A 57,671-nucleotide genomic window follows, 5' to 3' on the forward strand; every position below is an offset into this window, starting at 1 on the left:
TCATGTTGCTGACTTCGGGCGTCTGCACGTAGTCGGCGCCATTGGCTACAGCCTGGCGGATCAGCCTGGTGGCCTGCGCGAGGCTGGGCTCGGGCATCAGGCCGGTGCGCATCTGCACCATAGCCGCCGTGAAGGTCCTGTTGTCGCTCATGACTCCGCCTTGACGCTTTCGAGCATGCCGTCGAGCTTGCCTTCGCGATCGAGCGCGTAGAGCTCGTCGCAGCCCCCGACATGGGCTCCGCCGATCCAGATCTGAGGGAAGGTCGAGCCCTCGCCGGCGCGATCGTACATCTCCTGGCGCCAGGACGGGTTCTTGGCGATATCGAACTCCGTGAACGTCGCCTTCTTGCGGGTCAGCAGCGACTTGGCGGCGGAACAATACCCGCAGCCCGGCCTCGTGTAGATCTCGACAGCAGCGGTCATCTTGTCTGGCGCTCTCATGTCATGAATTCATTGAATTATATGGGACTTCACCGGCTCTCGACAACCCGGGCAAACACCAGCACGTCCACTTGCGCCGCTTTGGCCCGGAGCAGGGCCCGCGCACACGCATCCAGCGTCGCGCCCGACGTCAGGACGTCGTCGATGAGGACAATGCGCCGACCCTGGACGTCCGCCTGGCGGTCGGGGGATACCTGGAATGCGCCCTGCACATTGGTGGCGCGCTGGGCCCGCGACAGGCCGATCTGCTGCTCGGTCGCGCGTACCCGGCGCAGCACCTCAGCCTTCACTTTCACTCCGCTCTGCCGCTCGATGATCCGCGCCAGCGCCCCGGACTGGTTGTAACGGCGGCGCCAGGCCCTTCGCCAATGCAGGGGAACGGGCACCAGCATGTCAGCCTCGGCGAGCAGTTCGCCGCCCGCGCGCGCCATCCAGCGGCCCATGGCGGGCGCCAAATCCGTGCGATCCTGGTATTTCAGCGCATGCACCAGGGTGCGCGCGACGTCGTCATAACGCACCGCGGCGCGCGCCCGCTGGTAGGCCGGCGGGCTCGCGATCGCCTCCATCGACAGCATGTCGGGCCCGGGATCGTACACAAAAGGAATGCCGAGCCGCGGGCAGTAGGGCCGTTCGATGAACGACAGCCGCGCCCAGCACGCCGCGCACACGCCCTCGCCGTCGACCGGCTCGCGGCAGGACACGCACAGCGTCGGCAGCGCGATGTCGAGTGCAAGCCTTGGCAGATGCGCCATCACACCTCGGCAGGCCTGAAGCGCGCCGCGCAAATGGCTGGAAATGGAGCGTGGTGGTGATGCCTCGGCGTCCATTGGGCAAGGCTAGCGCCGTCCTGCGCCACGCTCAAGTCAATGGGCTGTTCTCGTCCGCGCCCGGCCTACGGCTCTTTCGGCAGCACGGGCCGGAAGAACGATCGCTCATAACGGCGAAAGCAGCGCGTTTGCCTTGCGAACTCGATCGCTTTCTGGACGTCCGGATCTTCGGCGCTGTCCTTCCGATATTGTTCGTACGCCGCGAAGCTCGGGAAGCTGAACATCGCGAGGGCGACGTCGCTGGCGCCTTCCGATGGCAGGAAGTACCCGTGGTGGATGCCGCCGAATCTTGGCACTAGTTCCAGCCACATCCTGCCATAGGCTTCGAATTCGGCGAGCTTGTCCGGGGGGATCTCGTATCGCAGATAACAGGTGATCATCGTTTGACGCTCCGGCGCCGCGGGCCTGGTGCGGATTGCTAGTTTGGAACACGGGGGCCGGTGTCGGCTCCATGAGGCAAGGCTAGCGCCGCGCGCAGTGGATTGCCAGAACCAGCATGATCGGCGTAACCAGCGGCATGGCTCAAGACCCACAAACCCCGCCCGCTTTGTTCGATCGTGCTTTGCTGCGCGCGCGACAGCGCCGCGCGCAGGCGCAAGGTGCCGCGAGCTTCCTGCTGGATCGGGTCGCCGAGGACATCTCCGACCGGCTTGCCGCGGTAATGCGGGAGTTTCACACGGCGGCCGATCTCTGGACGCCCGGCGAGGGTCTCGCGGTGCTGCGCGCGCGACTGCCCTCGATCGAGCGCATTGAGCTCGATGCGTCGGGTGCGGAGAAGCTACCCTTTGCACCGGAGAGCCTCGATCTCGTGGTCTCGGCGCTGGCGCTGCAATTCGCCAACGATCTGCCGGGTGTGCTCGCGCAGATCCGTCGCGCGCTGAGGCCGGACGGGCTGCTGCTGGCGGCGATGATCGGCGGCGACAGCCTGACCGAGCTGCGCCAGGCCTTTGCCGCCGCCGAGGCCGAATGCGAGGGCGGCGTATCGCCGCGAGTCGCACCGTTCGCCGATCTGCGCGACGTTGGCGCGCTGTTGCAGCGGGCGGGGTTTGCGCTGCCGGTCACCGATGTCGACCGCGTCGTGGTGCGCTACGCCAACGCGTTCGCGCTGATGCAGGATATCAGGCGCATGGGCGCCGCCAATGTGCTGATCGAGCGGCGACGCACGCCCAGCCGGCGATCGACGCTGCTGCGGATGGCTGAAATCTACGCGGAACGCTTTGCCGACGCCGACGGCCGCATCCGTGCGACATTCGACATCATCTGGCTTTCCGGCTGGGCGCCGCATGCGAGCCAGCAGCAGCCGCTCAAGCCTGGATCAGCGAAGGCGAGCCTGGCGGAAGCGGTGAAGAAGGCCGGAGGGACGTAAGCTCTTTCCGCCGTCATGGCCGGCATGCCGTCCGAGGGACGGCGTCGCTTCCGCTCGCCTATGTCCCGGCCATCCACGCCTCTCGGTTCAGCACGAAGATCGTGGATGCCCGGGACAAGCCCGGGCATGACGCCGAGAGTGTGGTGCCCGCTTCGAATTCACATCAACAAATCAATCAAATGCGGGATCAGCGGAATGTCCGCGGGCGGCATGGGATAGTCGCGCAGCTTGTTGGCGCGAACCCAGGCCAGGGCCTGGCCTTCGCGCGGCGTGACCTGTCCCTCCCAGCGCCGGCAAATGAAGAGCGGCATCAGGAGGTGGAAGGTCTCGTAGCCGTAGCTCGCGAACGTCAGCGGCGCCAGACAGGGTTCGGCGACGGTGATGCCGAGCTCCTCGTGGAGTTCGCGGATCAGGCTCTGTTCCGGCCGCTCGCTGGGCTCGCACTTGCCGCCGGGAAATTCCCAAAGGCCGGCCAGCGTCTTGCCCTCGGGGCGCTGCGCGATCAGGACGCGCTTGTCGGCGTCGACCAGCGCGCAAGCCACCACGAGCGTCAGTTTGAGATCAGCCATGCCGCTTTCATTAGCCGCAATCGCCGTGCGGTTCTACCGGCTCGGCCGGCGATATTTCAGCTGCATGGATACTGTACGGCGGAGGAAACGCGTGGAAACAGGTAATAGTTCTCGCCGATCGGGATAGTCCCGGTGATCGCATAGCCAAGGTTGGGCGTGTATTGATACGTCACCTCGCCGAGTATCAACGATGTGTTGGAAGGTGAGGGCGTGCCGAGGGCCGCTGGCAAAATCACCTGCTGAGCTACTGGCCGCGCGGTGCCGTTGAGTGCTTTGCTCCAGGTCACCGTCGCTTTGCCGCTGGCGTCCGTGGATACTTCCGACACGACTACCGTCGTATTCGCTGAGGCATAGGGAGCGATCGTCACCGCCGATGCTCCAAGCATGGTGCTTAGCGATGCATCGGTGACGCACGCGTTTCGTGACACCAGGTCCGCGACCGTGTGGGCGGTTTCGCTGACCTTGACGCTGATGGCGAGCCCGTTCCCGAGTTCGACGCCGCCCACATAGAGCAGCAGCATGAACGGCACCACAATCGCGAATTCCACCGCGGCCACCGCGCGCGTGTCGGCCCACAAGTTTCGCACGTAATGAAGCATCCGGCTCATGAGTTGACAAAGGCCTCGTTCATGAAAGCCGTGGATGACATGATCAGGCGTTTGCCATTCGACTGGTTCGCCAGATTGAAGCCGAGCGGACCTAGGAAAACCGGCCATTGATACATCACCCGCACGACAACGATGTCGCCCTGATTGCCGGGGTTGAATTTCCAGACGTTCGTCACGTTGCCGCTGCCGTCAAACGTCAGGGCTGGCGCGCCAGTGTTCGCCGAAGACCATGATCCGGCTACTTGGACGTCGATCATCATCTTGCTGCAGTCGAACAAGATCACAACGTTGGAGCAGACTGCAGTGGCAAACTGGGCTTGGGTCATGCTCGCGGCCTGCGCCTGCCCCGTCAGGATCGCCCGGCTCGATTGGTTCACCACTTGCTCCAGGAGCTGCTGGGCAAAGAAAACAAGGAAGGTCTGGATGATTCCGAGCAACAAAGCGATGAATGCCGGACCGATCAGCGCGAACTCGACCGCGGTTGCGCCGTTCCGGTCGGCAAGGAACGCGCGCCAGCGGCGGCGTTTGGTTGTGGGCACGGCGTGCGCGGCGGTCATGACTGCTTTCTCTACTGGGTCAGGCGCGGATCGGACGCGACCTTCAGGAACAGGCTCTGGAGCGCGGACGTAATGTCGTCGTCGGTCGCCACCTTTTTGTACAAATCGGGCGACGAGGCGCAGGCTTGCAGATTTGTCTCGATCTGGCTGGTCGAGCCGGTGGACGTGCTGTTGAAGGGGTAGATCCATGAATCGTACCAGCCGTTGGATGTATGTAGCGCCGAGTCGTCGTATTCGGTGTAGATCACCGCGATACGGATCTTCCTGTTCTTGATGGTGGTGCAGATCGCGGGGTCGAGCGGTTGCTGGCAGCGCTTACCAGTGAGTTTCTTATTGCAGGAGTTCGTGTACGGGTCGGTCGTGATGTTCACGTCCTCAAGGCCGTCGGTAACGAGGAAGACGACTTCCTGTGGCGTATCGTTGGCGACATTGGTGCCGTTCCCCGGAGTCGGCATGATCTTGTTGAGAGCGCTTAATCCGCCCGCAATGCTGGTGTCGGCGTCGCTATTATTGTTCGACGATGTCAGCCAGTTGTTCTTGTAGACCGGCAGGACCTGAATGTTGTCGGCCTTGCTCTGGATGGTCGCTACCGTGTAGCTGGTCGTTGTGGCAGGCGTCGTGGGAGTTCGCACCACCCCAGGTTTTCCGGAAGGTGCGAAGACCGCCGAACTGCTGCCGCTTGTCGGAGAATTGTTTAGAGCAGTATCGAAGGTATAGATCGCAACCCCATACGTATTTCTGTTGATGCTCGATATCTGATAGGCCGTATTCATCAGCGATTTGACCGCTTGCGTTACCCGATCGATCCGTAACGTGAGGCCAAGATTGCGAGCAAGTTGGTAGTTATCAATCCCGCCTGGATTGCCCAGATTGTCCGCGGCAGGATTAGTCTGGTGGCATGCGAATCCGCATCCTTTCGTCCCGGTCGATGAATCGACCTGCTTTTGCGTGTTCGCGATCAGCGTTTTGATGTCGCTCGAGGTCGCGCCGATCGCCATGGAAGGCGAGGCGTCCAGCAAGAGATAGAAATCGATGTTGGGCGCGCCCTGGTTGCGTGTCGCTGCCTGGCCTGCGAACGGCCAACTCACCTGCTTGAGCACGCTCGGGAAGGCGTTGTTTGCGGCCGCAGTGTAGCAAACCTGGACGTTGCGAACGACTTGGTTGTTTGAGTTGACAGGGTCAGCAAAGACAGAGTCCAGGCCGGGGCAGGGAGCGTAGGTACAGTAGCCCGTTGTGGAGTCGGGTTTGCTGCAATTGACGGTGACCGTGAGAGTTGGCGGTGCGGCCAGGTTGTTGTTGCTGACCAGGCCATTCGCGGTGATGTTGAAAACGTTCTTCGCTGTGGTTTGGGCGACCTGCGGGCTCTTCTGCATCATCGTCGAGGTGACGGCGGCGACGGCGGCAGCATCGACGGCAGAGTCGAGATCAACCTTCATGTGCTGCGTATGCGTATAGTCCAGCGCCATCCCGAGCAGAAAGATTGTCGGAACCATCACAATTGCAAACATCACGGCGACGTTGGCCTTGCGATTTCTGGCAAAACGATACAACCAAGCCCGAAGCATGATCTTCATCCTAATCGCCGTGGGTCCCGGCAGAGGCAATTTCTCTGGCCGATCGGGGATCGAGGACCGGGAGCGCAACCGGGCGGCCTCTGACGACCTCTCGGCAGAGCGGAACTTTGAAGATGGGCTGTTAAGTAAAGCTTACGCCGATGTCGCGAACATGGGTGGCCGAAAATCCGACGCTGCCGGATCGAGCGGCATCATTAACGAAAGCTAAAGGCAGCCAGGAAATTGAAGCGAGCTCCTCGCCCGGCTGCATGCTGGACCTCGTTCTCCGGTGGAGAACCAAGAGAGGGACATCAGATTCACGACCTGTAATCCCCGTTGATCGCGACATACTCCTTGGTGAGGTCGCAGGTCAGTACGCGGTCGCGGCCCTTGCCGAGGCCGAGCGAGACCTTGATCGCGATCTCCGGCGCCTTCATCGCTTCCGACACCTGCGCCTCGTCATAGGACGGATCTCGCGCGCCGCTCCTGGCGACGCGGATGCCGTTGAAGGAGATCGAGAGCTTGTCGCGGTCAGCCGGCTCGCCGGCCTTGCCGACCGCCATCACCACGCGGCCCCAATTGGCGTCCTCGCCGGCGATTGCGGTCTTCACCAGCGGCGAGTTCGCGATCGACATCGCGATCTTGCGCGCCGAGGCCTTGGTCTTGGCGCCCTCGACGGTGATCTCGACCAGCTTGCGCGCGCCTTCGCCGTCGCGGGCCACTTGCTCGGAAAGATTGGCGAGCACCTGGTTGAAGGCCTTGACGAAGGCTTTCAGGCGCGGGTCGGTGGCGCGACTGATCTTCGGCGCGCCGTGTTCCGCAGCAGCACCGGTGGCAAAGGCCAGCAGCGTGTCCGAGGTCGAGGTGTCGCCGTCGATCGTGACCGCGTTGAAGGTGTCCTCGACGCCGCTTTTGAGCAGCGCCTGCAGCGCGGCAGGCGCGATCGGTGCGTCGGTGAAGATGAAGGACAGCATCGTCGCCATATCGGGCGCGATCATGCCGGCACCCTTGGCCATGCCGTTGATGGTGACCTTGGCTTTGCCGAGCTTCACGGTCGCGGTCGCGACCTTCGGGAAGGTGTCGGTGGTCATGATCGCCTTGGCGGCGGCGAGATAATCGCCGGCCTCGGCGGTTTCCGCGAGCCTCCCGAGCACGCCGTCGAACTTGGTCGCATCCAGCGGCTCGCCGATCACGCCGGTCGAGGCCAGGAAGATCTCACCCTCGGTGCATCCGACGGCCTTGGCCGCGATCTTCGCGGTCAGTGCCGTGGAGCTGCGGCCGGTCTTGCCGGTGAAGGCATTGGCGTTGCCGGAATTGACCACCAACGCGCGGGCCTTGCCGCCTTTCAGCTTGGCGCGGCACCATTCCACCGGCGCGGAGGGACATTTCGACTTGGTGAAGACGCCTGCGACCGCGGTGCCCTTGTCCATCACCGCCAGCAGCACGTCGGTGCGGTTCTTGTAGCGAATGCCGGCTTCGGCCGTCGCGAGACGGACCCCCGCGATCACGGGCATGTCGGGAACGTGTTTCGGGGCGAGGGGGGAAACGGAGGAGGACATCGGGGCGCCTTGGTGGGATCTGGACATGCAGATGCCCGGCGCGGGGGCCGGGCATCACAAAGGCTTAGATACTCTTCACGTCACCGAAGTGACAGCGAATTCTTACTTCTTCGCCGGGGGCGCCATCTTGCTGTCGGACGGCTTGGCGTCAGCCGGCTTGGCCGCATCGGCCGGCTTGGCGTCCTTTGCCGCATCCGCCGGCTGGTCCAGCCGCTCGACCTTGGCTTCCGCGCGCAGCTTGGCGACGTAATCGGCCTGGGCCTTGCGGGTGACATACTGCTCGATCTGCGCCTTGACCTGCTCGAAGTCCGGCGCCTTGCGGCTGCGCTTTTCCTCGACCTTGATGACGTGCCAGCCGAACTGCGACTTCACGGGGTCGGAGATCTTGCCCGGCTCGAGCGCGAAGGCGACCGCCGAGAATTCCGGCACCATCTGCTCCTTGGTGAAGAAGCCGAGGTCGCCGCCGTCGGCCGAGCCCGGATCCTTGGACTTCTTCTTGGCGAGTTCGGCGAAATCGGCGCCCTTGTCGAGTTCGGCCTTCACCGCCTTGGCCTCGTCCTCGGTCTCGACCAGGATGTGGCGGGCGTGCACTTCCTGCTCGCCGGTGATCTGCTTGGAGGCCTCCTCATAGACCTTCTTCATGGCATCCGGGGTGGTGGCGGCCTTGCCCTCGCCGGCGAGCAGGCTGTCCATCAGCAGGCGGTTGCGGGCGAACGCGAGCCGCTTCTTGAACTCCTCGCCCTCGGCGAGCTTCTTGTCCTCGGCGGCCTTGCCGACGATCTTCATGTCGATCAGGAAGGACAGGACGTTCTCGTCCTTGGTCGCCGGGTCCATCTGGGCGAGGCTCGGCCCGAGTTCCTCTTCGGCCATGGCGACGTCGCTCTTCTTGATTTCCGCGCCATTGACCTTCGCCAGCACCGGATCGTCGGCAGCCCGGCCGGGACCCGCGATCAGCGCCAGCGCAAGGCAGCCCACGAGGGCGGTGGCGAGGCCGAAGCGCAGGCCGGTTCTGGTTACCGGGAACGAGGTGGTCATGGAAAATCCTTTTGTTGAAGCAGGGGGCTGCTCGAGCGGGGCGGACACTCGCCCAATTCAGGGGGCCTTGGCAACGCGAAAAGTCTGTCAAAATGATGAATTAGCCGCAATGCACCCGCCGTTGACAAGGCCCTGACCGGGCCATATCTCTGCCCGGTCGCGTCCATGCGATGGCGTTTATTTTGCTGCGTTTTTGGCCGTTGAACCCAGACTTGCCCAACTCCCACCCATATGGCGGATGGACCCCCCGCAGACGGGGCTCTGGCGCCCAGCAGGCGTCACGGTGAGTTGATAGGCAGGCGGGTGACAACCTCTTGGCTGCAACGCGAACGCGGTTGAATCGCGAACACAGGAACTAAGCATGATCGGCGCGCTCGCCCGCAAGTTTTTCGGCTCCGCCAACGACCGGCGGGTGAAGGGATATCAGTCCCGCGTCAACGCGATCAACGCGCTGGAGCCCGAGGTCTCGAAACTCTCCGACGAGGCCCTCAAGGCCCGCACCGTCGAGTTCAGGAAGCAGCTCGCCGAGGGCAAGACCCTTGACGACCTGCTGGTCCCCGCTTTCGCCACGGTCCGTGAAGCCGCCAAGCGGACGCTCGGCCAGCGCCATTTCGATGTCCAGCTGATCGGCGGCATGGTGCTGCACGAGGGCGACATCGCCGAGATGAAGACCGGCGAAGGCAAGACCCTGGTCGCAACGCTCGCGGTCTACCTCAACGCGCTCGCCGGCAAGGGCGTCCACGTCGTCACGGTCAACGACTACCTCGCCCGCCGCGACTCCGCCTGGATGGGCCAGATCTACGGCTTCCTCGGCCTGACCACCGGCGTGATCGTGCACGGCCTCGACGATTCCGAGCGCAAGACGGCCTATGCCTGCGACATCACCTACGGCACCAACAACGAATACGGCTTCGACTATCTGCGCGACAACATGAAGTACCGGCTCGAGGACATGGTCCAGCGGCCGCACTTCTACGCGATCGTCGACGAAGTCGACTCCATCCTGATCGACGAAGCGCGCACGCCGCTGATCATCTCCGGCCCGCTCGACGACCGCTCCGACTTCTACAACACCATCGACGGCTTCCTGCCCAAGCTCGACAAGTCCGACTACGACGTCGACGAGAAGCAGCGCACGGTGACGCTGACCGAAGCCGGCATGGAGAAGATCGAGACGCTGCTGCGCGATGCCGGCCAGCTCAAGGGTGAATCGCTCTACGACGTCGAGAACGTTTCCGTCGTGCACCACATCAATCAGGCGCTGCGCGCCCACACGCTGTTCACGCGCGACAAGGACTACATCGTCCGCGACGACGAGGTCGTCATCATCGACGAGTTCACCGGTCGCATGATGCAGGGCCGCCGCTATTCGGAAGGCCTGCATCAGGCCCTGGAAGCCAAGGAGCACGTGCAGGTCCAGCCGGAAAACCAGACGCTGGCCTCGATCACCTTCCAGAACTATTTCCGGATGTACGAAAAGCTCGCGGGCATGACCGGCACGGCGCTGACCGAAGCCGACGAATTGTTCGACATCTACAAGCTCGAGGTCGTGGAGATCCCGACCAATTTGCCGGTCGCCCGTCTCGACGAAGACGACGAGGTCTATCGCACCCAGAACGAGAAATACGCCGCGATTCTGGCCGAGATCGAGCGCGCCAATGCGCGGCTGCAGCCGGTGCTGGTCGGCACCGCCTCGATCGAAAAATCGGAAGTGATCGCCGAATATCTCAAGAAGCACGGCTATCGGCAGATCGATTTCGGTAACGAAAATTCGATGCAGAAGCTGTACGCGGCGGCCCGCGCCGGCAAACCGGCAAAGCTGTTCGCGGTGCTCAACGCGCGCTTCCACGAGCAGGAAGCCTACATCGTCGCGGAAGCCGGCGTCCCCGGCGCGATCACGATCGCGACCAACATGGCCGGCCGCGGCACCGACATCAAGCTCGGCGGCTCGCTGGAAATGCGCATCCAGCAGGAGGCCGCTTCGATCGAGGACGAAGCCGAGAAGGCCTTGAAGATCGAGCAGATCAAGGCCGACATCGAGCACTTCCGCGACATCGTGCTGAAGGCCGAGGAAGAGGTCGAGATCGAGCCCGCGAAGGGTTCGAAGCCCGCCAAGACCGTGAAGAAGCCCGGCGGCCTCTACATCATGGGCTCCGAGCGCCACGAATCCCGCCGCATCGACAACCAGCTCCGCGGCCGCTCCGGCCGTCAGGGCGATCCCGGCCGCTCGAAATTCTTCCTGTCGCTGGAAGACGATCTGATGCGCATCTTCGGCTCGGATCGCCTCGACAGCATGTTGCAGCGTCTCGGCCTGCAGGAGGGCGAGGCCATCATCCATCCCTGGATCAACAAGGCGCTCGAAAAGGCGCAGCAGAAGGTCGAGGCGCGCAACTTCGATATCCGCAAGAATTTGCTCAAGTTCGACAACGTCCAGAACGACCAGCGCAAGGTGATCTTCGACCAGCGCGTCGACCTGATGAAGGACGACAGCGTCGCCGAGACCGTCGCCGACATGCGCCACGCCTTCATCGACGACCTCGTCGCCAAGCACGTGCCCGAGCATGCCTATGCCGAGCAGTGGGACGTCGCGGGCCTGAAGGAAGAGCTCAAGCGCGTGCTCGATCTCGACCTGCCGGTCGAGGACTGGGCCAAGGAAGAGGGCATCGCCGACGAGGAGCTGCTCACGCGCATCGAGACCCGCGCCGACGAGCACATGGCCGCAAAGGTCGCGCAATGGGGTCCCGACGTGATGCGTTACGTCGAGAAGACCATCCTGCTGCAGACGCTCGACCATCTCTGGCGCGAGCATCTGATCATGCTCGACCATCTGCGCCAGGTCATCGGCCTGCGCGGCTACGGCCAGCGCGATCCGCTGCAGGAGTACAAGACCGAGGCGTTCAACCTCTTCCAGGAGATGAGCGCGCATCTGCGCGAGGCCGTCACGGCGCAGCTGATGCGGGTCGAGATCGTGCCGCCGGAGCAGGAAGCCCCGGTGCTGCCGCCGATGGAAGCGCACAAGTTCGACCCGAACACCGGCGAGGACGAAATGGCGCTCGCGAGCGTCACGCTCGGAGCGCAGGCCACCGACGCGGCGTTGCGCGATCCCAAGAACCCGGCAAGCTGGGGCAAGATCGGCCGCAACGAGGATTGCCCCTGCGGCTCAGGCAAGAAGTACAAGCACTGTCATGGCCGCTGGGCTTGATGCAACTGATCGTTGCTTCTTCAATGGGTTAGCGGATCGCCTCAGCTAGGCTGCCCGCCTTCAGTTGAAATGCTGTCGACCATCGTGGTGCTTGCCGAACTTCAGGGGCACCATGAATGGACGGCGCTCGCTATCTTGAGGATGGCAAGCTCACGGTTTTTCGCCGCAACGGCACCTACTACGCTCGCTTTCGGCTTTCACCGGGGAAATATGTAACTCGGTCGTTGAAGACGACCGTCGAGGAGAATGCCGTGCAGCTCGGCCGACGCCTGTTGTTCCAATTAGAACACAGGGCCCAGCAAGGCCTTCCGCCAAAATCTAAATCGTTCTCGGCCGTCATCGACGACTACATTCGCTTCCGTGAGCGGGATCATGCTCATGGCAAGACTTCGGCTGGAATGTTGCGGCAGATCGTTCGGGTCTCGAAGTTCTGGCGGGAGTACGCTGGACACTTGGCTGTCGAGGACATCGACGACAAGGTGATGCGGGAGTTCTTACCATGGCGCCGGGATTACTACGCCTCGTTCGACGTGCTGCCTAAGAACGCAAAACGACATCCAACTGACAAGACGCTCCAGTGGGACATGATGCTCGGTAAGGCCATCGTGAAATGGGCCGCTGAGCAGGGGCTGCGAGGTAGCAAGCCAAATATCACCGCAACGTATACGCCCAAGAAAAAGCGGGTGCGACCTGCGTTCGAGCAATGGGAGTTTCGTCAGCTTTGGCGGACGATGTGTAGGCGCATCAAGACAGCTCGTGACGTGCGAACAAGGAAAAGCCGAGAGCTGCTGCAGATATACGTATTGGTTGTGTCTTGTACCGGCTTTCGGCCTGGAGAAGCGAACAGGCTGAAAGTGCGAGATGTTCATCCATTCAAGGACGAAAAAGGACGCAGCAATTATCGGTTTGTGGTGCGAGGAAAAACAGGCGAGCGGGATGCGATCGTCAGATCGGTGGCTGTCAAGCGATTAGACAAATTCTTGACAGGCCGCAGGGAGGCTCACTCCAGCGGCTTCCTGTTTGCCATGCCGGACGGATCGAAGATCACCACCCTGATCGACCAACTAAATGCAGCACTGAAAGAAGGCGGAATCGAGCGGAGCACGTTCGGCGAGAAGTATTCCATTTACAGCCTCCGACACTTCTATGCAGTCAATGCCCTGCGGAATGGCGTCGGCGTATTCGAGGTCGCCCGCAACATGGGTACGTCCGTCGAAATCATTCAGGAGTACTACGGGAAGCAGGCTACGGCGGCAGTGTTCGCTACGAGGCTGGGTGATTAGTTGGCGGGTTGGCCGACCAACATCTTGAACGTCGCATTCGACTGTTCTTGGAAAAGCAGTGCGCCTTCTTTAGAAAAATCAGCGGTTATGGCGAGAAGATCTTGAGGCGATCTCGCTCCAATAAATAAAGCAACGAAGTGCGACATGAATCTTGTGTTTCTTTCAGCCATTTGTAAAAGCTCAGCTTGTTGAGCCCACGGGAATACCAAGCCAATTGCGGCGGTGTTCGGAAGCTCGGTAGGAAAATCTCCGCCCGAGACTTGAGCCCTCGAGTCAGCCGAGACAATGTCATCTGGACTCTCGGCCGCGAGTTTTTCCGGAATGTTTGCGACCGCAACCAGAGGATCTACAGCTTCGACAGTATCAAGCTTCAGAGGTTCGATCTTCAGCTCCACCACAGCCGGGTCTTTCTTCGAAGACTTCGAAAGTGCGGTTGAGCTCTTCAAAGTCCGGTCCTTGGCTCGTTTACTCATTGGGAAGCTCGTTTGATTGCAGGCTGGCCTGCGTTCGTAAAATGATCCGCATGAAAGTCTCCCTGCACTATTCCGTATCCTTGAAGATGTAATGCGGCAATTAGCAGGCAGGCCTCATAGGGCCTACCTCGGTCCGCTTGAACGACATTAGTTCGAGACATCTTGCGCAGCCGATTTGGTAGACGAGAGCATTTCACTGCCAAGTTCTTTCATGTGGTCTTGGGCAAGGGAAAATTGTGACGTGAGAAACTCAGTCTGGAGCCGCATGAATTCCTGGATATCAGATGCGTGAATCAACCTTCGGGTATGCTCGAAGGCAGCTTTCAAGTTCTGCTCTGTTATCGAAAGGGTTTTCTTTGAGACTTCTTTGGCAGGAGCCGGAACCATCTCGACGGATTTTGCTGCTGCATCGAGGAAAGTAGCGACCGCCTTCTCGGCCTGATCGACGGTTTTTTCGGCCATTTCTCTGACTTGCGAGGGTACCTTGATAGTTGTTTCGGACACGACATCCCTTTCATGTTGGAAGACCGTCCGTTAACACGTTCAGCCGAACAGTCTAGGGCCTGCGTCGGATCCATACTTGGAACTGAGGGGTATTGCGCCTCAGCGTCCGAAGTTTCGCACTCGCCGCTTTGCGTTCCATTTGAAATGCTCAGGCTGGAAGCACTGAAGGGCAGCAATCCCGACACTCGAGAGCGGTCGGTTTCATCGCTGTTCTCCGAGGCTTATTCCGATAAAGCTCCGAACGTCTCGTCTCGTTCCTTCAGAGAGGTACCGATCGCCCGCTTCCTAACTCGGAGCTGGGGAACCATCCCTGGGATCTTCTATTGTCACTCGTGGCAGTGAGCTGAGGAGCATTCAATGAACGGGATCATTTATATCGTCGGCTTGATCGTCGTGATCGGGATCGTTCTGTCGTTCTTCGGACTGCGCTAGTTGCTACTATGCGGCCGACGAGGTTCACCGATGGCGTTATGGTCCGTCCACGCATTAGACGGCTGCCATTTTGGCGAGACTTCGCCGCCGAATTCAACAGCTAAAGCCGTACCCTTCCCTTCTCGTGCTATTGGTGCCGCTCACACTTGTTGAGCCGTTGAAAATGGCGGCCCTGCTCGTGGCGGGGAAGGGCCATTGGCTATCTGGCACGGCGATGATAATCGTTGCCTATGGAGCGAGTCTTCTGGTGGTTGAGCGGCTCTTTAGGATTGTTAAACCCAAGCTTTTGATGCTGCATTGGTTCGCAACAGGTTGGGCCACGGTACAAAGAATCCGAGGTGCCGCAATCTCGGCGCTCTGCTCCGCAAGAGGCCGCCTGTGAAATCGCAAAATGGGCTGCGGTAATCCTGTGGACTCGACCATGCCTGGGAGATCGAGGCTAGGAAACCTTCCACGTGGCCGCACGTATTCAATTGGAACCTCTTTGCTTATTGCGTGTCCATCGGCAAGCATGCCCAGGATAGGAGCTTTGCCTTGAAGAGCATTAATTTGTCGCTAGGGACAGCAATCTTGATGGCAATCTCAATTGACAACGCATCTGCGAAAGACAAGCAAAGTGAAGCGTTCCTCAAGAAGGCTATCGAAGGCAATTTCGCTGAAGTGAGCATGGGAGATCTGGCGCAGCAGAACGGTCCGCGGGGGTGAGAAGTATTCCATTTCCAGCCTTAGGCACTTGTACGCCGACAATGCGCTGCGGAGTGGCGAGTCTTCGAGGTAGCCCGTAACATCCGTTTCATCCAGGAGTACTATGGGAATAGGCTACGCCGGATGTGTTTGCACAAGGCTGGGCGATTGCCGAGATGCCCGTTGATTACAGCCGCTGCTTCAATACCCCAGTAGTGCGAGACCCACCCAACTAACAACGATTATCGAGCTGCCTACTGCCATGACTGACAAAATCGTTTTGGCAACCTTAGTGAGCCGCATTTGACAGCTACGATCCTACGCCCCCTCATCGATCCTCCATCCAAGTCTCAGTTGCGTAAAGGGTGAAACAAACACTGAACAGACAACGCCAAGAGTTGTGGCCAAGCTGCCACACCAGAGCTTTCCAGAGAGCGTTGCCCCATCAGAAATCTAGGCTAAGCTTAGTTCAATTAAGATTCGACCTTCTACTAAGTATTTGGTTCGGTCTTCATGAAAACTCGTAAGCTGAAAAAGCTTAGCGCCGTATCAGTTGTTTTTATTGGCTGCGCCGCAGCGGCGGCCATGTGGTTCAATTGGCATGAATGGTTTCAACACCGTCCTCAAGATTATGAACAATGCTCTGCGCAGGCCGAGAAGACGGCCTCATCTGGAGATGAGCGCACGACACTTTTGAGAGAGTGCGATAAGAAGTACGTAGCACGGCGTAAGGAGGGCGGCGGTTACACTTATTATGACCTTTTGCAGAATCGGCAATTTGAGATTGCTGGTCCGAATCCTACTAGGGAAGAACAGAAGCACTTTGACGAGCAGTACTCATTGTACTTGAAGGCTCAAAAGCAAGAGGCAGATGCGGCGAGACTCGCAGAACAAGAAACCCGAAATTCGCAGCCGGATTTCAAGGACGATCGTGTCGTCGGCTCGACTTCTTCGCCTGGGCCGCCCCTTGTGATCACCCCAAGTAGGGTTCCGATCCCGAAACCACGCAGCTCTGTCCTTCCGCCAGTTGCGTCGTGCGAGGAGTCATCTCCGTCCTGCAGTTGGGAAAAGTTTACCTCCGGTATCAAAAAATTTTTCCAGTCTAATGCCGGGGATAGTCGGCCTTGAAACAACAATCGCTTTTCGATCTGTAGGCCTCGGACGATTCGCCCTTTCATTCTGGACGCAACCCACGCCCACTCGTGCCGGTGGGATCGCTAAGGAAAGACCCTCTGGCGTGTCTTACCCTGATGATCAGCCTACAGCTGTGGTCACAGTAGCGGGCGTTGAGCGGAGTACGTGCGGCGAAAAGTAATCCATTTACAGTTTGCGGCACTTCTATGCAGTCAGTGCGCTGCCTAACGGGTCGGCGTTTTTTTGCGGTCGCCCGAAACATGGGCACGTCTGTCGACGTCATTCCAAGAGTACTACGGCAAGCAAGCCACAGCAGGCGTGTTTGCGACGAGGTTGGGCGATTATTCTTCCAGATCAACTAAGCGATCAACAGATCGCCGCTATGTGCCAACAGTTGGGGCTTGTTGACCCCCAGCAGCAAGACAGTATCCCCGTGTCCATCAGAGATCATTGCGCCTAGCGGAGTATTGGTCGTGTGATCCAAAATGCTCCTGATCGAGTCGAAGGTGGAATGGTCGAACTGCAGGTGATCGTTCTTCACATCGAAGTCTACGATAGTGTTAACACCGAAGTCGGGCCGAAAAACAAAGTGATCGGGTCCCTTGCCTCCCGCCAGGATGTCGCCCTTTCCGCCAATCAGCACATCGGCGCCGTTGCCGCCGTATACCACGTCGTGGCCTGCCGATCCGTCGAGCACGTCCTTTCCGTTCCCGCCCCACAAGATGGTATTCAAGCCCGCTTTGTAGGTGAAGGAAGGATCAAAAACAGCAAGGGTGAGCGTCGAGGTGTCACTCCCGCCATGCCCGTCAACGGTCGTGTAGGTGAAGGTATCTTCAGCGAAAATCTGTGAAGGCAACGCCTTCGCTGTAGCGGCGTAAGAATAGCTGCCATCAGCATTCAACGATAAATTTCCGTACTCTCCCTTAACCGAATGGCCAACGTTTGCTCCGGAGCCGTTGACCGCCCCAACTGAGAGATGATCGTGATCGGTATCGCTATCATTGGCAAGCACGCCCTTGCTGGCAGAGACTGAAAGAGTCTTGCATTTAGTCACACCGTTGCTGTCGTTCAGTGCGACCGGATCGTGATTGTGACTCGTAGCGCCTATCACACTTAGTTTGAAGGTCTCCGAGGCAGAGTTGCCAACTGCATCGACGGAGCTGGCTGCGATCGTGTGAATACCCAGGCCAAAGATGTCACCTGAATGGACGACGGTGTTGCCTTCTTTGAAGACAACGGGATCGGTCCCGTCCACCAGATCGGTTGCAGTAGCTGCGAAGAATGCGGTTGCACCCGCATTGGTCGTTGCCTGCACGGTCTGATCGGCGACCGGTGTCAGCGTCGGTGCCATCGTGTCCTTCACATTTATTGTGAAGCTCTCCGAAACAAGATTACCTGCCGCATCGATTGTGGTCGCAGTGATAATGTGATTGCCGAGACTGAAGATGTCGCCGGATTGAATGACGTTATTGCCGTCCTTGAAGACGACAACGTCAGGGCCATCCACAGCATCGGTGGCGGTAGCTGTGAAGAAGGCTGCAGCACCAGCGGCGTTGGCGGCTTCCAATGTGTGATCGGGAACCGGTGTCAACGTTGGAGCCGTAGTGTCGACCACGTTGAACTTGAAGTTCTCAAAGGTCTGGTTACCAGCGGCGTCGATAGCGCTTGCGGTGATCGTGTGGCTTCCGAGACCGAATACGTCACCCGAATGGACGACCTTATTGTCTTCTTTGAAGACCACAGGAATAGTACCGTCCACATTATCGCTGGCTGTGGCGATGAAGAATGCTGCCGCTCCGGCCGCACTGGTCCCTTCGTTTGTCTGATCAGCAACCGGTGTGAGCGTAGGTGCTGTCGTGTCGGAAACGCCTAGATGGCTCAATGCCGTCGACACTGCATCGTCGAGCCTGTCTCCAGAGAATGCGGTCACCAAAGCTTGCAGCTGATCCGCATCGTTGCCGGCCTGCTGGATCGCATTTGATGCCGTGCCTTGAATGACCCGTTCGATGGCTGCGATTGCGTTGAGCAGTGCTTCGCCTGTCGCCCCACTTTGAGCTTGATGATCCAGCAAAATGTTGCTCGCTGTGATGATAGGGGCGACGCTGTCGGCCACACCTTGCCCGAGAGTTAGCCCCCTAGATTGCGCAGTGACCACAATGAGGGCGCTGACCTGAGCTTCGTTGGTGAGACTAATACCCGATCCCCCAATGGCCGCCGCAGTAGCAGCAAAGGCTTCCTTCACGCCGCTAGAGAAGTCTCCTCCTGCCGCCACAAGCGTCGAAGCAATCAAACTCACCGTGTCGTAGACTTTTGCGTGGGCTATCTCGGCTAATCCACCGTCGGCCGAACCGGCCCTAGCCGCTGCAATCGGATCATAGGAGTTGAGGTCAATGTTCGATGAAAGGCCAAACGATGAAAGGACCTTCTGTTCGGCTGCAGCATCTGAACTCAGTAGAACCATAAGGGTGGTGAGCGGGGTGATTACTGACGACCCCACCGGGGCTGATAATTGACCCTTGAAGGCTAGGCCCGTCGATCTGTCGATGCCGCCAAAGGCGACGAATGGACCGGTGCGGTTGGAAAGGGCAAAGCTGCCACTCGAGTCCGTTGTTGTCGAAGACTCTGTGGAATCAAGTTGGCCGTTGCCATTGTCGTCCGAGAAGACGGTGCCGCCGGAGAGATAACCGTCGATTGCATGTCGAGTTTGGTAGAGAGCGATCACGTCGGACAAGTAGATGTGATGATAGTGAAAGATATCCCGGTTGAGCGCTAGCTCCGTAAGATAAGAAATGGGACTTAGGACTTCCGTATTTAGGTACTGGTCGACTCCACTATGAGTTTTAGGTTTCGCTTCGACCACAGCTGAAGGCGGAATTGGTGTTGCCTCCAGGATTGTTTCGATCAAAACCTCAACTGCTGATTTTGTAGCAGGGGATATTAAGTCAAGGGCTGCTTCATATTCTGGAGATCCCGGCTCCGCATTGAGTTGCGAAATCTTCGGGACCAAGTCGCCGACCAGGTCCCCATGCTCTACGAAGCTCGTTATCCGTGAGTCGAGCTGCTTGGTTTCTTCAATGCCTGGCGAACCAAACGTCCAAGCATGAAACCTGGGGTCGCCGGCAAATTCGTGCATAAAATATTCAGCCATTGCGCCTCCGAGGCTATGACCGGAGACGAGAATCTGGTCGTAATCACCGAGGTACGGGCGAATAGCGTCTACGAGCGGCTGGAATTTCGAGTAGTGCTCTTGAAAATTTGTATAGTCGAGGAAATCTGACCATTGGTCCGTCCCGGTAAAGGAGATAGCTAAGGTTTTGTTGCCATTCACGATGCCACTTAAGACGAGTGCGCTGGCTTCAACGGGATCTCCGTCTGTATCGGTTTCGGTGTCGCTTACCGCCTGATACAGACCTCGTACCAAAGAATAGTGCAGGCCGTTCTGCTGGCCCGCAGGTGTCATCCCGAGTTCGATAGCGGAAATGGCGTGCCAGCCTCGAAGCTCCGCATCTGCGGCGCCCGTTGTCACAGAACTATCTTCCCAGGGGAATCCGAAAGCCGTATGCAGAGGGGCTTTAGGAAGATAAGCGTCCTCGGTAGCGAGCTCGGCCATTTCAACCGCCAGCTTACCATCACCAGAATATATTTGCTCGCTATGGTACGTTTGGACCTTGGGGCCAAACACGGAATCATCAATGGGCTGCTCGAAGGCCGCTTTCTGTATGCCTGTGAGCGCAAGTGTCGCTGAAGGCAAGAAAATACTATTGCCGGTGATCGTTGTCACCGTTTGCGCTGGATCACTCGCATTGTCAAAGTGAACAACTACATTGTAGTCCGTCGGCGAACCGGGCAGCAGGATCTTGCTCGAGATGTTCCCGCCTGCAACGATGGTTTGATGCGTATCATTGCTGAGTCCAACGAACCCCCTGAAATCGAAGGTATCAGCCCCGGGACCAACCGTAATGAGGTCGTTGCCTGCAGAGCCAGCAATGAGATCATCACCGTCACCCAAAACTATGTTGTCAGCACCGCCACCGCCTGTGATCTGATAATGCTGCCCTGCGGTGTCTTGTGCCAAAAAGGCTTGAAGTGGGTCCCAGACTACGTTTGCGGTCAATTGATAATGCGTTGCATCCGGGAGCGTTACTACGTCGTTTCCGCCGAGACCATGGTAGATTGACAGCGGATTGGCGTCGATCGCCTGCTTTTGCGCAGTAGTGAGATGATTAAAGTCAACGACATCTGCGCCCGCTGTGAAGAGAGCGGCAGATGATGGCGCTTCGCCATGGATCGTGATAGTGGCCGTCGCCGTGTTGGAGCTAGCGCCATGGCTGTCAGTCACGGTGTACGTGAATGTATCGATAGCGGTTTCGCCAAGGGCGAGAGAATCAAATCCCCCGTTCGGGTCATACGTGAACGTGCCGTCATTGTTATTGGTAACTGCGCCGATAGTGCCGGTCGTGTCGATTGAGAAGGCGAAGTTGTCGCTTTGATCAGCATCAGTGAATGCCGCTGTCAATTCCACTATCGAATCGTTCACATCCTCATTCGATGAGATGTTTGATGCGACAGGGGCATGATTGATAACGTTCGTGCCAAGCTCGCCAAACACCAACGAATCGAGCTCAAACTTATTGCCGACAGCAGACGTGTTGATATCGACGATTTCGATATTGTGCGGAGACGTGCTGACGGTGACGGAATGATACGTGACAGAAAACGGTTGCCATGTTCCAGTTGTCTGAAATCTCCCCAATTCGAAGCCGTCGATGCTCACGCTTAGCAAAGCATGGTTGTCTCCAGTACTGTCAACGTCTACAGCCAAAAAGCTGAACTGATAATCCATCGGAGTATTGCTTCGAAGTTCATTTGGGCTGAATCCATCGACGTCAACGACAGACTCGCTCCATACGATGCGATCTGGAGTCACCGCTCCGTCAACCAGCATGACGTTGCTAATGCCACCATCGGGATCGGTTGCCGGCACGATGAGATACTGCCCGGCTTGCGGTGGGAAATACCTCGGTTGAAAAGGCTGTGATGGGTCGGGTGTCCCTCCTTCTGAGAAAATTGGAATAGTCTGAGGAAGGGAATATTGAGTTGAAAATCCCAAAAATCCCGGGAGGACAGTCGCTTCAAAATCACCATTCACTAACAAATTCGACTTGACGGCCATATCAACCTCCCCAGCCGAAAGCACTTATGATGAAAGCAATGCGCCCCCAGATTTCCGCCCAGGTGCACATGTTTGAGTACTAACTTCTTCGCCTGGTCGCTCTCAGTTCAATCGCTACGGGCAAAGACGATACGGTGAAATGCGCACGGTCTGTGCCGCTCTGAGAACAAGCTGCCCAAGCGAATGTGGAATATTGATTTCAGCCGCAGGAAGGCAAGATAAGCGCCGCCACTGCGGTGCCTGCCGATGGCATTGACGCTGCCAGTTGCAGGAAACGGAGACTTCGGTGCATCGCCGTCTTTAGGGCAGCTATTAGGCCCTGAATATGCCTGACCTATCCTGAGCATATTCTGGTTCCTGAGGCAAAGGATTAGATGAGCAGCACACTTAAGACTGGGGCAGGTTTCATTACCTGCTTCTTCACCCCCGAAGAAGAAACGGGTACGACCTGCGTTTGAGCAATGGGAGTTTCGTCAGCTGTGGCGGACGATGTGTAAGCGCATCGACACAGCTCGTGATGTGCGGACTCGCAAAAGCCGGGAACTGCTGCAAACCTACATACTAGTCGTGGCAAACTCTGGCTTCAGGCCTGGAGAAGTTAACAACGTGGGTGTTAGAGATGTGCACCCCTTCAAAGACGAAAAAGGTCGTAACAACTTTCGCTTCGTTGTGAGAGGAAAAACTGGCGAGCGGGATGCGATCGTTAGGTCGGCCGCAAACAAGCGACTAGACAAATATTTGACAAAGCGGCGAGTTGAAGATCCCAACGGTTTGCTGTTCGTCATGCCAGACGGATCGGAGATCATAACTCTCATCGATCAGCTGAATGCGGCGCTGCGGGAGGCTGCCATTGAACGCAGCAGCTTCGGCGAGAAGTACACCGTCTATAGCTTCCGCCACTTTTATGCGGTGCAAGCATTGAGAAACGGCGTTGGCGTCTTCGAGGTCGCCCGAAATATGGGTACTTCGGTGGAAATCATTCAAGAGTATTACGGGAGGCAGGCTACTGCCTCCGTGTTTGCGACGAGGCTGGGCGATTAGGCAATCAGTAGATCACTGCTATGCGCCAACAATTGCGTCTTGTTGACTCCTAGCAGCAACACAGAATCTCCATGTCCGTCAGAAATCAAAGCACCCAGCGGCGTATTAGTGGTGTGATCTAAGATGCTCTTCACCAAATTGAAAATGGAGTCGTCAAATTGCAGGTGGTCGTTCTTCACATCGAAGTCGAGGATGGTGTTGGCACCAAACTCAGGCCGGAAAACAAATTGGTCAGGCCCCTTACCTCCAGCAAGAACATCGCCCTTCCCGCCGATCAGTACATCGGCGCCATTCCCGCCGTATGCCACGTCGTGGCCTCCCGATCCGTCGAGCACGTCCTTTCCGTTCCCGCCCCACAAGATGGTATTCGAGCCCGCCTTGTAGGTGAAGGACGGATCAAAGACGGAAAACGTCAGGGTAGAGGTGTCGCTGCCACCATGACCGTCGATGGTGGTGTAGGTGAATGTATCCTGAGCGAAAATCTGTGACGGCAGAGCTGTTGCTGTTGTTGCATAAGCGTAGCCGCCATTAGCATTCAACGTCAGAGTTCCGTAGTCTCCTTTAATAGAATGGCCAACGTTTGCTGTGGAGCCATTGACGGACCCGACCGAGAGATGATCGTGATCAGGGTCGCTATCATTAGCTAGAACACCCTTGCTCGCAGATACTGAAACAGTCTTCCCCTTGGCCACACCGTTGCTGTCGTCCACTGCGATCGGATTGTGAGTGTGACTGGTGGCAGCCGTCATACTTAGCTTGAAGGTCTCCGAGGCAGAGTTGCCAGCAGCATCAACTGTGCTGGCAGTGATGCTGTGTGTGCCGACACCAAAGATATCACCGGAATGAACGACCGTGTTACCCTCCTTGTACACAATCGGGTCGGTCCCATCCACCAAATCTGTTGCGGTGGCTGAAAAAAATGCCGCTGCACCTGAATTAGTGGTCGCCTGTACGGTCTGATCGGCAATCGAGGTCAGCGTCGGTGCGGTCGTGTCCTTCACATTGATTGTGAAGGCCTCCGAAGAAAGATTACCTGCCGCATCGATCGTGGTCGCCGTGAGGGTGTGGTTGCCGAGACCGAATATGGCGCCGGAATGAACGACTGTGTTGCCGTCCTTGAAGACGACGAGATCGGTGCCATCTACTGCATCAGTGGCGGTAGCTGTGAAGAAGAAAGCAGCCCCAGCGGCGCTAGTGGCCTCTTTGGTCTGATTGGCAACCGGAGTCAGCGTTGGAGCGATAGTGTCGACCACGTTGAACTTGAAGTTCTCCAAGGTCTGATTACCGGCAGCGTCGATAGCGCTCGCCGTGATCGTATGGGTACCGAAGCTAAAGACGTCACCGGAATGAACGTCAGTGTTCCCTTCCTTGAATACGATGGGGTCCGTGCCATCCACTGCATCCGTTGCGGTAGCTGCGAAGAAGGCCACAGCACCAGAAACTGATGTTGCCTCGAGCACCTGATCGGTAATGGGTGCTAGCGTCGGACCCGTCGTATCGACCACATCGATCTTGAAGGTGTCCGAGGCGATGTTGCCGGCAGCATCAACTGTGCTGGCCGTAACAGTGTGTCTTCCAAGTCCGAACACGTCCCCGGAGTGAACGACCGTGTTGCCTTCTTTGAAAACGACCGGAACGGTGCCATCGATATTATCGGTGGCGGTGGCTGCGAAGAAGCCCCCTGCACCGGCCGCACTAGTCGCTTCCAGCGTCTTATCCGCCACTGGCGTCAGCGAAGGTGCCATCGTGTCGGCAACGCCAAGATGCTCCAAAGTCGTCGTCACTGCATCGTCGAGCTTCTGACCTGAGAAGGCATCCACCAAAGCCTGTAGTTGACCCGGGTCATTACCGGCTTGCTGGATCGCATTCGAGGCTGTGCCTTGGACCACCCGTTCGAGGGCTGCTATTGCATTAAGCAAGGCATCGCCGGTTGCCCCGCCCTGAGCCTTATGATCCAGGAGCGTGTTGGTGGCCACGGTGATGCTTGCCACGCTGTCAGCAATGCCTTGATCGAGGGAAAGACCGTCGGCTTGCGCAGCGGCCAGGACAAGGGCTTTGAGCTGCGCTTCGTTGGTGAGATTGACGCCTAACCCATCAATGGCTGCTGCAATAGCCGCTAAGGCCTCCTTTACGCCGCCTGAAAAGTCGCCTCCCGCTGCTACGAGCGTCGAAGCAATCAAGCTGACCGTGTCGTAGACTTTGGCGTGAGCAATCTCGACCGCCGCACCATCGGCAGATCCGGCCTTAGCTGCAGCAATAGGATCGAAGGTGTTTAGGTCAATGCTTGATGAAAGGCCGAACGATGAGAGGACCTTTTGTTCGGCGAAGGCATCAGAGCTCAGCAAACTCATAAGGGTGGTCAGAGGCGTGATTACTGATGAGCCCGACGGAGCTGATAGTTGGCCTTTGAATGCCAAGCCGGTTGAGGTGTTTATGCCACCGAAGGCAACGAGCGGCTCAGTACCGCCTGCCAGCGAAAAGCCGCCTGTCGCATCCGTGGTGGTCGAAACCTCTCCCGGGTCAAGTTGTCCGTTGCCGTTGGCATCGGCAAACACGGTTGCGCCGGAGATGTAATGATTGATTAGCTTTGAGGGTAGCGAAACGCCCAGCGCCTCCCACCCGAGTATTTCTATTATGTCAGCCGGAGTAATTTGCAGAGAAGCATCTGGTCCACTACCAACATAGATTCCGACAGCTGTGAATGAGCTTCCGTCGGAAACCCAGACGGGCCCGCCACTAGCACCTCCCCCGAGGTTGCCCGGATCCTCCAGAAGGCCAGTGGCGCCAACGATGATATTTTGGATGGAATTATGCTGAGAGCCAGCGCCACCTGCGTATCCAGTAATATTTGCGCTTCCCCCAGTAAAGCCAGATTTCAGTTGAAATATTCCGTACGGAGAAAGATTGACAGAAGTGTTGATTACACCGAAGTCATGAATCTCGTTCTGATCATTAAAAATAGGTGAGCTAACATACTGCGGGTCTACGAAGGTACTGACGGCGCCGACAGAAATTTGAGCGCCGTTGATCGTTACAATTGGGCCCGAGACTGGTCCCAACAGAGATTCCAATTTAGCACTTGTAAGTACGTGTGCGGCAGTAAGAATGGTGTGAGGGCCAATTATGAATCCCGTTCCAAAAGCGGCTACTCCGCCTGTTGTGATGTAAGATAACTCAACAACTGCGCTATAAGGATTAGACGGCTGTAGTAGCGGAGGCGGTGGTGCTGGTGACGTCGAATAAGCGGAAACTGGATTTGGACTGTACTCGATCTTTGTCCCCCCGTTGTTATCTGAAGATAGCGCCACCCCACCTACGATTGGCTGCGATAGAATGAAATTGTAAACAGCTCCATTGTCCACGAACTGAAGTGTCTTGGTGCTCGACTCCCAAATAGTGTAGCCATGTCCATCAAAGGGCACAGCGGCAATATCAAGGCTGTCGCCTGGTGCAAACCCCGAGATCACCCCCGTCGTCATCGACGTGCCGTCGATTTTCAGGGTTGCATGGGCACCAGCAAACGTAATTGTCCCGCTGTCAGAGCCGGTCAACTCCAACGTCGAGTTAGCGCCTATTGTGGCCGACCCGCCGCTTAGATTTCCATTCGCTCGAATCGTGCCGCCACCAGAGATCGAGAGAATAGCAGAGAGGATAAAGGCTCCCGCACCGGCGAATAGTGTACTTATTCCTGCACCATTAATTTCGACGGAGTCCGTGCCTGCCCCGAGCGTAATGTTGTAATTGCCGCCGCCACCTTTGACGGAATAGGTATCGCCGATTTTAGAACCTGAGCTGAAATCTTGGCCGGCGTTGGAAAGCGTAACTGAGTCGCTTCCTCCAAGACCCTTTGTTGGATCAGCTCCGTCAGCGATAGCTTGAATCGAAGACGCAGAATTTAAGTCAACGTTCTTATCGCTGCCTTTCGTGAACAAGGCATCGATAGTTGCCGAGGCGGACCCGTTTGCAATTGTCGCTCCGCTTGCATTGCTTAGTAAAACTTGAAACGTTTCATTGTGCGAGTTCAGGTTATTCACTGACACAGGCACGGCAACTGTCTTCGACGTTTCACCTGGAAGAAATGTTACAGTCCCAGAACTTGGGGTGTATTCCGCTAAGGCCTTTGCGCTCCCGTCCGATGTTGCGTAGTTTACGGTTACGACAGATGACGAGGCTGAACTCAAAGTCACGGTGTACAATGCCGCATTATTAAATACGGTGTTGGGCGGACCAGCGATCGAAACCTTCACGTCATCGGGTACGGTGATCTGTTCCCAAACGAAGTCGGTCCACTGGATGGTATAGGTACTGTGCGGACCATTTGGATAGTCGGGTGCAGCCTCAGCACTGTCGGATAAGACTGGTCCAACGAGTTGGAGCGGAGCAGGTTGAGTGCCTGCGATGAAATAGGATCCGATGGCGGCCGTGTAATCCCATTCGACGATGTTCGTTATGATCAACTGGTAGTTCAGGCCGTTCGGCTGCTCAACGAGTTGCCAGTCGCCTTGTGCTACGCTCGCCCAACGTGTGCTCGTATCATTTGTAAAGGGTGAGTACGGAAACACCCAAGGAGTAGCTATGGTGGTCCCTAGAATTGTAAGTGGCGGTCCATGATCCGGTGTTGGAGTTCCGCCGGGCCCGTACTCATGCCGCTCCATATTGAAGTCGACCTGAACCCAATATGTTGTCAATGCTGCCCCCTCTCGCCAATTCGGGTCGGCAAACAATACAAAGCCTGCCCGCGATCAGAGCGCAGGTTTCCTCAATCGACTATTGACGTGAATAGTGCGAGGTGCTCCTGGCTGGGGCATGCCCTCATAGGCTCCCCGGAAGCTTAATGCGTGCTTGCGGGCATCTGAAAAATTAAATGTTAGGCAATTCCAGTTTTCAACTATGGAGCTAGATCAACGGAAGAGTCAACCGTGTTCCGCAATTCGGTTGCCGTTGATTGTTGCTGCCAGCATTCGAACTATCGGAATTCCGCCAGCTTTGGCGAACGTCTTTGCAGACGCATCAAAACAGCCCGGCTCCAAAATCGTCACTCTGATCGATCAGCTAAATGCGGCCCTGCGGGAAGCTGGAATCCAGCGGAACAGTTTTGGAGAGAAGTACACCATCTGCGGCCTTCGGCACTTCTATGCAGTCAATGCGCTCCGAAATGGCGTCGGCGTATTCGAGGTGGCTCGCAACATGGGCACCTCAGTAGAAATCATCCCAGGAGTACTACGGCAAGCAGGCGCCCGCTGCCGTGTTCGCAACGAGACTCGGCGATTAGCCGCTCACCTGCGGCAACCGGGTCACAAGAGTTGCATACAACATCCCTCGGTTAACTACACAATGTTGAAATCGTGCACGTGCAACTGAGCAGCCTTGATGCCCACCAGCGTAACCATGTCGCCATGCCCGTCTGAGATCATGGCCCCAAGAGCAGTATCAGCTGTGTGCGCCAGGGTATCTCGTACGCTAGAGAAAGTGATGTGATCGAACAGCAACGTGTCTTCGTGCAAATCGAAGTTCTTGATCGTGTTGACCCCAAAATTCGGGCGGAATAGGAATGTGTCGTCGCCCTTCTCGCCAATGAGCGTGTCACCGGGGCCACCAATTAGGACATTGCCGCTCTTGCTTGCGATGAGGGTATCTCCGCTCGCCGAGCCATCTAGGATGTAGCTGCCTTTGCCCGCGGTCAGCGTTGTATCGACGCCGGAGAGGTAGGTCGTACCCTTGTCGAACACCACAAAGCTGAGGCTGGAACTCGAAAGGCCACCGTGGCCATCTGAAACCGAGTACTCAAACACATCCTGCGCTACGCCATGATCATCTGCTTGACTATGACGATGATTGCCGTGGTGATGTGCATGGCCATGATGATGGTCGACGTGATGATGGCCATGGTTCGCCACGTACGTATAGCTACCATCAGCGTTGAGGATGAGCGATCCGTATTCACCTTTGATCGCATGACCCACAGCAGATGCTTTCCCGTCTACCGCTACGACGGCCAAATGGTCGTTTAGATCGGGATCGCTATCGTTCGCCAGTACGCCGTTGGTGGTAGATACCGAAAGGGTCTTGCCCCTCGCCACACCGTTGCTGTCCGCGGTCGCAGTCGGGTCGTCATTCAATCCATTGATCGCGATCGTCTCGGTTGCGGTGTCGACTGCTCCCTGGTCATCGAGCGCTTTGAATTGGAAGGAGAGGTTCGTGCTCTCGCCGAGCGCCAAGTACTTGAATGCATCCTTCGGATCAAAGCTGAAGGTCCCATCCGAATTGAAGGTCAATCCTGCGGGGGCTGCCCCATCCAGACCATATGTTATGCTATCACCCGTCAGATCAACTGCTGACACCATTCCATTTAGAACAGTGTTTTGGTCAGTCGAGGCTGAACCGTCGAATGCGATTGGACCGAGATCCTGATCAGGATTCTGTACTTCGATTTGTGCTTGCGAGATCAGTTCGCTGAGGTTGGTGCCGGTAAAGAGGTTTGCGATCGCCTGCAGTTGCGTCAGGTTTCCAGCGGCGTCCGTGATCGCGCTCGATGCTGCTCCTTGCATCACCAGCTCGATCCCAGCCACATCGTTTAGCAACTGGGGACCAGGTTGCTCGGTCTGCACCACATGGTCTAATGCGGCGTTCCCTGCGGCAATGATAGAGGCGACGGCGTCGGCCACACCGCTGGCCAGTGAAATGCTTTCGGTTTGAGCGACTTGAGTGATCAACGCACTCAGAGCAGTCTTGTCGCTCAGGCTTATACCCGGTCCGTTCAATGCGGAAGCCAGTGCTGAGAACGCAGTCTGAAGGGTATGAGTGAATGCCGCCCCTGCACCTGCCAACGCCGATGCAATCATCTCAACTGTGTCGTAGACTTTGGCACCGGCAACATAGACCGCTGCACCGTCAGCATCGCCTGATTTTGTGGCGGCAATTGGATCTAGTTTGGAAAGACTCAAAGACGGCAATAGTCCAAACGCCCCTAGGACCTTCTGGTCAGGGAGTTCAACGTTCTTCGATTGTAGGTCCCTCACCAAAGTAGTGAGGGGACTGACAACGGAATAGCCCAACGGCGCGGACAGATGCCCCTTGAATGCAAGCCCCGTGGCGCTGTCAAATCCCCCGTACGCAACCGTTGATGCAGGGCTGCTCGCCAGAAAATATCTTCCGTCGGTGTCGACGGTCGCTGAGAGTTCTCCTTGATCAAGCGACCCGTTCTCGTTCGAATCGGCAAACACAGTTGCACCAACCAGATATCCGTCGATTGGCGTGATTTCGAACGCCGGGTTCAGTATCGTCTCAAATGCATCCTGAAAACCCTGACCGACGTTTGTTCCGTAGTCTAATAGAAGGCCTTTCAGCTCATCCTTGCTCTCGCTGGACATTTCATCGTAAGCAATCTTCGCGGCCCAGCCGGCGCCTGCGGCAAGAAGGAATGGTGAAGCGGCGACTGCCACTGTTGTCGCGCTCGCTATTCCTAGACCCAAGGTCAAAGTGAGTGCCCCGTCTCCAGCTAGAACGGCCGCTACTGCGGCCTCGGTGCCGAGCGACTGAACTAGCATTCCCACTCCCAGGCCTGCCTCATAGGCGCTGAGACTTGCAATAGCGACGGCAGCTGGCTTTAGGAAAAACGTGGAGAAGGTGTCGACGACGGTATTTACGATATCAGTATAGACGAGCCGAACGCCGTCCGAAAATGAAACCGCAGGGACTGACACCAAATTCTGAAAATTTAGTGCAATCTTCGCGCCATCGAGCGCATCTCCGATGATCTTCAAGTTGGACTTGATGTTTACTACAGCGGGATTGTCAGGGTCGAATGCGAGCGCGAAATCTACGGTTGCCTTAAAAGTATTAACGGCTGCCTTGAAAGCCGCGATCCCGTCTGCGATTCCAATTTGGCCATCAGCCGACGTCACATGGTCCTTTACCACCAGCGCAACGCTGTTGGTATCTACTGACAGCTCATGCGGGCCACTTCCAGAATCGCCGCTTGCCGTCACCTGTAGAACACCGGATTCCATTTGCTCAGGGATGTCGTCAACAAGCGCTCGAACTACTGGTATGCCCGCTACTGTTTGACCGGCTGGCATTACATAGTCAGCCGTCAGAACGACATCGCTTTCGAAGCCCGACGGCTGCAAAGAAAAGTGGATCGAAACCGGGAATTCGGCGGCTTCTGAAAGTGAAACTTGCACGACGCCGGATGCATCATCACCTTCCGTAGCCGCAATGGCATCAGGACTTATATTAACCGTCGGCCAATCATCATTTGTCACAGTTATCGTGCCCGACGCGGCATTTAATCCTCCGCCGACCTGCGTGGATGCGGACACAGTGAAGCTCTTGTCGAGCTCTGGTTTTGTATCGCCGATAAGGTGAAAAATGCCTTCATTACTGGTTTGAAATGCAGGCATCGTAACAACGATGCTCTTCTCTTCAAAATTGTGCGCCTCATCTTGCAGCGTAAGTGTAATGTCGTACGGCTTATCAGCTGCTTTCGTCGCAGTTACTCTAATGGATACGTTGACCGTGGAGTTCGCTTCCGCGGCGGTGACCGATGAGACTGAGAGGGTAGGCTTGTCCTCGTCATCGAGTATGATCGCCTCAAACAGACCGGGATTTATGGTGGCGTTATTGCTGATAGTTCCGAAAAAGTTCTCTCCTGACTGGTTGTTCGCAAGATTTCCAAATTCCCAAATCTGATCGTCGAAAATCTGATAAGTGTTGGTAACGAGGTCGCTGGGCTCAGTAGATGTCACCGAACCGTTCGCCGGCTCGTAGTCTACGCCCGGAGTAGCCGAGCCCGGTGTCGTGCTATATGTGATCGTTACAGGTACAGGATTTCCGTTTCCATCTTTCCCAGCTAAAGCACTGAAAGAAAACGTGTCGCCTTCGTGGAAAATGAATCTATTGGCCATTGCATTCTCCTAATTGCTGGCGATTACCCGAAATCTCCTGTTCGATTTCGTTCTCGAAATACAACAATTGGTGTTGTGCCCCATAACGGCGTCCGAGATCGCGACACCTGCAAAATCAGGTCAACGCTTTGAAGAAATTGTCCCTTACAGCTCGAAAAACAATGCAGCATCGTCATCGCAACCTTTGGATTACGAAGGCTGAGAAGTCACAGTTTGTGAAAGAGATCTGCCGGTGGTTGTAAGGCTGCCACGACTTTTGGCAGCATTCAACAAATGCGCGGCATTTCATCGCGTCTTGTGACGATTCGCCGCAACAAGACGTGTCTAGGAAATCAGTTTCGGGCTTACTGTCCCAGGTTTGGGTAAGAGCGCCCAGCAGTAATCATTTGGTGATGATTGCGAACGACAGGAGCTTGTGGAAAGCCTTGCTCGGCTCTGTGCTCTTGTTCGAGGTAAATGCGTTCAGCTTTCGTGTCTCTGCACGAAGTGGGCGATAATGACCCTCCGGCATTTCTACACAGTCAATGCGTTGCGCATCGGCGTCGGGATGTTCGAGTCGCCGGCATATGGGCACCTCAGTCCAGATGATAAAGAATATTGCGGCAAACAGGCTATGGCTGCGGTGTTCGCTACCGGCCTTGAAGACTGACTTCTGCTCAACATCCAATGCCGCCGTGCGCTGGTGTTCACGCCGACGGAAGGTCGCTCGCAAAATGGAGAGCTTAATCCGAGAATTTGGACAACTAAGGTACAGACGTTGGGCTTCCCCCGTATTGGCGATTAGCGACTACGCTCCCTTTCGGAGATCACAGCGCTAACAGGGGTATCGAGGGTCTACTTTACTGGGTGGGGCAGTTATCTGCCCAGCAATAGCACTCCCTTGAGGGCACGTCTTCATAAGGGCGACCTCCACCGCCACACTGGATTACTGAGTCGTCGTAGCAGATGTACGCTCCGCCGCACGGACCAACATAGCTTGGTCTGACACTCATATTTTTCGGGTTCTTCTTTAGTGTTTTTGTCGGTTTCCTGAGTGCGTCTGGGTTGGCGGGGATGGGTACTGGCGCGACTGTACCGCCGGATTCCTTCGGGCCTGGAATTTGACCGCTAGCAGGACCAGTGCTCATCAGAAGCAATAGACAAAGCAAGGCCGTACTAATGCTATGCATAAAAGGCTCCTGTCGTCGAGTAATCGTCGCGCTATCGTACAACCATTCGACCATGCAACTATAGGTCCACTCTGTTGACCAATAATTTGCTTGAACCCTAGAACCCTGTCAGGCGGACGCTGAACACAGAGCTTCGTTGCCCTTTATTTCAAGGCCAAGCAAGAAATGCCCTTGACGGCTCTATTGTCCCTCATATTCTCGGGCGGGTTGCAATAGCATTTTTTATTTAGATAATGAGGGAATGTATGAGAAGGACAGTCGCTTTCTCTGGAGCGCTCGTGCTCGCAATTGTGCTCACGAACGCGGCCTTTTCGAAACCGAAGCGGGTTAGCCCAGAACGGACACAGAAGCGCATAAATTCAATTAGTCCGGTCTCTCCGTGGCCTTCGAAGACCGGCTGGGTTCGGTACGATACGCTTTCGGCCCCGACGCCGGGTCAGTTGGTAGGTCGGTTCGCCACGACATATGAAGAAGCTTGCGATGGCAAGACACCCTTCACGTCGTTCCCGCGAGAAGGTTGGAAATCGCCGATACAGGGCCGGGAATGCAAAGACGGGTGGATAGCACTCAACCCCGAGTTGGCAAACTGACGTGCGGTCTCTTTATCATGAGCCGGTTGTGGCTTCAGGGCCGGCGCTGTCTGTTGGTTTGTGTATAGCTCGCGAGCCCAGGGCAAATCCATCGAGCATCTCGATGTTCGCAACTCGCGCCGAGAACGCACAGCCCCAAAGTTACTTTGATAATTTTACCTCTGCTTGTGAGTTTGCATCAGCCGACCGTAAGTCGAATGTTTGAGACAGGAGGGGCGAATGCCGGACCGACCATATTCATGTGAACCGAAATGGAGCTACTTCAGCAAGTGCCTCTGGGGCAGGTTAGTGATCACAGCCGCGTCGATCGTCTTGGCATCAGCCTCTCTCTCCCACGCAGCTGATTATCCTCAGAGAATTAAGCCCCGGCTTCTCGGCTCCAGCACGTATGTTTGTTATGGCGAGAGGGATGAAAGGTGTGCGAACGGCCACAATTGGGTTAAAGGACAGGACTTGCACATCTACTGTTATGCTGGGTCGCCCGATCAAGTTGGGGCGGGGCTATGTGGCGCCGGCCATTACGGAATTGTTCCTGTAGACATGGGCGTATCGGGCGGTAGGTGCGGGTACGATTGGTACTACGTCAACTGCAGGTAACAAGCGTGAGCCGTGCGTGAAACAATCGGGTGCGTCGGGCAATTCAGAGATCAGCAGTTGCGAGATAACTGCTGCAAATCTCTTCGCGTCATTCAGTGACAAAGGGATCAACTAACATGAGATCAGTAGTTCCGGTGGTCCTGAGTCTCTTCTTGCTGGGGAACAACCCGGTTGATGCTGCAACGAAGAAAGCTCGAATCCGGCCTGCAACTGTGACGCGGTACTATGATTGGTGGTCCTTGTATCAAGGACCGCAATACACGACGTTTAGAGGAGGGCCAACGGCAGGCAATGTTTGTTCCGGAGAACTTCAGTCCTATCAGGTCTGCAGCGAAAACGTTATCTCCAAGTCCAGCACATGGACTGTCTGTCGAACAAATCCCGGCGTGACGTACGGCACGATCGTTTATACCGGTTGCTAGAGGGCTCATTCTTGGCGGAAGGCCTTGCTGGGCCCTGTGTTCTAATTGGAACAACAGGCGTCGGCCGAGCTGCACGGCATTCTCCTCGACGGTCGTCTTCAACGACCGAGTTACATATTTCCCCGGTGAAAGCCGAAAGCGAGCGTAGTAGGTGCCGTTGCGGCGAAAAACCGTGAGCTTGCCATCCTCAAGATAGCGAGCGCCGTCCATTCATGGTGCCCCTGAAGTTCGGCAAGCACCACGATGGTCGACAGCATTTCAACTGAAGGCGGGCAGCCTAGCTGAGGCGATCCGCTAACCCATTGAAGAAGCAACGATCAGTTGCATCAAGCCCAGCGGCCATGACAGTGCTTGTACTTGTACTGGAAGTAAAATTGCGGAGTCGTTTCAACGGAGTACGACCCCAGCGGTCTATGGTGTCAATCTTTTGTCGAGAACCCTGCAGTTTCTCCTGTGCATTGTGGGCTGGCGGTACACCCAAGCTCTTCCAAAGTCTCTGATGCGTTTTGGGGCAGCCCAGTGTCTCGGACCCCGCAGCTGGCTCGAACGCATCGTCGGGGCTCGTCTTGGGCTGCTGGGTAATTTTAGCGCCTTGGCACTTCGATAGCGACCGGGCTTTTCCCGGTGAAATTGATGCACGGCGGATGCGTAAGACGATCTGCAGGCGCCGACCAGTGAAGCCGAGATCGCTGGTGCGGCGCCCTGTATTGAACGGCAATCTACTGCTTTTCGTAGACCCCAACGCTGCTAATCGGCTGACCGTTGGGACCAACGCCTACGGTCGAAACAGTAAAGGTCTTTCCGTCAGCCGATATCTCGTTGGTGCCAGTTTGCACGGGTTTATCAGCTTTAGAGCGGACCCACTTCACGTGGTGATCATCGACCCGGGTGTATGTCGTCGCATCAAACAAGGGATTGCCTGTCGTGGGGTGAGGCTTCCCATCGTAGATGTGCATGAACACTATCTTGGTCGCTTGGCCCTGTGCGTCGATGGTTTCGGCAGTATTCTGGAGATCTTGCCCGGCCCGCTGGAAGTTGAGCGTTTGGCTCTTCGGTGGCGGACCAGGAGTAAACGTCGATTTTTCGAGGTTAAGCTTCCAGGTCCCTATCAGAAGATCGCTCTGCGAGAGACCGGCCTGCGATAGCGCCGTAGCGATGACAGCGGAAAGACCGAGAACAAGGATGTTGCGGCGATTCATGCTGTTCCTCCTTAGGTGTTTATCATCTTTCCTCTTTGGCTTGCGCAATTGCTCTGCGATGAGTTGGCCGCCTGCGAAATGAGTGGCACGCCAATTCTAGTCTAGTCCAAGTTACACGATGAAGCTGCAGCTTTTGCAAATCGACAGCTCCCCGAATGATGCGCTGCGGGAGCCGGTCGAAACCAAATGGCGGGTGCCGTGAAGCGATCCCGAAACAGAAGGGGCGCAGCCTTCATCGGGTGGATAGGGGATTTCAGGTCATGTTGCGCATCATCAACGCTCTCTATGAAGAGTATTGCCAGCCCGGCTGGATGAGATGCTGCGGGTCGATGCCGTGAAGTAGAGGCTGGCCTTATCAACCAAGGCGGGCTCTGATGGTGCGTACGATCGTACTTGCCGCATCTCTGATGATAGTCGGGTGCGTTGGTGCTGCCGCTCAGCAGGCCACCGACGATCAATATGCCGACCTGCAGAAGAATTTTGCTGAGGACCTACAATCGCAAAGACGTCGATGCCATGGCAGCCGCATTCACTGAGGACGCCATCAGAGTAACGCCGAGCGGGATCTTCGTCGGCCGAGAAGCCATTCGCCGTAACCTGCAGGATGTCGTCAACTTGGACTTGCACGACTACTCGGTAGAGCGCAACGTATCCCGCTCAGTCGGCAACTTCGTGTTCAATGCTGGCGAGTGGCACGCCAAACTCGGCAACCAACCGCTGCGAGGCTACTATAGCGCCATCATCGTCCGAGACGGCGGCCGAGCCAAGATGATGGAAGAGACCGTCACCGTAGCTGCACCAGGGCATTGATGGGGCTTCGCCAAGCGGCAAGCCGCTTTACCGCGGAACGCAGAACCACTGATCCTGGGACACTAAACCTCTATATAGCTTATAGCAGTTTCGTAACGGCACATCGCTGGGTTTGATGAACTGCAACACGAACCAGAGTATCCTGCGCTGCACTTCATTGAAGATCACCCGCGACCGATCAAAGATCATCGACTAGAACCGCGACAGGCTGATGACGCAGTGATCGCTGCGGAAAGCGGCTAGGCCGCCTGAAAACCCCAATAGATGTAATGGCTGATTGGTGACGCTGATGTGGACCGCTGGCCTGCGCTCTGCAAGTGCACGCTTAAGTGCCTTTTGGAAGCCAAAGGCTTATACCTACTAGTACCCGAACTTATAGCTGGGCGTACCCTGTAGACCGCAGGAATCTGGAAAACCGAAGCCATCAGCAGTCCATGACCGCAAGGTCCTGAAGCCCGAAGGCGATAAGGCGAACGAGCTTCTTTGGGGATATTGTCCAATAATCTCTCGCCCAGATTCCGGGTGCTTGTACAATGACTGGATGTCTTAGCAGGATGTAGCTCACTCTGATTGCAATGGTAAGGGTTATGCGCGAAAGACCTGATTATGCAAAAAACCATGAAGTCTTGATGGCTGTAGTGACCCATCTCGCCGTAGGGAAGTGGCCGTCACGGCAACCGAGAGGAATCGCCAACGATCTTTCGATTAGTATCGAGTCCGTGCGATCTGTAGTGACGACATTCAAAGGACTTTTCAGAGAATCAAAAAAGCGATCGAGAGACCACGGTGATCCCCTATATTCCTTGCACTTGCGGTATGCCCGGGTCGGAGATGCCGATTCAGACGAGGAGCGCCCGCCGCTAGATACACAGGATCTGTTCTCGCTCCTCAAATTTGTTTCCGATAAATCAAACCATCAATCCCAACAAAACTCGGCGCTTCGAATTGCTGCTTTGACTTCGGCAATATCGTTGGTGGTTGCCGCCGCATCATTATTCGTCGCTCTTCATAAAGGCTGATGGCCACTTGGTGAATCCATGCTTTCACTCCACGAACAGGCAATCGCCGATCTAGTTGCGAGCGGATGGACTGGCTCATTTCATCACTCTTATGAGATGCCGCCTCGGCGAGGCAGCTCTGCAAAATGGGTTGACTGGCATACGGCTCAGAGGTTCTGCAACCGTCCTCAGGAATGGAACTGTTCATCACTCACCAATGCTGCCGATCAATACGCTTGGGACGACATTTTGTTGGAGCAGCGAAAGCGGAAAGATACGCTCTCGGCATGGACATCCGACGAATGCCGTGAGCGCTTGGCGCTGTCGCATGATGATCCAGTCTCCTTTCACCTTGCCTGTGTCCGCACACTCAATTGGGGCAAGGTTGGAAGAAGCCGCAACGGGAGAGAAAACGCCAGTATCACATGGCTAAATACGGCTTTGCAAAGAGGCTCAATAGTGCACGAGGTCCTCAAGGCGGCAACGTTGCTAAACGGAAAGGAAAATCCAGAGAATCGTTTTGGCGTAACTCTCCCGATGAACTCCGCAATGACAAAAATCTATGCGTTTGCCGATACTGGTAAGAAGCTCGTGATTTACGACGGCCGGGTCGGTGCAGCACTAGCTCTATTTGCAATGAGATATTGGCAACCTAAGGACGGGCAACTTCCAGCGGAGCTTCGTTTTGGCTATTTTGACAGTCAGACACCCGGAAAGCGAGGTTCACGCAACCCGAGCGTCGGTCGATATAAATTTCCTGCGCTTGGTAAGCACACGGTCCATGCACGATGGATGTGGAGCGCGAGCCGCATTCTCAATGAGTCTGCCAGACAAACAAAATGCGATGTTCTGCGCCTTGAAAGAGCGCTCTTTATGATCGGTTACGACGTGAGCCGAGCTAAAGCGCAATACGCATCTTAGGCGGTGTTTTTGCTCGACCGTTTATACAACTCATCGAAACGAGTGGCGAGTCCTGCCCATATTTGGTCGACTTTCTCCATCCCACCCGCATTTGCGTGTCCCAGTCCGCCAGTGTGCGGTACACCATAAATCTCACTTCCGTGGTAAATCGTGTGCGCTGAAGGTACGTAGGCGTCCTTGAGTTGGAGGTCAGGGAGCTTCAGGGCTCGTCGAGCAGAGTTAAACGTCTTTGCGCCAAGGCAGATGATCATCAAGCCGGCGTCAAGATTGCAGGCGGACTTAGTCCAGGGCACTCCGTGCTCGCAATCCCATATACCTTCGTCGAAGCTATGGAGGTGATGATATGCGGGGTAGGTTTCACTGCGTCTTCTAGCGACCAGTTCGAAAAGCGCTGAAGCTTTGCTCAAAAATATCTCCATCCAAAGAGACTTAGGTCGAGTTGCAGCAAAGGGCCGAATCAACTCTGATAATCATTGGAGGAATACCGATGCGGGTTCAACTGACTGTTCTTGCTAGGGCAATCTTGCCTTGAGCAGGAAAGGGCATCAGCATTCTCGATGAGCTTTCGCTGGTGCGAACTAAGCTCTCCAGTGTTCCCTGTGAGCGGTGTGCCGAAGGGGGCACCCACCTGCAATTCCACATGGTTGATCTTCGGATAGCTGAGCTACAATCAAGGTAGCGGAACGGTACCGTATAAAGGGCAATCGACGTAACTTGTGGCGCTCTGCAGAGGTATTCGCCGCCAAGGCAGCCGAGCCGGCAGCCATCCGTATCGAATCACTGTCACGCCCTCGGGCCGGCCCGGCAACTCGACCCTCCGCTCGATCAATCGGCCGGTTTTATACAGGCTGCATAGACCCGTTGCAAAGGAATGCGCTACCTTGCTACTTAGAGATGAGCGAACTCAATCGGCCACTTATCACAGCGGCAAAACAGACCGAGCGAACATGGCGTTTACACAAAGACAACGGAAACAGTTCGCGGATGCGGCGCAGTCGCTAAAGCTTTACCGGAGAGCGGAGCTATCTACCGACGAGAGTGACAAGCCGCTGATCGAGGAACTTTACGTGGATCCTCTGCCTAGTGATGGCGTCTTTAACGCCATGATGAGGCCGAACACGACGTTCTTAATAGGAAGAAAAGGTACGGGCAAGTCGACGATATTTCAGAGATCCCAGCACGAGATCCGTAAGCAGTCGCACTCTGTGTCGGCCTACTTAGATATCAAAACTATTTATGAATCGTCTGAGGTGGATCCCGCACTGCTTCAAAAGGCTGAGGCTTCACAAGGTGCGCTTCCCGCCGAAGGAATACGGCGTATTTTTCTCTATGAAGAATTCGTCAAGACGGTTCTAGTCGAGATTCGGTCCGAATTGAAAAAGCAAATAGAGAAGTCATTCCTTTCTCGGCTTAAGGAGCGTCTTCTGTCGTCGTCGGACGAAGTGTTCGAAGCCCTAGACGACCTGATCGAGAGTTCACGTGCTAGCCTGTTTAACGATGTCACGGGCATAAAGATCGTCGGCAAAAAAGAAGAAAACAAGAGCGAAGCTTCGAGCAATGCGAAGGCGTCAGCAACTATCTCAGCGGACGGCACGGGAATACCAAAAGTTGCTGCGGATGGTTCAGTTGCGGCTGCATCATCGTTATCCACACAGCATGCGAATGACTTTTCTCAGATTCTGCTCCGTTCCTTTAATATCAAGACCATCATCAACGAGTTGGGCGAAATACTACAGGGCTTTGGCATAAAGCGCCTTTACATTTTCATCGATGACTTCTCCGAGCTACCTGAAGACGCGATGTCCATTTTTGTGGACTCAATTTTGGCGCCGCTCAATAATTGGTCTCAGGAGCTAATCAAGTTCAAAATTGCGGCCTACCCGGGTCGCGTTTATTACGGTCAGATTGACAAGACAAAGATCGACGAAGCGTATTTGGACCCGTTCAAGCTTTATGGCTCGAACGATGTTTCGAACATGGAAGAGAAGGCGATTGATTTCACATCACGGCTCATCGACACCCGGTTGAGCCACTTCTGCAAAGCGGGGCTCAGCGACTTCGTGGAGGCCAATCCCGAAGAGGTGGTTAAGCTCCTGTTTTTTGCAACGATGGGAAACCCGAGAAACTTGGGACACATCCTCTCAAATCTTTACGAATCGCACATTGTCTACGGCAAATTCATCGGTGCTCGAGCTGTTCGAGATGCAGCCCGCAAGTACTACGAGGAAAAGATAGAGCCATTCTTTGGCATCCAGAAGTTCAGGCACGAGCGGTTCGACGAGCGGCTGTCGATCTACAGTCTTAAAGAACTCCTGGAATTGCTAGTAAGCAGAGCCCGTGAATTGCGGAGGTATCGAGAATCGTCCCTTATGCAGAAGATTTCAGGACGCCCTCCTACCAGTCACTTTCACGTGGTGTCCGAATTGGAAAGCGTACTCTCGACGTTGGAGCTAAACTTCTTTCTCACCAAGTATTTCGAGATGAAAGACCGAGACGGAAGGAAGGTCTCTGTCTTTGCGCTAAACTTTGGGCTCTGCGAGAAGCATTCGATTGAATTTGGACGTCCAGTCGGGCTTCGGGAGTTTCGTCTGTATTTCGTGGAACGATTTTTTGATTCTAGCCATATAATCCGATCGTACTTGCAGGCTAATCAAGAAATTAAGTGCGACGACTGTGAGGCAATCTTCGGTCTCGACAAGCTCGAAAGCCTGAAGCTTTACAGAATGAGATGCCCTGAGTGCGGTGCCGGGACGTGCAAAGTCACTAATCTCTCTAAAAAATATGAAGCGATTTTGCGAGATGTAAATCCGGAGCTGTTATTGCCAACAACTGAGCTGGGGATCTTAGAAACGCTGTATGGCGAACGCCGAGACCTTATGGCGGCCGAGATTGCAGAAGATCTGGACTGCTCGTACCAGCTTGTTGGTAAGCGAGGAAAAATCATGGAGCAGAAAGGGCTTGTTGATCGACTAATGGAACAAAAGCGTCGCAAGTTCAGACTTACGGAGCAAGCAATGAAGGAGTATTTTGACGGCAACGAGTCCAGAAGACTCGATGTTGGCGAAGGCTGAGGAACGTTCCCGCGCAAATTGCGTGGAGGTCGTCGTAGTCGGGGTAACTGGCAGCACTTCATCTATATAGAGCTTGAATAGCTTGGGTTATTTCGCGGTAACGAATCAAGTGTCGACTGGTGAATTCGCTCAGGGGGAGAAAAAGCCGCCGGCCCATTCACGGGCTCAAGCGGCTGAGCTCTTAGGCGACCTTACGGCCAGGCACCGACCTGGGTCCCTTACCCTCGCTCAGCGGAGCGTCGAGTTCGCCAGCTCGTACGGCTTTGATGAGAGCATCGATCACGCTCGGTAGCTTCTCGATCGATCCGACGGAAATGGCCGCCTTGCCCTTTTCGAACTCGATGCGCTTCGATCCGACCTTCACGGTCATCACGACGACGCCGCTCGGGTCCTGTTGCCACCACTTGCCCGTACGGAGCGGCTTCTCGACAAGTACCTTTTCGCCGCCCTCCTTCTTTTCCCAACGCTTGATGCGCCTCTGGTAGGTCGGATCGGCAAGCAGCTTCTTCTGATCCTCCAGGCGAGAGACCATGCGTTCTCGCTTGATAATCAATGGGTCAGAGCTGACCTTGGGCTGCGGGACGAACGTGAGGGACTTGAGGATAGAGGTCGACATTCCGGGTCTCCTGTCTGTTGGACTCGACGTAACGCCAATCCGACATAAAGCCTCCGATCAAACGGTCGAGCCGAAACCGACCAAAACAGGATGGAGCGTGAAATGGGCGGAACGCCTCAGTTGCCTCGTCTAGCATGCTCTGCCTCCCGCGGAGCTGATCTTGCATCTCTTGCACCGCTAAAGCATATCTTGCTTGTGCTGCTTTGGTGCGGCAGGACCTGATTGTATGCGAGCGTGGCTGTCGATAATCCTATTGATGATGGCGATCGAAGGGGCCGTGTCAGGTCCACTCGAAGAAGCGAATATGGCCTATGTTAGGGGCGACTTCGTCAGTGCGGCGCACATGTATGCCGAACTTTCCAAGCAAGGAGATCCCACCGCTCAGGTGAAGCTTGGATTGATGTACGACGAAGGTCGAGGAGTTCACGCAAGCTTCGACGAGGCGGTGCGTTGGTATTCCGTTGCGAGTTCGCAGGGTAATTCTCTCGCTCCATATTATCTGGGCCGCATCTTTCAGGACGGTAGAGGCGGTCCGCAGAACTACGCCAAAGCACGGCGCTGGTATAGGGTCGCAGCTGACAGAGGAGAAACCAAGGCGGCCGTCAATCTTGGAGTGATGTATGCCGTCGGCTTGGGCGGGCCGCAGAATTATCAGGCGGCCGGACTTTGGTTCTTATTAGCTGCAAATCGAGGCGACCTTATAGCGCAGGACAATCTCGGAGTTCTTTATCAGGAGGGCAGAGGCGTCCTACAGAACTACACAAAAGCGTACATGTGGTTTGCCCTCGCCGCAGGCGCCGGTGACGGAATGGCAGCTAAGCACCGAGATCTAATTGCTAACCCCATGGCACCCGCTCAGATCGAGACAGCTAGCCGACTAACAGCACAGAAGATGTATGCGGTTATACGTTGTTACATTGTTCCTGCACTGCCTTGCTATTGGAGGTGAGCATTGATGAATGCTGAATCGGAGCCGCCAAGAACGCCGTGATGCGCCGTTCCGTCCCCCGCTTGACGTATACCGTGCGCAAACCTTTTCTCCTAAGCTGCTCGTAAGGCGTTGCTATTATCGTCGTCGCCAACAAGAAAAGGTGGGCGGCATGTCGATTGCATTTCGAATCTTTGTCCTCTTGTTTTGTGCTTACGCCGGTTGGGAATCCGCAAGCATTCAATTCGGCGAAGTGCGAGAGCCTCAGCAGCACGGGCGTTTTCCAATCGGGTAAGTAAGAATGAACAAAACAATCGTACGAGTGGATCGTCCGCAACCACGCCAAGTAGGGCGTGCTGACCTTGCGCCAGCCAGCGGTTATGCGATCGTGGTTGATGGTCGTTTCAAGACCGAATTCGTCGATGAGAACGCCGCCACGAAAGCGGCCGCCGAGTTGCTTGCCAACTATCCAATGCTGAAGGTCGAGATTTACGATGCGTCATCGAAGTCACGGATCCGGGTGAGCTAGCCGACTTCTGCATTGCAGCCGCCGTGATAACCATGTTTTTCCTTTTAATCCAACTTTAGTGAACCGCTAACAATCCACGTCGCAAGGTCGTCTTCACACGGAGGCGGCCCATGCCTTTGATCAAGTATTTCGTGTACGTCGGCAGTGCTCTTGTCCTATTCCTAGTCGGAATAGGCTTGTGCTTCCCGCAGCCGGGACCAGACACCATCACTAGCGACGCAGAACGGCCGGCAATCAGAATTAGTTCGGCCGAGCATCCGCCTGAGCGAGTTGTTATAGACACCCGCTTGCCGAGGATTGTGCCGCTGCCGAGCGAGGACTTCGCTCCGCCACCGACTCCTGTGGAGCCTGCGCAACAGCGAATACAGGACGCTTTTGCGGGGCTTAAGGCCGACGGCCCACAATTCAAAACCTCCAAGGTTGGTGTCGACGTTGCTAAGGCGAAGCACGTCACCAAACGTGAACCCGCAAAGAAGGTTGTGGCGCATCGAGCGCCGCCGCTGAATACTGCGCCTGCTCCGACCTACAGCGCACAAAAGTCGACACCAAGCACCAGGATGTCCTTGCTTGAGGCCCTGAGAGAGCGGTTGGAACAAACCATCTTTAAGATGAACTGATGACAATCAGGCAGCGTCCACTCTCCCACTAGCGGAGCCTGAGCGTAGGCGCACTTTAAAAGACCGATAAATAACTCATGCAGCATTCCGCTGTGAATGGAGTTATTTATGAGTGCCACATTAGACCGTCACGATTTTGGGAAGTCCAACCGGCCGACCAAACAGAAGAAATCGCAGAACACACCAGGAGAAGGAAAGCGCAAGTTTGCACCTGCGACTGACGTTTGCCTCTGGTTGTCGAGCAATGCTCCGCTCAGCTTTGAGGAGCTGATCGACATTCGATATTGCCTTTATCATCGGTGTAGCCGAGCCGGCTACAAGGTGAACGATCGGAGAGAGGACGAATTTAAGCTCCAGGGACGTCGCACCACATTACACATAGTCAGTGACAAGGCTCGGCGACTTCTCTTGACCAAGTTGCGGGAGCTTGCAAAGGAAAAAAGCTGGCAAGGAGCGTTGCCACGGTGCAAACCACGAACAATTGCGTGACCCGCTGAGATGAATCGTGGCTGCCCCGAACGGTTCTTCGGGTCACAGAGCGACTTTCGAATCGACTTGAGCCTGGGTCGGCTTATCGCCTGAAGGCAGACATCGCGGCCCTGTGAGGGAAGGTCTGGACGGGCCACAAGCGGACTCATGCACAGCGGAGCAAATTGGCCTGGGCCAACAAACAATAAGCCCGGCCCGCTTTAATGGTTTGAGGCCAGCGGACCGGGCCACTGTGGCCTAGACCAGTAAGAGGTCGTGCGTCGTAAACATGAAATCCTGAGGCCTGAGTGCTTCCTCGCTATGGACAACCACCTCGTTGCCCGCACTGAACGTGATCGTGCTCTTGTGTGTGGTCGGATCAAATGCCGAGATTGTGAGTTCGCTGAAGTTCTCGATGCCAATCGCAGAGACATCGATGTGGTCGGTTCCAAAATTCGAAAGACCCTGGCCGAGATCCTCGACTTGGTCGTGGCCGTTATTGACGTTGAACACGAAGGTGTCGTTGCCCCCTTTCGCGAGCCCAAGCATCACCTGAGCATCGCCCCACATGTCATCATTGCCGGTGCCACTGATCAGCTTGTCGTTCCCTCCACGCGCGTTGTCAGACATCGCCTGCGCGTCCCCGACGAGGATGGTTTCGTATGTTCCGGCAGGAGGTGGGCTGGGATCATTGCCTCCGATCAAATTGTCGTCGCCGCCCTGAGCGTCGCCGGACATGGTCAGCGCATCGCCGTAAGCTCTGCTCAAGCCGGATGCGATGCCGCCGCTTTGCGATGCGCTACCGCCGTTATAGGTGTCATTGCCGCCGACGGCATGATCGCCCATGTTGCCTCCGGCGTCGCCGTAGAATGTGCTTCCCTCCCCGCCGGTCTTGTTGAAGGTGTCGTTGCCGCCCTGAGCATGGCCGGACATGTTGCCGCCAGCATCGCCATAGAAGATGTTCGGGAAGCTTGTTCCGTTAAGCTGATTGTAGGTGTCATCGCCACCCTTGGCAAAATCAGACATGTTTCCGCCAGCGTCACCGTAGACAAAATTGTCGGTTGCGTGTCCGCGCATCGTGTAAATGTCATTACCACCGGCGGTGTGGCCCGACATATCGCCCCCGGCATCGCCATAGAAATAATTGTTGGTCTCAGAGGAGCCGTTTTTTGTGAAGCTGTCGTTGCCGCCGTGAGCATGGCCGGACATGTTGCCACCAGCGTCGCCATAGAACTGCAAGGTCCTCTCTGGACCGTTACTGGCCGTCAATGTGTCGTTCCCGCCTTGGGCGAAATCGGACAGGTTTCCGCCAGCATCGCCATAAACGGTGTCTGTAAAGTGCCCTTCTCCGAGAGAGAGTGTGATGCCGTCATTACCGCCTTTTGCATGATCTAACAGATTGCCACCGGCGTCAGCAAAGACATTTACTATCGCACCAAAGAGCAGCCCACCTTGAACGTTCAGCGCATCATCCCCCGCATTGGCATGATCGGAGATGTTGCCGCCAGCATCACCGTACATGTTGACCGTAACTGTGGGCTGAGAAAACGAAGGGTAGGTGACCTGGGCGGATAGCGTGTCATTGCCGCCCTTGGCATGATCGGAAAGATTTACGACCGCGTCGCCAAACATGTTGAATGTGAGGGGAGTTGGTGGCGGAGCGTTGAAGACAAGTTGCGCGGTGAGAGTATCGTCACCACCAATGGAGTGATCCAGCAGGCTTCCTCCGGCGTCACCATAGAGGAGCGGTGTGTCGGTGGTGCCGTTCAAAATATCCTTTGTGCCCATCTCATGGTCCGTCAGGTCACCACGAGTGATTGGAATGCGTCTAATCATGACTGCCTCCTCAATGATGCAACAACCTGGAGGCGAAGCAGACTATCAAAAAACGGCTCGGGTGTGAGTCATATTATAGGGCAATAGTACTTTCGCAAATTCTGCGCTCTGGTCTGCTTAGGATCAGGAGCACCCGCCAAGGTAACCATCGTACCACGTCCGGTTTCCCGCCAGACGGCAGACATGGCGGCCCTTTCGTTGTTCAGCTGAGGGCCAAAACCGGAAAGTGACCCGGACGACTTCTGCTGGGTCGCCTCGACCGAATGTTCAGGTTGTTGATTTCTTCCGATAGTCAACTTTCATGAATACCTTTTTCTCCTTGAGTACCTGGATCCAGATATCCAAAACCTCCTCAGGGGTACTCGCCTTTTCAGCCATGGCCTGCGCGAGGCCAACATGCAGGTCGGTGAACTCCGGACCTGAGAAATTCGTCTCGATTGTCTTTAGGTGCGCCTTCGTGGGCTCGTCGAGGAAGACTGACAGATTGTCCCTACGTACTGCTGCTTGGTAACCGGATCGGCTACTCATAATGATTTCTATGGCCTTGAGAAGCCGCTCTTGAGCGGCCTGCTTGTTTTGATTCCAGAGAGCGAAGAGACCGGCGAGTACGGCAGTCAGCACAGCACCAGCCGCTGCTAGAATGGCGGTATTGCTACCGTCCTGCCGTCGAGTAACGACGTCAATTGCTCCCCTTTGTTGGGCGAGCTCCTTTGTTTGCGTTACGATCGTTGCCTTCAGCGATTCAATTTCCTTTTTGAGGTCCTGAAGTGCGTCGGGAGTGCCTGTTGTATCGACCGACGATGTCGATTGCGCCACCTTCAAGATCGAATGAACTGCTGGGTCGGCGTGGAGTTCGGACGGGGCAAACAGGAAAGCCGCCGCGGTCAAGGGCAAGTAGGGTTTCATAGAAGCAACCTGTGCGTTTCGAACCCGTCGAGACGATAGCTTGAGCGTTGTGTGCCTACGCGTCAATGGAAGGCGGCATCACACCTGCTGAAACTGGAAGAGGGTGGAACGCGCGTTCTCCGTGTCATCCTGACTGCCCCTCGCGAACTGGGCCAACCAATCATTCCGACCGACGAATGTCTCCTGTAGGTCAAAAACCGCCGAACTGGCGCCTGGCTGCAAACTTCCGGTCTGCCCCTGTGAGCCGACATGCAGCGACACCCTGATGCGATACCGCGCAGATGAAGAACCCGCTCGCATCGATCACGCGAAAGCAATGGTCGTCGCTTTCCTCGACAGTCCATGGCGCCGGAAACCGCCGAAGGTCGAAGACCTGCACTCCCGAAACTTCCAGTACGCGGATAATCATATGCGGCGGGACGAGGCGAGGCGCATTGTAAAGGCAATCTCACGGCTGCCAGAGCTTTTGAAGAGGCCCCAGTATTGAGGGAGGTGTCAGAAGAACGCTCTCTCACACCCGTTCTCCAGCCGTTCGACGGCCGTTCCTACAACCTGGAATCGCGATTGCGGTTGTATGAGAGAACGTCTGGGAACGCCACTTCGGCTTCGAGGTTACAAAGCCGTGAGTATGGTAGGTAAATTGCCCGCCGTTGGCCCTAACCTGATGGCGGGCTTTTTGTGAGTTGCGTTAGTGGCGAAGCGTACCCGAGCACCGGCCAAGAAGCCGCAAGCTGCCATGCCGGGCTTTATCAGCCCCCAGCTGGCGACCCTGAAGATGAAAGCGCCTTCGGGGGCACGGTGGATTCACGAAGTCAAATACGACGGCTACCGCATCCAGCTGCACATCGACGGAGACAGCCGCAAGGCCTTCACCCGCAACGGCCATAATTGGACCAACCGGTTCTCCGTCATTGCCGGCGCCTTCGACATCCCAGGTCAGGCTATCGTGGACGGGGAAGTGGTCGTCATCCACGAAGAGCGCACCAACTTCTCCGAACTCCAAGCGGATCTCGGCAGGGGCGACCAGGACCGCCTCGTTTACTTCGCCTTCGATCTCCTGTGGCTCGACGGCAAAGACCTTCGCAGAATGGCTCAGCTTGCCCGTAAGGAGCTGCTGAAGCAGTTGATCGAAGAGAACGGGCTGGAAGCACCGATCTTCTACAGCGAGCACCATGAAGGTGACGGTCAGGCCTTGTTCGAGGCGGCGAGTAAGCTCAACTACGAGGGCATCGTGTCCAAGCGGGTTGATGCGCCGTACCGGTCTGACCGGGTGGAAGCCTGGCAGAAGATCAAGACGGTGCAGCGCGAGAAATTCCCTGTTGTTGGTTTCGTCAAGGACCCGTCCGGTGTTGCCGCCCTCTACCTCGGCAAGCAGGAAGGGAAAAAGCTGCGCTACATGGGCAAGGTCGGCACGGGCTGGAGCCGGACGAAATCGGCAGAGATCCGCAAGGCTCTCGATACCGTTGTTAGCCCGAAGCAGAAGCTCACCAAACCCGTTAGGAAACCGAAGGCCACATGGGTCGAGCCTACGTTCTACGCCGACATCGAATATCGGGACATCACCTCTGAAGGCCTGCTGCGGGCCAGCTCATTCAAGGGGCTTAGCAAAGGAACGCGGCGTCCCTGACGGCGTCTTCACCACCATTGAGTGGAGTACCGGCATGCCGGATCGCGTAACCCGAGCCGTGAGAGAAGCCCAAGCCATCCTGGCTCGCTATGTCGACCCCAGCTCGAGGGACTCCGAAAAGACCATCAATGACCTGCTGACCGTTCTTGATGATGAGCGGCTTGTACAGGCGATGGACGAGGATGAGACAGTCCTGAGCGGATTGGGCGCGAGTTCGGCACGGTTGTGTGATGGCACACTGTTATGCAGCTCGCTTGGGCTTGCTTAAGCTCTTCATGATTGAAGAAATTTGATTCCGGCGCTCTTCGGGCGAACGAGCAGAGTTGGCTTCGCGCCGCAGTGTACCTTCGATCTCCTCGACTGCGAAACCAAGGCGGCTCAGTTCCAGAGCAAGCGAATAGAATGCCTCGTTTCCCTGGCCTTGCGAGGCAGCCCGCCACTTCGCAATGGCTGCGGCGACTCCGGCTGCGTCTGCCCCAGTCCGATTAGCGCCGTCAACTGCAAGCTCGGATGGCGTCTCCAGTCGGAAATTTCGAAGCCATCGCTCTGGATTAAGCGGATGGCGATGGTCGTCATCGTAAAAACGGAAAAAGCTGTCACTCCCGCTTGCCGCCTGGGCCGGCAAGTAAAACAGGCTGGTCGCCGCCCGCTTTGAATGGTCAAGGCCTGATCTTTTGAGCCTCGATTTCGCCCGCGGCGACTTCGTATAGCCAGCCTCTCGGAGTTTATCAGCCACTGCATCCCACAATGCTTCGTAAGCGGAAGGCCCGACCTTCGCGCTTGTCAGCATGATCACACGGAATCGAGGTCCGTCAATTGTATGGCTATAGCTGTTGGTCACAATCAGCTGTAAGTCGGGAAACAGCTCTGGAATGTCTGTGGGGCGCAGATCGCCGTTCTCGAAGTCGAGAACGATATTCTGCAGATAAAGGATGTTGTCCCGGCCGCGATTGCTCCCGATGCTGCGGGACGGGTCGAAGATGGCAGGCGAGAACAGAGGGTTTGATTCCTTGGACGCGACCTTACGTCCGTGGGCTGCCGCCATCGCTTTTGTGAAGTGCTCTCCACTCGCGCAGGACAAGTAGCCCTCTGGCATTGACGACCTGATGTTAGTGTAGATCGTAGCCCAAAAATCCTGATCCTGAGACACAGAACCTCTATATGAGCTAATAGAGGTTTCGTTACGGGGCATCGTAGAATCTGATGGACTGCAACCACCTTCTAAAGAATCCTGCGGCTTACGATGCACAAAGACCTCGGCCAGCAGCTCAGCCCTAATTTTGGACTCCTTCTCTCTCCTGCGGCGCATTTTCTCGGCGTTGTCCTGATGAACCCGGGGGCGTCCGCCCCTGTCCACTTGGTCAGCAATACCTGTATCCAATTTCGCCAGGGTGGCGCCCGGCAGCATGTCAGCCAGATACTGAGCAAGTCGCTCATCGGGAACGATGATGTTCTTTGGATGTTCGTCGGTTGCGTCACGGAGCGATGTGCGCATGACCGCCTGGTAGGCCACACCGCAGTACCCCTGCCGCTCGATCTCGGTTTGAGTCAGCCCCCGCGACTGCAAGAACCTCGCATGCGCTGGCGACGGGTTGAGAGCCGACAGAAAAACAACGTCATGTACCTTGTCGAACTCGTTCAATCCGAGCGGGTTGTTCGGCAGGCGTTGACCGAACTTGAAGAAGTTGTCAGGCACAGACTTGTTGGCCTGCCAGAGGAAGTCCCGGCCCTGGAAGACGAGCTTGGCAGTGTCTCTTAGCCTTTCGAGGTTAGGCTTGCCCTCGGTCTCCTGTTCCAGCAGATGTCGTGACCAGTTCCGATCCAGGGCATAGTGGATGGTTGCGAGGTTGCCGTTGCCGTGCTGCCGGTAGCGCAAACCTTCCGCCATTGCCTCATCTGGCTTGAAGCTGACAGCCATCTTGCTCCAGAGCGCAAACAGGCCCGTATCTTCGAAGTTTGCGCCGGCAATCAACACGCTCGCGAAGTCATTCACCAGCGATGGCATCAGAACCGAATGAATATTCAACGCCTTCGCTTGACCCGACAAGAGCTTATAGTACGACTCCACGTGAACGAAGGAGCGCCAATGCTTGGTCGTCAAGATGTTGGCCGTTTCGCGAAACATCTCCAGTAGTTCGTCTTCGTCAGGATTGCGAGCTAGAGCCTTGAGATCCTCAGGCGCAGAAAGCTGGACTTTGCCGTACACGCCGTCATGTTGCGCAACTTGGATGAGGCCCGTGAGCAACGGATGGGTGCTAGGAACGATGTGGGCGTGCTCTAGGTCCACTTGAGGCACCTCGTCAATCAGAAGGTGCCAGTTGGACGCATTCGATAGAAACGGGATGCGAGGTAGCGCCTGATGGGTAGCCATCACGACGTGCGGCCGGTCCTCTGGATCGGCCAAGTACTCGGCCAGCTGGTGCGCGACACTCGCACCGACGGTATCGCCGTGGAACACCTTGACAGATGGTGGCTCGGACAAAAGCCCGAATTCCTCCACCCTGGTTTTCTCAATCAACAACTTCGTCGGCTGTAGCAAGAGGACGTTACTTCCCTCCTGCACAAGTTGGTGCGCCCGCTTTACAAGTTGGAACGTCTTACCGGCACCACAAGGAGCCGATGCGTAGCGGACGATCCGACCCGTTTTAATCTGGTTCCGCAATGTCATCGGAAAGGTCGCCTTTCTTCGACCAGTTCGGCGACAATATCTTTCCGCAGCTCGTCCGCACCCATATCTTCAGCAGCTCGCCCCCAAGCGACAAAGCGCTCGAACTCATTTCTGCTCAACATGGTAGCCACAAACAGAAGCGCGAACTCTTCGGGATCGTGCATTCTACTCTTAACGATACTCAAGCGTTCGCCGGTTTCGCGAGTGGCAGCAAGCGCCCGTCTATCTCGAGCAAGTTTGAGCAAGCGACGCAGCCGACGGAGCTGTTTTGGTTTCAGCGAAGCTTCTGCATCGAAAAGCATTTGGAATTGCCACGAGGCGCCACGATGACCCCCAATGAGATTCGCCGTTGCGTACTCGTCGGCCGTTTGGGCGATGAACAGGCGCCCCTGCCCGGTCGTCAATTTCTTCACCAGCTCCACCGAGAACGGCATCTGATCCTTGTCCATTTCCCGGCACCTCACTTCAGCGGGATGATTGCGTTAAGAGACACCTTCACGTCGCCGTAGTTCACGAATCCGTTGGTGGTGGCGATGACCTTGGTCTTGCCCGTTGACGATGGCCTTGCTTGCTTCTGAGCCTTTGCCGAGAGGTCAATTCTCAGCACCAGTTGCTCGCCTTTGAGTTCGCCTTTCACGTTCATACTTCATCCTTCGCTTGGCCGTGTGCTCGCATTGCTAGTCGCCATAGACGTGCGCTTTGCGATGTAAAGCATCTAAGATTGTAACTTCGAGCGCGACGCTAGCTGGTGTTTCCATTTGCTTAGCTCTCGTTAGGAAGCAGCCATTCGTCCAGCATTTCTTGCGTGATGTTGATGGTGATCGGCTCTCCGCTCTCAACGGCAGTCAGTGCGCCGTCCCAATAATCCACGAACGAATTTATCGGCAGGGTCAGGATTAACTGCAGCGCCCCGGCCTCGTATTCGTCAGGGGAAGTGAACTTGGCGGCTCGATCGCCAATCGCGGCAATCTTCCTCAACGCTTTTCGCATGCGGTCAAACTGTTGCTTGGTCGGGCTCGCCGCCTTGCAGTATTCACTGAATGCCACGCAAAATTGGGCCTTAGCTTTGCCAGCCTCGATCATGAGTTTCTCTGCGGCCCTCGAAAATTCCTTGTCCACTATGGGCAAGATCGGCAGTCCTAACCCCCGCAACTCTCGTGCGTCCTCAATCTTGATAACGTTTTCGGTCGTCATAAGAATGGTCTCCTTGGTCAATAAGGTATCGCTCAGCGAGCCGTGCTCGGCTTGCGTCTGTTGCGGTCGACAAGTGTTTGCGAGAGCCAGCGGTTAGGGCTGCTCTGATAGTGCGATGTGCGGCTAGGGATCCATGTGGGCTTCTCCTTAATCAGGCAGCTGGGAGCTTGCCCGGAAGTGAGATGCCTCTGGGAAAGTTTTGGGGTTCGTTGAAGATCAAAGGCTGAGCTCAGACACGCAGCTGCGTATCTCAGCTCAAACTTCCGGAAGATCGTTACGTGTTCATTCTGATTCCCTTCCGTGTTCGGAAACCCATCTGCGGATTTGGTCGGTATTCAGTCTGGCCAGCTCTGCGAGGCGCCTGTCGTCAACGGGCGCCCATTCAGAAATCCGCCACAGCTTATCTCTGTTGACAGCGATGAGCCGATGCCAGGCAAGCTTCGGGGATCGCTCTGATATTCTGAGCTCCCTTAGAAGCTGCCGAAACCGGACGTCCCCCAACCTGTCTTTGGCGGCCATCAGCGTCCAAGAACGGAAGACCTTCAAGACAACTCGGCGCTTCCTGCTCTCAGTACGTTCGATTTCCTTCGTTTCGGCTTCAAAACGCCTTCGAAATCCCGCTACCGACGTTGGCAGCCTAAAATTCAGCAGGATGCGACTGTGAGTGGAAATGTAGACCATTCATGAACTCGTACCGGGACCGAACTTCTTTCTTGAATTCCACTCAGTAACAACATGATAGGTCGAAGGGCAAAAAACGTCAAGATGAAAAGCGACGTAAGCTGTTGTTTTTGCTCACATATTTTGATTTTCTTTCTGATTTTTTCGGAGATCTCGCATGTGTTTGAATTCGCGGGAGATTTTGTATTTAGGGTTTCTCGATCCCGACAGCCATAATCCGACGGAATGTGGCAGGCCCCATCAACTTGAGATATTGAGCTGCGAAAAGCCCTTATCGCCTTCGGGCTTCAGGACCTTGCGGTCATGGACTGCTGATGGCTTCGGTTTTCCAGATTCCTGCGGTCTACAGGGTACGCCCAGCTATAAGTTCGGGTACTAGTAGGTATAAGCCTTTGGCTTCCAAAAGGCACTTAAGCGTGCACTTGCAGAGCGCAGGCCAGCGGTCCACATCAGCGTCACCAATCAGCCATTACATCTATTGGGGTTTTCAGGCGGCCTAGCCGCTTTCCGCAGCGATCACTGCGTCATCAGCCTGTCGCGGTTCTAGTCGATGATCTTTGATCGGTCGCGGGTGATCTTCAATGAAGTGCAGCGCAGGATACTCTGGTTCGTGTTGCAGTTCATCAAACCCAGCGATGTGCCGTTACGAAACTGCTATAAGCTATATAGAGGTTTAGTGTCCCAGGATCAGTGGTTCTGCGTTCCGCGGTAAAGCGGCTTGCCGCTTGGCGAAGCCCCATCAATGCCCTGGTGCAGCTACGGTGACGGTCTCTTCCATCATCTTGGCTCGGCCGCCGTCTCGGACGATGATGGCGCTATAGTAGCCTCGCAGCGGTTGGTTGCCGAGTTTGGCGTGCCACTCGCCAGCATTGAACACGAAGTTGCCGACTGAGCGGGATACGTTGCGCTCTACCGAGTAGTCGTGCAAGTCCAAGTTGACGACATCCTGCAGGTTACGGCGAATGGCTTCTCGGCCGACGAAGATCCCGCTCGGCGTTACTCTGATGGCGTCCTCAGTGAATGCGGCTGCCATGGCATCGACGTCTTTGCGATTGTAGGTCCTCAGCAAAATTCTTCTGCAGGTCGGCATATTGATCGTCGGTGGCCTGCTGAGCGGCAGCACCAACGCACCCGACTATCATCAGAGATGCGGCAAGTACGATCGTACGCACCATCAGAGCCCGCCTTGGTTGATAAGGCCAGCCTCTACTTCACGGCATCGACCCGCAGCATCTCATCCAGCCGGGCTGGCAATACTCTTCATAGAGAGCGTTGATGATGCGCAACATGACCTGAAATCCCCTATCCACCCGATGAAGGCTGCGCCCCTTCTGTTTCGGGATCGCTTCACGGCACCCGCCATTTGGTTTCGACCGGCTCCCGCAGCGCATCATTCGGGGAGCTGTCGATTTGCAAAAGCTGCAGCTTCATCGTGTAACTTGGACTAGACTAGAATTGGCGTGCCACTCATTTCGCAGGCGGCCAACTCATCGCAGAGCAATTGCGCAAGCCAAAGAGGAAAGATGATAAACACCTAAGGAGGAACAGCATGAATCGCCGCAACATCCTTGTTCTCGGTCTTTCCGCTGTCATCGCTACGGCGCTATCGCAGGCCGGTCTCTCGCAGAGCGATCTTCTGATAGGGACCTGGAAGCTTAACCTCGAAAAATCGACGTTTACTCCTGGTCCGCCACCGAAGAGCCAAACGCTCAACTTCCAGCGGGCCGGGCAAGATCTCCAGAATACTGCCGAAACCATCGACGCACAGGGCCAAGCGACCAAGATAGTGTTCATGCACATCTACGATGGGAAGCCTCACCCCACGACAGGCAATCCCTTGTTTGATGCGACGACATACACCCGGGTCGATGATCACCACGTGAAGTGGGTCCGCTCTAAAGCTGATAAACCCGTGCAAACTGGCACCAACGAGATATCGGCTGACGGAAAGACCTTTACTGTTTCGACCGTAGGCGTTGGTCCCAACGGTCAGCCGATTAGCAGCGTTGGGGTCTACGAAAAGCAGTAGATTGCCGTTCAATACAGGGCGCCGCACCAGCGATCTCGGCTTCACTGGTCGGCGCCTGCAGATCGTCTTACGCATCCGCCGTGCATCAATTTCACCGGGAAAAGCCCGGTCGCTATCGAAGTGCCAAGGCGCTAAAATTACCCAGCAGCCCAAGACGAGCCCCGACGATGCGTTCGAGCCAGCTGCGGGGTCCGAGACACTGGGCTGCCCCAAAACGCATCAGAGACTTTGGAAGAGCTTGGGTGTACCGCCAGCCCACAATGCACAGGAGAAACTGCAGGGTTCTCGACAAAAGATTGACACCATAGACCGCTGGGGTCGTACTCCGTTGAAACGACTCCGCAATTTTACTTCCAGTACAAGTACAAGCACTGCCACGGGCGGTACGCTTAGCGATCAGGTGTGAGGTGCGACGTCGGCGCCTCACATTCCACTGTCGTCGCCCGGTTTAGCCGGGCGACCCAGTACGCCACGGCTTCTCGGTTCAATCACGTCAGTCTCTGGAATACTGGATCGCCCGATTAAATCGGGCGATGACATCGAGTATGGGGCGCGCGGCTCCATCTCCTTCGCCGGGACGACCGTGTGGAGAGAGCTTGCTAAACACGCCAGCTCAATTCGAGCTGTCGATCAAGCTCTCCAGCAGCCGCTTCAATTCGCTCGTCGATTTGTCGCCGTAGCTCTCGAGGATGTGCTCTTCCTGGTCGACCGCGAGCGAGTTGAGCTTCTTGCTCAGCACCTTGCCGCGATCGGAGATGAACATCAGGACCTTGCGGCGGTCGTTCGGGTCCTGCACGCGGTAGACCAGCGTGTCCGAGACCATGCGATCGATCATCTTGGTCAGCGTCGGATGGTTGAGCAGCACGGCATCCGCGAGCTCTCCCATCGAATGGCCGTTGCCATCCGACAGGACTTTCAGAATGCGCCACTGCTCGACGGGCACGCCTTCCTTGCTCAACCGCAGTTCGAGCTGCCGGTTGATCTCCCGGTTGGCTTGCGCGAGCAGGTACGCGAGGTGTTCGGTGATCGGGGTGTTCGGTTTTGCCACGGCTAAGACTTTGTCTTGACCCAAATGAGTGAATGTCTTGCAATCGATGCTGCATCTATATGCACTTCAATTCTTGAATATTCAATATTTTCAAAATAGGATATTGCCCAACAATAGGGCGGGTGCCGCGGCCGCCTGCTGAATGAGCTTTCAAGTCTGGTATCAGACAGGAGTTGGCGTGCGCGCGACGGTAAACTTCCCGGCTCACGGCGGTCCGGCGTTACCGCCGTCCTTGCTGTTCAGGAATCTGTCGCCCGCGGCAGCGGATTTCGACCTGTCGCCGGCTGATGCGCATTTCATGAAGCGCCGCGGCGCACACAACAAGCTCCGCATCGGGGGCTTCATTTGCTGCACCGGCTCGCCCGGTGTCTGGGGCCCGTGCGCGACAAGCAGCGCGCAGCTCGCGGTCGCCGAGATCAACAAGCGCGGCGGCATTCTCGGGCGCGAGATCGAGCTTTCGATCTACGATGCCGGCGGGCCGCTCGACGGGATTCTGAGCCGCGCCGAGCAGGCGATCGCTTCCGATGAGATCGACCTCATCGTGGGACTGCATACCAGCGCGGTGCGTGTGGCGCTGCGCAAGGTCACGACCCGCCACCGTATCCCCTACATCTATACGCCCGTCTACGAGGGCGGCGAGCAGACGCCGGGTGTCATGGCGATCGGCGAGACGCCGCGCTGGCAGAGCCGCCCCTCCATCCACTGGCTTGCCGACGTCAAGAAGGCGGCGCGCTGGTACCTGATCGGCAGCGATTATGTCTGGCCCTGGCAGTCGCACCGCGCGGTGAAGCGCTACATCAAGGAGGCCGGCGGCCATGTCGTCGGCGAAGAGTTCGTTCCCCTCGGCGAAGACAACCACGAGCCGCATCTGGAGCGCATCCGTGCCGCGAGGCCTGACGTCGTCCTGATCTCGTTGATCGGCACCGACAGCATCACGTTCAATCGCGCGTTCGGCGAATGCGGCCTCGGCGCCACGACGCTGCGGCTGGCCGGGGCGATGGACGAGACCGTGCTGCTCGGAATCGGCGCCGACAACAGCGAAAATCTGTTCTGTGCCTCCGGCTATTTCCCGGGCATCGGATCGCGGGCCAACGACGACTTCCAGAGCCGCTATCGCGCGATGTTCGGACCGAACGGCCCCCCGATCGGCTCGCTCGGTCAATCCAGCTATGAGGGACTGCGCTTCCTTGAGGCCGTGGCAAACAAGGCGGGCACGTTGGCGATGGGGCCCATGCTCGCGGCCGGCCGCAACATCGTCTATGGCGGCGCGCGCGGCCCCGTCACCGTCAGGAACGGTCATACCCGGATGCAAATGTATCTCGCCGGCGCGGATGGCCTCGATTTCAAGCTGATCAAACCGATCTGACGCCGGCGCCCCATCTGCAAACGCCCGAATCCAA

Annotated in this window: 42 protein-coding genes (1 of these 42 only partly in view); 17 read left to right on the top strand and 25 right to left on the bottom strand. The window is 56.3% G+C overall.

Features of this window, described 5'->3' with window-relative positions; genetic code table 11:
• The 4 genes from IVB07_RS02050 to IVB07_RS02065 all read right to left on the bottom strand — a co-directional run.
• Positions 1 to 151, bottom strand: partial view of a carbon-nitrogen hydrolase family protein gene (locus tag IVB07_RS02050; protein WP_018452901.1) — the beginning only. Its footprint begins 728 nt before the window's first position; only the first 151 of its 879 coding nucleotides appear in the window; its start codon is at positions 149 to 151; its stop codon lies beyond the left edge, outside the window.
• A complete protein-coding gene (gene grxC / locus IVB07_RS02055; RefSeq protein ID WP_018452902.1) occupies positions 148 to 423 on the bottom strand; it encodes a glutaredoxin 3 in 276 nt (91 codons plus the stop codon). Before grxC ends, IVB07_RS02050 begins: the two co-directional genes overlap by 4 nt.
• A gap of 47 nt (positions 424 to 470) precedes the next feature.
• Complete coding sequence (locus tag IVB07_RS02060; RefSeq protein WP_026232415.1) at positions 471 to 1,268, bottom strand: ComF family protein; 798 nt, start codon at positions 1,266 to 1,268, stop codon at positions 471 to 473.
• 65 nt (positions 1,269 to 1,333) lie between these two features.
• Entirely contained in the window at positions 1,334 to 1,648 is a 315-nt protein-coding gene (locus IVB07_RS02065; RefSeq protein WP_007599187.1) for an NIPSNAP family protein, read from the bottom strand.
• Positions 1,649 to 1,764: 116 nt separating this feature from the next.
• Between IVB07_RS02065 and IVB07_RS02070 the strand changes: the two genes are divergently transcribed.
• Positions 1,765 to 2,634: a methyltransferase domain-containing protein gene (locus IVB07_RS02070; RefSeq protein ID WP_026232416.1), complete on the top strand. Its 870-nt coding sequence runs from the start codon at positions 1,765 to 1,767 to the stop codon at positions 2,632 to 2,634.
• A gap of 158 nt (positions 2,635 to 2,792) precedes the next feature.
• Here the strand turns inward: IVB07_RS02070 and IVB07_RS02075 are convergent, their stop codons facing one another.
• From IVB07_RS02075 to IVB07_RS02100, 6 genes are all read right to left on the bottom strand, one after another.
• Positions 2,793 to 3,203: a (deoxy)nucleoside triphosphate pyrophosphohydrolase gene (locus IVB07_RS02075; protein ID WP_018452905.1), complete on the bottom strand. Its 411-nt coding sequence runs from the start codon at positions 3,201 to 3,203 to the stop codon at positions 2,793 to 2,795.
• Between the two features lie 56 nt (positions 3,204 to 3,259).
• On the bottom strand, positions 3,260 to 3,811 hold the full coding sequence (locus tag IVB07_RS02080; protein WP_018452906.1) for a TadE/TadG family type IV pilus assembly protein: 552 nt from the start codon (positions 3,809 to 3,811) through the stop codon (positions 3,260 to 3,262).
• On the bottom strand, positions 3,808 to 4,368 hold the full coding sequence (locus tag IVB07_RS02085; protein WP_018452907.1) for a TadE/TadG family type IV pilus assembly protein: 561 nt from the start codon (positions 4,366 to 4,368) through the stop codon (positions 3,808 to 3,810). The genes IVB07_RS02080 and IVB07_RS02085 overlap by 4 nt, the downstream gene beginning before the upstream one ends.
• A gap of 11 nt (positions 4,369 to 4,379) precedes the next feature.
• Positions 4,380 to 5,942, bottom strand: coding sequence for a pilus assembly protein TadG-related protein (locus IVB07_RS02090; RefSeq protein WP_245288362.1), 1,563 nt, complete (start codon positions 5,940 to 5,942; stop codon positions 4,380 to 4,382).
• A gap of 296 nt (positions 5,943 to 6,238) precedes the next feature.
• Positions 6,239 to 7,480 (bottom strand): bifunctional glutamate N-acetyltransferase/amino-acid acetyltransferase ArgJ, encoded by a 1,242-nt coding sequence (gene argJ, locus IVB07_RS02095; protein ID WP_026232418.1) that lies wholly within the window; start codon positions 7,478 to 7,480, stop codon positions 6,239 to 6,241.
• 102 nt (positions 7,481 to 7,582) lie between these two features.
• Positions 7,583 to 8,515 (bottom strand): peptidylprolyl isomerase, encoded by a 933-nt coding sequence (locus IVB07_RS02100; RefSeq protein ID WP_018452911.1) that lies wholly within the window; start codon positions 8,513 to 8,515, stop codon positions 7,583 to 7,585.
• Positions 8,516 to 8,876: 361 nt separating this feature from the next.
• Between IVB07_RS02100 and secA the strand changes: the two genes are divergently transcribed.
• Together secA and IVB07_RS02110 are read left to right on the top strand one after the other, a co-directional pair.
• Positions 8,877 to 11,717, top strand: a complete 2,841-nt coding sequence (gene secA, locus IVB07_RS02105; RefSeq protein ID WP_247767456.1) for a preprotein translocase subunit SecA — start codon at positions 8,877 to 8,879, stop codon at positions 11,715 to 11,717.
• A gap of 116 nt (positions 11,718 to 11,833) precedes the next feature.
• The gene (locus IVB07_RS02110) at positions 11,834 to 13,000 is read left to right on the top strand and encodes a site-specific integrase (RefSeq protein WP_247767457.1); all 1,167 of its coding nucleotides are present in this window, start codon (positions 11,834 to 11,836) and stop codon (positions 12,998 to 13,000) included.
• Here IVB07_RS02110 and IVB07_RS02115 read toward each other — a convergent pair.
• Positions 12,997 to 13,473 (bottom strand): hypothetical protein, encoded by a 477-nt coding sequence (locus tag IVB07_RS02115; protein WP_247767458.1) that lies wholly within the window; start codon positions 13,471 to 13,473, stop codon positions 12,997 to 12,999. The genes IVB07_RS02110 and IVB07_RS02115 overlap by 4 nt on opposite strands.
• A 147-nt stretch (positions 13,474 to 13,620) precedes the next feature.
• Complete coding sequence (locus tag IVB07_RS02120; protein ID WP_247767459.1) at positions 13,621 to 13,977, bottom strand: phasin family protein; 357 nt, start codon at positions 13,975 to 13,977, stop codon at positions 13,621 to 13,623.
• A gap of 966 nt (positions 13,978 to 14,943) precedes the next feature.
• Between IVB07_RS02120 and IVB07_RS02125 the strand changes: the two genes are divergently transcribed.
• Positions 14,944 to 15,114: a hypothetical protein gene (locus tag IVB07_RS02125; RefSeq protein ID WP_247767460.1), complete on the top strand. Its 171-nt coding sequence runs from the start codon at positions 14,944 to 14,946 to the stop codon at positions 15,112 to 15,114.
• A gap of 492 nt (positions 15,115 to 15,606) precedes the next feature.
• Positions 15,607 to 16,221: a hypothetical protein gene (locus IVB07_RS02130; RefSeq protein ID WP_247767461.1), complete on the top strand. Its 615-nt coding sequence runs from the start codon at positions 15,607 to 15,609 to the stop codon at positions 16,219 to 16,221.
• 364 nt (positions 16,222 to 16,585) lie between these two features.
• Here IVB07_RS02130 and IVB07_RS02135 read toward each other — a convergent pair whose 3' ends face one another.
• Complete coding sequence (locus tag IVB07_RS02135) at positions 16,586 to 21,400, bottom strand: Ig-like domain-containing protein (RefSeq protein ID WP_247767462.1); 4,815 nt, start codon at positions 21,398 to 21,400, stop codon at positions 16,586 to 16,588.
• A 489-nt stretch (positions 21,401 to 21,889) separates the two neighbouring features.
• Here IVB07_RS02135 and IVB07_RS02140 point away from each other — a divergent pair, with 489 nt between their 5' ends.
• Positions 21,890 to 22,441 (top strand): site-specific integrase, encoded by a 552-nt coding sequence (locus IVB07_RS02140; RefSeq protein ID WP_247767463.1) that lies wholly within the window; start codon positions 21,890 to 21,892, stop codon positions 22,439 to 22,441.
• Here the strand turns inward: IVB07_RS02140 and IVB07_RS02145 are convergent.
• Positions 22,438 to 27,129, bottom strand: coding sequence for an HYR domain-containing protein (locus tag IVB07_RS02145; RefSeq protein WP_247767464.1), 4,692 nt, complete (start codon positions 27,127 to 27,129; stop codon positions 22,438 to 22,440). The two genes, IVB07_RS02140 and IVB07_RS02145, sit on opposite strands and share 4 nt — an antisense overlap.
• Positions 27,130 to 27,768: 639 nt before the next feature.
• Complete coding sequence (locus IVB07_RS02150; protein ID WP_247767465.1) at positions 27,769 to 31,347, bottom strand: Ig-like domain-containing protein; 3,579 nt, start codon at positions 31,345 to 31,347, stop codon at positions 27,769 to 27,771.
• 496 nt (positions 31,348 to 31,843) lie between these two features.
• Here IVB07_RS02150 and IVB07_RS02155 point away from each other — a divergent pair, with 496 nt between their 5' ends.
• Positions 31,844 to 31,996 (top strand): hypothetical protein, encoded by a 153-nt coding sequence (locus IVB07_RS02155; protein ID WP_247767466.1) that lies wholly within the window; start codon positions 31,844 to 31,846, stop codon positions 31,994 to 31,996.
• A 2,848-nt stretch (positions 31,997 to 34,844) separates the two neighbouring features.
• Here the strand turns inward: IVB07_RS02155 and IVB07_RS02160 are convergent.
• On the bottom strand, positions 34,845 to 35,324 hold the full coding sequence (locus IVB07_RS02160) for a hypothetical protein (RefSeq protein WP_247767467.1): 480 nt from the start codon (positions 35,322 to 35,324) through the stop codon (positions 34,845 to 34,847).
• 426 nt (positions 35,325 to 35,750) lie between these two features.
• Here IVB07_RS02160 and IVB07_RS02165 point away from each other — a divergent pair, with 426 nt between their 5' ends.
• The 4 genes from IVB07_RS02165 (at position 35,751) to IVB07_RS02180 (ending at position 41,124) form a co-directional block, all read left to right on the top strand.
• Entirely contained in the window at positions 35,751 to 36,134 is a 384-nt protein-coding gene (locus IVB07_RS02165) for a nuclear transport factor 2 family protein (RefSeq protein ID WP_247767468.1), read from the top strand.
• Between the two features lie 629 nt (positions 36,135 to 36,763).
• Entirely contained in the window at positions 36,764 to 37,153 is a 390-nt protein-coding gene (locus tag IVB07_RS02170; RefSeq protein ID WP_247767469.1) for a hypothetical protein, read from the top strand.
• A gap of 18 nt (positions 37,154 to 37,171) precedes the next feature.
• Entirely contained in the window at positions 37,172 to 38,053 is an 882-nt protein-coding gene (locus IVB07_RS02175) for a hypothetical protein (protein ID WP_247767470.1), read from the top strand.
• Positions 38,054 to 39,000: 947 nt separating this feature from the next.
• On the top strand, positions 39,001 to 41,124 hold the full coding sequence (locus tag IVB07_RS02180) for a hypothetical protein (RefSeq protein WP_247767471.1): 2,124 nt from the start codon (positions 39,001 to 39,003) through the stop codon (positions 41,122 to 41,124).
• Between the two features lie 181 nt (positions 41,125 to 41,305).
• Here IVB07_RS02180 and IVB07_RS02185 read toward each other — a convergent pair whose 3' ends face one another.
• Positions 41,306 to 41,740 carry a DUF6641 family protein gene (locus tag IVB07_RS02185; protein WP_247767472.1) on the bottom strand — a complete coding sequence of 145 codons (435 nt, stop codon included), beginning with the start codon at positions 41,738 to 41,740 and terminating at the stop codon, positions 41,306 to 41,308.
• 256 nt (positions 41,741 to 41,996) lie between these two features.
• Between IVB07_RS02185 and IVB07_RS02190 the strand changes: the two genes are divergently transcribed.
• The 3 genes from IVB07_RS02190 (at position 41,997) to IVB07_RS02200 (ending at position 43,814) form a co-directional block, all read left to right on the top strand.
• Entirely contained in the window at positions 41,997 to 42,689 is a 693-nt protein-coding gene (locus IVB07_RS02190) for a tetratricopeptide repeat protein (protein ID WP_247767473.1), read from the top strand.
• A 280-nt stretch (positions 42,690 to 42,969) separates the two neighbouring features.
• The gene (locus tag IVB07_RS02195) at positions 42,970 to 43,197 is read left to right on the top strand and encodes a hypothetical protein (protein ID WP_247767474.1); all 228 of its coding nucleotides are present in this window, start codon (positions 42,970 to 42,972) and stop codon (positions 43,195 to 43,197) included.
• Between the two features lie 110 nt (positions 43,198 to 43,307).
• Positions 43,308 to 43,814: a hypothetical protein gene (locus IVB07_RS02200; RefSeq protein WP_247767475.1), complete on the top strand. Its 507-nt coding sequence runs from the start codon at positions 43,308 to 43,310 to the stop codon at positions 43,812 to 43,814.
• A 726-nt stretch (positions 43,815 to 44,540) separates the two neighbouring features.
• Here IVB07_RS02200 and IVB07_RS02205 read toward each other — a convergent pair.
• Together IVB07_RS02205 and IVB07_RS02210 are read right to left on the bottom strand one after the other, a co-directional pair.
• Positions 44,541 to 46,118, bottom strand: a complete 1,578-nt coding sequence (locus IVB07_RS02205) for a calcium-binding protein (RefSeq protein ID WP_247767476.1) — start codon at positions 46,116 to 46,118, stop codon at positions 44,541 to 44,543.
• A gap of 267 nt (positions 46,119 to 46,385) precedes the next feature.
• Positions 46,386 to 47,024 carry a hypothetical protein gene (locus IVB07_RS02210; protein WP_247767477.1) on the bottom strand — a complete coding sequence of 213 codons (639 nt, stop codon included), beginning with the start codon at positions 47,022 to 47,024 and terminating at the stop codon, positions 46,386 to 46,388.
• A 691-nt stretch (positions 47,025 to 47,715) separates the two neighbouring features.
• Here IVB07_RS02210 and ligD point away from each other — a divergent pair.
• Positions 47,716 to 48,651, top strand: a complete 936-nt coding sequence (ligD, locus tag IVB07_RS02215; protein ID WP_247767478.1) for a non-homologous end-joining DNA ligase — start codon at positions 47,716 to 47,718, stop codon at positions 48,649 to 48,651.
• Between the two features lie 241 nt (positions 48,652 to 48,892).
• On the opposite strand, the gene IVB07_RS02220 is transcribed toward ligD, so the two are convergent.
• The 5 genes from IVB07_RS02220 to IVB07_RS02240 form a co-directional block, all read right to left on the bottom strand.
• Positions 48,893 to 51,319, bottom strand: a complete 2,427-nt coding sequence (locus IVB07_RS02220) for a DEAD/DEAH box helicase family protein (protein WP_247767479.1) — start codon at positions 51,317 to 51,319, stop codon at positions 48,893 to 48,895.
• Positions 51,316 to 51,768, bottom strand: a complete 453-nt coding sequence (locus IVB07_RS02225) for a hypothetical protein (RefSeq protein WP_247767480.1) — start codon at positions 51,766 to 51,768, stop codon at positions 51,316 to 51,318. Before IVB07_RS02225 ends, IVB07_RS02220 begins: the two co-directional genes overlap by 4 nt.
• A gap of 11 nt (positions 51,769 to 51,779) precedes the next feature.
• Positions 51,780 to 51,962 carry a hypothetical protein gene (locus tag IVB07_RS02230; protein ID WP_247767481.1) on the bottom strand — a complete coding sequence of 61 codons (183 nt, stop codon included), beginning with the start codon at positions 51,960 to 51,962 and terminating at the stop codon, positions 51,780 to 51,782.
• Between the two features lie 119 nt (positions 51,963 to 52,081).
• A complete protein-coding gene (locus IVB07_RS02235; protein ID WP_247767482.1) occupies positions 52,082 to 52,513 on the bottom strand; it encodes a hypothetical protein in 432 nt (143 codons plus the stop codon).
• 1,420 nt (positions 52,514 to 53,933) lie between these two features.
• Positions 53,934 to 54,317 carry a nuclear transport factor 2 family protein gene (locus IVB07_RS02240; RefSeq protein WP_247767468.1) on the bottom strand — a complete coding sequence of 128 codons (384 nt, stop codon included), beginning with the start codon at positions 54,315 to 54,317 and terminating at the stop codon, positions 53,934 to 53,936.
• A 426-nt stretch (positions 54,318 to 54,743) separates the two neighbouring features.
• Between IVB07_RS02240 and IVB07_RS02245 the strand changes: the two genes are divergently transcribed.
• Positions 54,744 to 55,223, top strand: a complete 480-nt coding sequence (locus IVB07_RS02245; RefSeq protein WP_247767467.1) for a hypothetical protein — start codon at positions 54,744 to 54,746, stop codon at positions 55,221 to 55,223.
• Between the two features lie 613 nt (positions 55,224 to 55,836).
• Here IVB07_RS02245 and IVB07_RS02250 read toward each other — a convergent pair.
• On the bottom strand, positions 55,837 to 56,271 hold the full coding sequence (locus IVB07_RS02250) for a MarR family transcriptional regulator (protein ID WP_007599198.1): 435 nt from the start codon (positions 56,269 to 56,271) through the stop codon (positions 55,837 to 55,839).
• Positions 56,272 to 56,449: 178 nt separating this feature from the next.
• Here IVB07_RS02250 and IVB07_RS02255 point away from each other — a divergent pair, with 178 nt between their 5' ends.
• Complete coding sequence (locus IVB07_RS02255) at positions 56,450 to 57,637, top strand: substrate-binding domain-containing protein (RefSeq protein ID WP_085384113.1); 1,188 nt, start codon at positions 56,450 to 56,452, stop codon at positions 57,635 to 57,637.
• The last annotated feature ends 34 nt before the right edge of the window (positions 57,638 to 57,671 follow it).

Origin of the sequence: Bradyrhizobium sp. 172 (assembly GCF_023101065.1) — a bacterium.
GTDB classification, from domain to species: Bacteria; Pseudomonadota; Alphaproteobacteria; order Rhizobiales; family Xanthobacteraceae; genus Bradyrhizobium; species Bradyrhizobium canariense_D.

Bases quoted from the DNA above. Each gene is read 5' to 3' on its own strand.
- IVB07_RS02155 (WP_247767466.1), top strand. From the start codon at position 31,844: ATGACCCTCCGGCATTTCTACACAGTCAATGCGTTGCGCATCGGCGTC.
- argJ (WP_026232418.1), bottom strand. From the start codon at position 7,480: ATGTCCTCCTCCGTTTCCCCCCTCGCCCCGAAACACGTTCCCGACATG.
- IVB07_RS02115 (WP_247767458.1), bottom strand. From the start codon at position 13,473: ATGAGTAAACGAGCCAAGGACCGGACTTTGAAGAGCTCAACCGCACTT.
- IVB07_RS02085 (WP_018452907.1), bottom strand. From the start codon at position 4,368: ATGACCGCCGCGCACGCCGTGCCCACAACCAAACGCCGCCGCTGGCGC.
- IVB07_RS02065 (WP_007599187.1), bottom strand. From the start codon at position 1,648: ATGATCACCTGTTATCTGCGATACGAGATCCCCCCGGACAAGCTCGCC.
- IVB07_RS02205 (WP_247767476.1), bottom strand. From the start codon at position 46,118: ATGATTAGACGCATTCCAATCACTCGTGGTGACCTGACGGACCATGAG.
- IVB07_RS02080 (WP_018452906.1), bottom strand. From the start codon at position 3,811: ATGAGCCGGATGCTTCATTACGTGCGAAACTTGTGGGCCGACACGCGC.
- IVB07_RS02245 (WP_247767467.1), top strand. From the start codon at position 54,744: ATGAATCGCCGCAACATCCTTGTTCTCGGTCTTTCCGCTGTCATCGCT.
- IVB07_RS02220 (WP_247767479.1), bottom strand. From the start codon at position 51,319: ATGACATTGCGGAACCAGATTAAAACGGGTCGGATCGTCCGCTACGCA.
- IVB07_RS02235 (WP_247767482.1), bottom strand. From the start codon at position 52,513: ATGACGACCGAAAACGTTATCAAGATTGAGGACGCACGAGAGTTGCGG.
- IVB07_RS02150 (WP_247767465.1), bottom strand. From the start codon at position 31,347: ATGGCCAATAGATTCATTTTCCACGAAGGCGACACGTTTTCTTTCAGT.
- IVB07_RS02135 (WP_247767462.1), bottom strand. From the start codon at position 21,400: ATGGCCGTCAAGTCGAATTTGTTAGTGAATGGTGATTTTGAAGCGACT.
- IVB07_RS02075 (WP_018452905.1), bottom strand. From the start codon at position 3,203: ATGGCTGATCTCAAACTGACGCTCGTGGTGGCTTGCGCGCTGGTCGAC.
- IVB07_RS02175 (WP_247767470.1), top strand. From the start codon at position 37,172: ATGCTTTCACTCCACGAACAGGCAATCGCCGATCTAGTTGCGAGCGGA.
- secA (WP_247767456.1), top strand. From the start codon at position 8,877: ATGATCGGCGCGCTCGCCCGCAAGTTTTTCGGCTCCGCCAACGACCGG.
- IVB07_RS02110 (WP_247767457.1), top strand. From the start codon at position 11,834: ATGGACGGCGCTCGCTATCTTGAGGATGGCAAGCTCACGGTTTTTCGC.
- IVB07_RS02180 (WP_247767471.1), top strand. From the start codon at position 39,001: ATGGCGTTTACACAAAGACAACGGAAACAGTTCGCGGATGCGGCGCAG.
- IVB07_RS02160 (WP_247767467.1), bottom strand. From the start codon at position 35,324: ATGAATCGCCGCAACATCCTTGTTCTCGGTCTTTCCGCTGTCATCGCT.
- IVB07_RS02225 (WP_247767480.1), bottom strand. From the start codon at position 51,768: ATGGACAAGGATCAGATGCCGTTCTCGGTGGAGCTGGTGAAGAAATTG.
- IVB07_RS02195 (WP_247767474.1), top strand. From the start codon at position 42,970: ATGAACAAAACAATCGTACGAGTGGATCGTCCGCAACCACGCCAAGTA.
- IVB07_RS02210 (WP_247767477.1), bottom strand. From the start codon at position 47,024: ATGAAACCCTACTTGCCCTTGACCGCGGCGGCTTTCCTGTTTGCCCCG.
- IVB07_RS02170 (WP_247767469.1), top strand. From the start codon at position 36,764: ATGGCTGTAGTGACCCATCTCGCCGTAGGGAAGTGGCCGTCACGGCAA.
- IVB07_RS02070 (WP_026232416.1), top strand. From the start codon at position 1,765: ATGATCGGCGTAACCAGCGGCATGGCTCAAGACCCACAAACCCCGCCC.
- IVB07_RS02230 (WP_247767481.1), bottom strand. From the start codon at position 51,962: ATGAACGTGAAAGGCGAACTCAAAGGCGAGCAACTGGTGCTGAGAATT.
- IVB07_RS02200 (WP_247767475.1), top strand. From the start codon at position 43,308: ATGCCTTTGATCAAGTATTTCGTGTACGTCGGCAGTGCTCTTGTCCTA.
- IVB07_RS02140 (WP_247767463.1), top strand. From the start codon at position 21,890: ATGTGTAAGCGCATCGACACAGCTCGTGATGTGCGGACTCGCAAAAGC.
- IVB07_RS02130 (WP_247767461.1), top strand. From the start codon at position 15,607: ATGAAAACTCGTAAGCTGAAAAAGCTTAGCGCCGTATCAGTTGTTTTT.
- IVB07_RS02190 (WP_247767473.1), top strand. From the start codon at position 41,997: ATGATGGCGATCGAAGGGGCCGTGTCAGGTCCACTCGAAGAAGCGAAT.
- IVB07_RS02060 (WP_026232415.1), bottom strand. From the start codon at position 1,268: ATGGACGCCGAGGCATCACCACCACGCTCCATTTCCAGCCATTTGCGC.
- IVB07_RS02090 (WP_245288362.1), bottom strand. From the start codon at position 5,942: ATGAAGATCATGCTTCGGGCTTGGTTGTATCGTTTTGCCAGAAATCGC.
- IVB07_RS02185 (WP_247767472.1), bottom strand. From the start codon at position 41,740: ATGTCGACCTCTATCCTCAAGTCCCTCACGTTCGTCCCGCAGCCCAAG.
- IVB07_RS02100 (WP_018452911.1), bottom strand. From the start codon at position 8,515: ATGACCACCTCGTTCCCGGTAACCAGAACCGGCCTGCGCTTCGGCCTC.
- grxC (WP_018452902.1), bottom strand. From the start codon at position 423: ATGACCGCTGCTGTCGAGATCTACACGAGGCCGGGCTGCGGGTATTGT.